The sequence below is a fragment of the Nocardia lijiangensis NBRC 108240 genome (genome assembly GCF_001613045.1).
Lineage (GTDB): Bacteria > Actinomycetota > Actinomycetes > Mycobacteriales > Mycobacteriaceae > Nocardia > Nocardia lijiangensis.
The window spans coordinates 1-41,585 of sequence record NZ_BDBP01000055.1 but is presented as its reverse complement, the minus strand read 5'-3'; the positions used below and the strand labels follow the sequence as shown (position 1 = coordinate 41,585).

Annotated in this window: 38 protein-coding genes; 21 read left to right on the top strand and 17 right to left on the bottom strand. The window is 68.8% G+C overall.

The window, feature by feature from the left end; all coding sequences use genetic code 11:
• Positions 1-334 precede the first annotated feature (334 nt).
• The 5 genes from tyrS to NL1_RS21095 form a co-directional block, all read right to left on the bottom strand.
• Entirely contained in the window at positions 335-1,624 is a 1,290-nt protein-coding gene (tyrS, locus tag NL1_RS21115; protein ID WP_067841922.1) for a tyrosine--tRNA ligase, read from the bottom strand.
• A gap of 782 nt (positions 1,625-2,406) precedes the next feature.
• Positions 2,407-2,832, bottom strand: coding sequence for a DoxX family protein (locus NL1_RS21110; protein WP_067841939.1), 426 nt, complete (start codon positions 2,830-2,832; stop codon positions 2,407-2,409).
• Positions 2,833-2,900: 68 nt separating this feature from the next.
• Complete coding sequence (locus NL1_RS21105; RefSeq protein WP_084510818.1) at positions 2,901-3,632, bottom strand: DNA-3-methyladenine glycosylase; 732 nt, start codon at positions 3,630-3,632, stop codon at positions 2,901-2,903.
• A 14-nt stretch (positions 3,633-3,646) separates the two neighbouring features.
• Positions 3,647-4,525, bottom strand: a complete 879-nt coding sequence (locus tag NL1_RS21100; RefSeq protein WP_084510817.1) for an RNA polymerase sigma-70 factor — start codon at positions 4,523-4,525, stop codon at positions 3,647-3,649.
• Between the two features lie 50 nt (positions 4,526-4,575).
• Positions 4,576-5,751 (bottom strand): NAD(P)/FAD-dependent oxidoreductase, encoded by a 1,176-nt coding sequence (locus NL1_RS21095; protein ID WP_067841920.1) that lies wholly within the window; start codon positions 5,749-5,751, stop codon positions 4,576-4,578.
• 193 nt (positions 5,752-5,944) lie between these two features.
• Here NL1_RS21095 and NL1_RS21090 point away from each other — a divergent pair, with 193 nt between their 5' ends.
• The 4 genes from NL1_RS21090 (at position 5,945) to NL1_RS21075 (ending at position 9,822) form a co-directional block, all read left to right on the top strand.
• Entirely contained in the window at positions 5,945-7,468 is a 1,524-nt protein-coding gene (locus NL1_RS21090) for a multicopper oxidase family protein (protein ID WP_067841919.1), read from the top strand.
• Positions 7,469-7,562: 94 nt separating this feature from the next.
• A complete protein-coding gene (locus NL1_RS21085) occupies positions 7,563-8,294 on the top strand; it encodes an ABC transporter ATP-binding protein (RefSeq protein ID WP_067841918.1) in 732 nt (243 codons plus the stop codon).
• Positions 8,291-9,082 carry an ABC transporter permease gene (locus NL1_RS21080; protein WP_067841916.1) on the top strand — a complete coding sequence of 264 codons (792 nt, stop codon included), beginning with the start codon at positions 8,291-8,293 and terminating at the stop codon, positions 9,080-9,082. The genes NL1_RS21085 and NL1_RS21080 overlap by 4 nt, the downstream gene beginning before the upstream one ends.
• The gene (locus NL1_RS21075) at positions 9,079-9,822 is read left to right on the top strand and encodes a TetR/AcrR family transcriptional regulator (RefSeq protein WP_084510816.1); all 744 of its coding nucleotides are present in this window, start codon (positions 9,079-9,081) and stop codon (positions 9,820-9,822) included. The genes NL1_RS21080 and NL1_RS21075 overlap by 4 nt, the downstream gene beginning before the upstream one ends.
• Before the next feature lie 27 nt (positions 9,823-9,849).
• On the opposite strand, the gene NL1_RS21070 is transcribed toward NL1_RS21075, so the two are convergent.
• From NL1_RS21070 to NL1_RS21060, 3 genes are read right to left on the bottom strand one after another with little or no spacing between them, the layout of a single operon-like run.
• Positions 9,850-10,068, bottom strand: a complete 219-nt coding sequence (locus tag NL1_RS21070) for a Trm112 family protein (RefSeq protein WP_067841914.1) — start codon at positions 10,066-10,068, stop codon at positions 9,850-9,852.
• Between the two features lie 10 nt (positions 10,069-10,078).
• Complete coding sequence (locus NL1_RS21065) at positions 10,079-10,567, bottom strand: GtrA family protein (RefSeq protein ID WP_067841911.1); 489 nt, start codon at positions 10,565-10,567, stop codon at positions 10,079-10,081.
• 22 nt (positions 10,568-10,589) lie between these two features.
• Positions 10,590-12,761: a putative glycosyltransferase family protein gene (locus NL1_RS21060; protein WP_067841934.1), complete on the bottom strand. Its 2,172-nt coding sequence runs from the start codon at positions 12,759-12,761 to the stop codon at positions 10,590-10,592.
• 269 nt (positions 12,762-13,030) lie between these two features.
• Between NL1_RS21060 and NL1_RS21055 the strand changes: the two genes are divergently transcribed.
• Positions 13,031-14,116, top strand: coding sequence for a glycosyltransferase family 2 protein (locus tag NL1_RS21055; protein WP_084510819.1), 1,086 nt, complete (start codon positions 13,031-13,033; stop codon positions 14,114-14,116).
• Positions 14,106-15,245, top strand: coding sequence for a dTDP-4-amino-4,6-dideoxygalactose transaminase (gene rffA / locus NL1_RS21050; RefSeq protein ID WP_067841909.1), 1,140 nt, complete (start codon positions 14,106-14,108; stop codon positions 15,243-15,245). Before NL1_RS21055 ends, rffA begins: the two co-directional genes overlap by 11 nt.
• A 56-nt stretch (positions 15,246-15,301) precedes the next feature.
• Here the strand turns inward: rffA and NL1_RS21045 are convergent, their stop codons facing one another.
• The 3 genes from NL1_RS21045 to NL1_RS21035 form a co-directional block, all read right to left on the bottom strand.
• Entirely contained in the window at positions 15,302-15,901 is a 600-nt protein-coding gene (locus NL1_RS21045) for a class I SAM-dependent methyltransferase (protein WP_156094972.1), read from the bottom strand.
• Between the two features lie 167 nt (positions 15,902-16,068).
• On the bottom strand, positions 16,069-19,017 hold the full coding sequence (locus NL1_RS21040) for an acyl-CoA synthetase (protein WP_067841908.1): 2,949 nt from the start codon (positions 19,015-19,017) through the stop codon (positions 16,069-16,071).
• A gap of 169 nt (positions 19,018-19,186) precedes the next feature.
• Positions 19,187-19,972: a bestrophin-like domain gene (locus tag NL1_RS21035; protein ID WP_067841906.1), complete on the bottom strand. Its 786-nt coding sequence runs from the start codon at positions 19,970-19,972 to the stop codon at positions 19,187-19,189.
• Between the two features lie 306 nt (positions 19,973-20,278).
• Here NL1_RS21035 and NL1_RS21030 point away from each other — a divergent pair, with 306 nt between their 5' ends.
• The 7 genes from NL1_RS21030 (at position 20,279) to ilvA (ending at position 27,911) form a co-directional block, all read left to right on the top strand.
• Complete coding sequence (locus tag NL1_RS21030) at positions 20,279-21,685, top strand: family 2B encapsulin nanocompartment shell protein (protein ID WP_067841905.1); 1,407 nt, start codon at positions 20,279-20,281, stop codon at positions 21,683-21,685.
• Between the two features lie 15 nt (positions 21,686-21,700).
• Positions 21,701-23,149, top strand: a complete 1,449-nt coding sequence (locus NL1_RS21025) for a family 2 encapsulin nanocompartment cargo protein terpene cyclase (RefSeq protein WP_067841903.1) — start codon at positions 21,701-21,703, stop codon at positions 23,147-23,149.
• Between the two features lie 31 nt (positions 23,150-23,180).
• Positions 23,181-24,053 carry a geranyl diphosphate 2-C-methyltransferase gene (locus NL1_RS21020; RefSeq protein ID WP_067841901.1) on the top strand — a complete coding sequence of 291 codons (873 nt, stop codon included), beginning with the start codon at positions 23,181-23,183 and terminating at the stop codon, positions 24,051-24,053.
• Positions 24,050-24,628, top strand: a complete 579-nt coding sequence (gene idi / locus NL1_RS21015; RefSeq protein WP_218024464.1) for an isopentenyl-diphosphate Delta-isomerase — start codon at positions 24,050-24,052, stop codon at positions 24,626-24,628. Before NL1_RS21020 ends, idi begins: the two co-directional genes overlap by 4 nt.
• Positions 24,629-25,019: 391 nt before the next feature.
• Entirely contained in the window at positions 25,020-25,370 is a 351-nt protein-coding gene (locus NL1_RS21010; RefSeq protein WP_067841899.1) for a hypothetical protein, read from the top strand.
• 90 nt (positions 25,371-25,460) lie between these two features.
• A complete protein-coding gene (locus NL1_RS21005; RefSeq protein ID WP_067841897.1) occupies positions 25,461-26,642 on the top strand; it encodes a serine hydrolase domain-containing protein in 1,182 nt (393 codons plus the stop codon).
• Positions 26,643-26,690: 48 nt separating this feature from the next.
• Positions 26,691-27,911, top strand: a complete 1,221-nt coding sequence (gene ilvA / locus NL1_RS21000) for a threonine ammonia-lyase (RefSeq protein ID WP_067841896.1) — start codon at positions 26,691-26,693, stop codon at positions 27,909-27,911.
• Between the two features lie 93 nt (positions 27,912-28,004).
• Here the strand turns inward: ilvA and NL1_RS20995 are convergent, their stop codons facing one another.
• Positions 28,005-28,328, bottom strand: coding sequence for a DMT family transporter (locus NL1_RS20995; RefSeq protein WP_067841894.1), 324 nt, complete (start codon positions 28,326-28,328; stop codon positions 28,005-28,007).
• 63 nt (positions 28,329-28,391) lie between these two features.
• Between NL1_RS20995 and NL1_RS20990 the strand changes: the two genes are divergently transcribed.
• Together NL1_RS20990 and NL1_RS20985 are read left to right on the top strand one after the other, a co-directional pair.
• Positions 28,392-29,063, top strand: a complete 672-nt coding sequence (locus NL1_RS20990; protein ID WP_067841892.1) for a hypothetical protein — start codon at positions 28,392-28,394, stop codon at positions 29,061-29,063.
• A gap of 246 nt (positions 29,064-29,309) precedes the next feature.
• The gene (locus NL1_RS20985) at positions 29,310-29,864 is read left to right on the top strand and encodes a Uma2 family endonuclease (protein WP_067841927.1); all 555 of its coding nucleotides are present in this window, start codon (positions 29,310-29,312) and stop codon (positions 29,862-29,864) included.
• Between the two features lie 152 nt (positions 29,865-30,016).
• Here the strand turns inward: NL1_RS20985 and NL1_RS20980 are convergent, their stop codons facing one another.
• Entirely contained in the window at positions 30,017-30,448 is a 432-nt protein-coding gene (locus tag NL1_RS20980) for a DUF4345 domain-containing protein (protein ID WP_067841890.1), read from the bottom strand.
• Positions 30,449-30,538: 90 nt separating this feature from the next.
• On the opposite strand from NL1_RS20980, the gene NL1_RS20975 reads away from it, so the two are divergent.
• On the top strand, positions 30,539-31,135 hold the full coding sequence (locus tag NL1_RS20975) for a TetR/AcrR family transcriptional regulator (protein ID WP_067841888.1): 597 nt from the start codon (positions 30,539-30,541) through the stop codon (positions 31,133-31,135).
• A 169-nt stretch (positions 31,136-31,304) separates the two neighbouring features.
• Here NL1_RS20975 and argH read toward each other — a convergent pair whose 3' ends face one another.
• Together argH and NL1_RS20965 are read right to left on the bottom strand one after the other, a co-directional pair.
• The gene (gene argH / locus NL1_RS20970; protein WP_067841886.1) at positions 31,305-32,726 is read right to left on the bottom strand and encodes an argininosuccinate lyase; all 1,422 of its coding nucleotides are present in this window, start codon (positions 32,724-32,726) and stop codon (positions 31,305-31,307) included.
• Positions 32,727-32,910: 184 nt separating this feature from the next.
• Positions 32,911-34,113 carry an argininosuccinate synthase gene (locus NL1_RS20965; protein WP_067841885.1) on the bottom strand — a complete coding sequence of 401 codons (1,203 nt, stop codon included), beginning with the start codon at positions 34,111-34,113 and terminating at the stop codon, positions 32,911-32,913.
• A gap of 290 nt (positions 34,114-34,403) precedes the next feature.
• Here NL1_RS20965 and NL1_RS37765 point away from each other — a divergent pair, with 290 nt between their 5' ends.
• Together NL1_RS37765 and NL1_RS37760 are read left to right on the top strand one after the other, a co-directional pair.
• A complete protein-coding gene (locus NL1_RS37765; RefSeq protein WP_156094971.1) occupies positions 34,404-34,559 on the top strand; it encodes a hypothetical protein in 156 nt (51 codons plus the stop codon).
• A 104-nt stretch (positions 34,560-34,663) separates the two neighbouring features.
• Complete coding sequence (locus NL1_RS37760; RefSeq protein ID WP_156094970.1) at positions 34,664-34,819, top strand: hypothetical protein; 156 nt, start codon at positions 34,664-34,666, stop codon at positions 34,817-34,819.
• On the opposite strand, the gene NL1_RS20955 is transcribed toward NL1_RS37760, so the two are convergent.
• The gene (locus tag NL1_RS20955) at positions 34,816-36,114 is read right to left on the bottom strand and encodes a cation:proton antiporter (protein WP_245673430.1); all 1,299 of its coding nucleotides are present in this window, start codon (positions 36,112-36,114) and stop codon (positions 34,816-34,818) included. The two genes, NL1_RS37760 and NL1_RS20955, sit on opposite strands and share 4 nt — an antisense overlap.
• A 211-nt stretch (positions 36,115-36,325) precedes the next feature.
• Between NL1_RS20955 and NL1_RS20950 the strand changes: the two genes are divergently transcribed.
• From NL1_RS20950 to NL1_RS20940, 3 genes are all read left to right on the top strand, one after another.
• Positions 36,326-37,303: an HAD family hydrolase gene (locus NL1_RS20950; protein ID WP_084510815.1), complete on the top strand. Its 978-nt coding sequence runs from the start codon at positions 36,326-36,328 to the stop codon at positions 37,301-37,303.
• A 125-nt stretch (positions 37,304-37,428) separates the two neighbouring features.
• A complete protein-coding gene (locus NL1_RS20945; protein ID WP_067841881.1) occupies positions 37,429-39,786 on the top strand; it encodes an arylsulfatase in 2,358 nt (785 codons plus the stop codon).
• A 13-nt stretch (positions 39,787-39,799) separates the two neighbouring features.
• Positions 39,800-41,119: a DUF2254 family protein gene (locus tag NL1_RS20940; protein ID WP_067841879.1), complete on the top strand. Its 1,320-nt coding sequence runs from the start codon at positions 39,800-39,802 to the stop codon at positions 41,117-41,119.
• Between the two features lie 142 nt (positions 41,120-41,261).
• Here NL1_RS20940 and NL1_RS38210 read toward each other — a convergent pair.
• Positions 41,262-41,585: hypothetical protein (locus NL1_RS38210; RefSeq protein ID WP_067841877.1), on the bottom strand; the 324-nt coding region annotated here is incomplete at its 5' end.

The following is a 41,585-nucleotide window of genomic DNA, read 5'->3' as shown; positions in this document are numbered from 1 at the left end:
CCGTCCGCGCCGGACTCATCCGGTGCTTCTGAGAGGCAACTTTCCCAGCCTAACCGGCCTCTCTCACAGAGTCAAGTCTGCTCGATTGTCCTGGTCCTTGCGGGCCGTCAGGCGCTCCTCGTACTACCTCGTGTCCCGGTCCTCGCCCAGCCTCTCGGCTTGGCGTCTCGGCTCCGGGTCGGTGTCCGTGTCGCTCTGACGTTGAATAAGTTACGCGGCGGGGAACGCGGCGTCAAATCCGCACTACACGGATGTAATTCCGCAGGTCAGAAGCTTGCGATCGGCTCGAAAACGGGCTTGGGCCACACGAATGTGACCCAAGACACCAAGATCATCAAGCGGTCGCGCGCCGGACTCCCGCGATATTGCGCTTGCCTCGGCGCACCACCAGCCAGCGTCCGTGCAGGTAGTCGCCCTCGTCCGGGGTCCATTCGAGGTCGGAGATCTTCTGGTTGTTGACCGATGCGCCGCCCTCGTTCACCGCGCGCCGGGCCGCGCCGCGGCTTTCGGACAGGCCGGTGGCGACCAGCAGATCGACGATCGTGTCCGGCCGGCCGGGCGCGACCTCGGCCACCGCACCGTCGACCGCGGCCTCCCGCAGCGCGGCGGCCAGCGTCGCCTCGTCCAACTCGCGCAGCTCACCGCGACCGAAGAGGGCCTGGCTCGCCAGCTGGACCGCACGGGTGTGCTCCTCGCCGTGCACCAGGGTGGTCATCTCGGCGGCCAGCCTGCGCTGGGCTTCCCGCGCGTGCGGCCGTTCCGCCGTCGCCTGTTCCAGCTCGGCCAGTTCCTCGCGGGTGAGGAAGGTGAACCAGCGCAGGTACCGGACGACATCGGCGTCGGCGGTGTTCACGAAGTACTGGTACCAGGCGTACGGGCTGGTCATCTCCGGATCGAGCCAGAGGCTGCCGCCGCCGGTGGACTTACCGAACTTCTTACCGTCGGCCGAGGTCACCAGCGGCACGGTGAGCGCGTGCACCGACTCTCCGTCGACCCGCCGGTTCAGCTCGACGCCCGCGATGATGTTGCCCCACTGGTCCGAGCCGCCGACCTGCAGCAGGCACCCGTAGTTGCGCCGCAACTGCAGGTAGTCGTTGGCCTGCAGCAGCATGTAGCTGAACTCGGTGTAGGAGATGCCCTCGCCGTCGAGGCGGCGCTTGATGGTGTCGCGGGCCAGCATGACGTTGACCGAGAAGTGCTTGCCGATATCGCGCAGGAAGTCGACGGCGGTGAGCTGTGCGGTCCAGTCCATGTTGTTGGCGATGATCGCGCCGGTGGGCGAGTCGTCCAGGTCCACGAACCGCTCCAGCTGGGACCGGATCCGCTGCGCCCACTCGGCGACCGTGTCGGTGGAGTTCATGGCGCGTTCGCCGACGTCGCGCGGGTCGCCGATCAGGCCGGTCGCGCCGCCGGCCAGGACGATGGGCCGGTGCCCGGCGCGCTGGAAACGCTTCAACGCCAGCAGGGGGACCAGATGTCCGGCGTGCAGGCTGGCCGCGGTCGGGTCGAAACCGGCGTACAGCGTCAGCGGCCCGTCGGCCAGCGCCGCACGCAGGGCGTCGAGGTCGGTGGACTGCGCGATCAGTCCGCGCCAGATCAGTTCTTCGATGATGTCGCCGCTCACGCCGTCCCATCTTTCCGCACCGCTGTCCTGCGCCGATGCGCAGGTGCCGGGGGCGATTCTCCGTGACGTGCCGCTGCCGGGCCAGGGAATTTCGCCGCGGGGGTTCCATACCGCCCGCCGGACCGGAACCGCCGCGACCTGCCCGCACAATTCCCCGTGCGCGATCCGATACCCGTGGTTCCGGCCGCCCCCGGACCACAGGTGCTCACTTCACCGCCCCACCGACGCAAGGGAGGGGTCTAGCCAGTACGCCTGCACCTCGGCGAACTCTCAGGTCAGTACATCCAGTGCCCCGTCCACAAAGGTTGGACACCCGATCCGACCGAAGATCACCGTCAATCGGCCCACCGCGATGAAGGTCACCCCTCGGTCGGTTCACCAGGCACGCAGGTCGGGTGAACGAAGGTCACGTCCAGTCGGTCTGGCGGGATGAAGGGGGCCTTCGTTCGGCCACCGCGCCGACCATTCTGGACGCGGCACTAGGTCGCGCCGAGTAGGCACGGTCCGGCGGGGTGGCCAGGCCGCCGCACGCGTGGATCTCCGGGAGCGTGCCCGCCGCGGCGCTCCGCACACGGTGGACCTGATCGGCACCGCCGCCACTCCGGCTGGGCGGCGACGAACTCGACATCTCGATCGTGGTCGGACCGCCGTCGGAGACCGGCGCGTCCCCCAGCACTCAACCGTCCGGCAAGGCCACACACGCCAGCCCGGCGACACCCCACACACGACGGCCCGGCGACCGGCAGGAAGGCCTGCCGGTCGCCGGGTGGACGTCGAATCATTCAGCGGGACAAGCGATCCCGCAGCGCGACGAGCCTGTCGCGGCGCTGCCAGGCGAGCCAAGCGAACACCGCCGCCAGCACCAGCGGGAAGACGGCGTAGGAGGGTGCGTCCAGGACGAACGCCTGGGTGGCCGCCGCGAAGACCATGGTGATCGACAATCCGGCCGCGGCCGCTCCCGCCAGCCGCCCGATCAGCAGGCCGATGCCGCCTGCCACCTCGACGAGGCCGGTGAAGTACATGAACCAGTCGCCGAAGCCGATCGCGTCGAAGATCCGCACGGCGTCGGCCTGGCCCACGAACTTCGGGATCCCCGAGGCGATGACGAAGAAGAGACCGAGCAGGATCTGCAGGGTCCACAGGAAGCGGGTGCGGATCGTGCCGGGACGGGTGGCGGTGGTCGGGGCGGGGGCGGTGATGGCGGTCATGTCCATGTCCCTTCGGTTCGGACGCGCCGGATGCGGCGGCTTCTCCCGATAGGACGGTGGGCGCGCGCCTAATTCATCGCACCGCCGCCAGTTCCCGGCCGAACCTGTCCACCCACGCCGGGGACGACCGCGGGGGCGGCGGCGAGGGGAGCGCGCGGACTGCGCCGGTACGCCGAGACCGCGGGTGAGGTCGGCAACCAGAACCGCCACGGCCGGTCGGCGGCCGTGCTGACACCGACACGCGGGCCGCTGGCGATCTGCGCGGCATCGATCGCGCCGTCCAGCTCCAGCCGGATCGTCGAGGCCGGATCGAACAGCGCCGTCCCGTAGTCGGCCAAGGTGATGTCGAGGACGGTCCCCAAGTTCCCCGGCCCGCGGCCGAGGTCGGCGTCGGAGCGCGCCGCGGGCCGCCGCGCACGCGCGACCTCCAGTCCGTCGACGACCTCGCCGGCCCGCACCAGCACCGCGCTGGCCGTGCCGTCGGGGCCGCTGGTCACGTTGATGCAGGTGTGCATGCCGTAGCTGAGATACACGTAGAGGACGCCCGCGGGACCGAACATCACTGCGTTGCGTGCGGTCCGCCCGCGCCCGGAGTGCGAGGCCGTGTCCGGCCACGGTCCCGCCGGGTCGCCGCCGTACGCCTCGACCTCGACGATCCGGACGGCCACCGGCCCCGACCGCAGCGTGGCGCCGAGCAGACGGCGGGCGGCGGCGGGCGGTTCGACCACGAGATCATCGACGGACACGGGGCCATTCTCCTCGACCGCGCCGACGACGGCTCGGCCGCCGGGGTGCGTCATCGACCGGCGTGCGATCAACCCAGCACCGACGTACCCATGGACAGTCCCGTCAACTTCTCCGGATTGACCTGGAATCGCAGGTTCTCGATGCGGCCGTCCACCAAGTCGTAGGTGAACGCCGCGACCGGGACCTCGCCGATGCGCGCGAGCGCACCGATCTCGCCGTTGATGTGGGCGAGCTCGAGCGCGATGCCCGCCGATTCGGGTTTGGCCAGCACGCCGAGGATCCAGCGCGCGACGTGATCGGGGCCGTGCAGCGGACGCCGGGCGGCGGTGACGACGCCGCCGCCGTCGGACCAGCACGTCACCTCGGGGGCGAGCAGGTCCATCAGCGCGTTCAGCTCGCCGCCCGCGCAGGCCGCCATGAACCGCTCGGTGACGTGCGCGCGTTCGGCCGTATCGGTATCGAAACGGGGGCGCCGGGACTGCACGTGGCTTCGTGCGCGGTGCGCGATCTGGCGGATCGTGGCCTCCGGCCGGTCCAGGGTGTCGGCGATCTCGGCGTGGCTGTAGCCGAACACCTCGCGCAGCAGGAACACCGCGCGCTCGACCGGGCCGAGGGTCTCCAGCACCACCAGCATCGCGGTGGAGACGGTGTCGGCCAGCTCCGCGTCCTCCGCGAAATCGGGTGTGGTGAGCAGAGGTTCGGGCAGCCAGGGCCCCACATAGGTCTCGCGGGTGGCCCTGGCCGAGGTGAGCCGGTTCAGCGACAGGTTGGTGACGGTGCGCACCAGGTACGCCTTGGGATGACGCACCTCGGACCGATCGGCTTCGTGCCATTTCAGCCACGCGTCTTGCAGGACGTCCTCCGCGTCGGTGACGGTGCCCAGCATCCGGTAGGCGGTGGCGAAGAGCAGCCGCCGGTGTTCGATGAACGGATCGGATTCCGGCATCTCAGGCATCAGTCCATGTTCCTCGGTGCGGGACCGCGTCGGCAAACCGGTCAGTCTCGTGTGCGGGTGGCGCGGCCACCCCGCGAGAACTGCACCGAAACGGTCATCTTCTTGCTGATCCGGAAGACCTTCGGGGGCGAGCTGCTGACGATCTCCTTGTAGAGCACCGCGGTGCGTCCAGTGAGGTGGAACCGCCCCGGGGTGTCGTCGGCCTTGGTGAACTGGATGACCGCGTCGCGGCGGCCGAGGCTGACCGGCTGGTGCACGTAGCCGAACCGGAACGGGCGAACCTTCTTGCCGCGCAACTCTTTCGCGATCGCGTCGGCGGTGTGCGCGGCCGTGGGCATACCGCTCTGGCAGGTGCCGTGGATCGTGCCCCATGGCTGGCGCACCGCGGCGGCGTCGCCGATGGCGCGAACGGTGGGATGCGACACCGACTTCAGGGTCCGGTCGACGACGATCAGCCCGCGCTCGTCGGTCTCGATACCGGCCCGCGCGGCCAGCGGTGCGACGCGGACGCCCGCGGTCCACAGCGTCAGATCGGCGGCAACCAATGTGCCGTCGGCCAATTCGACGGCGTCGGGCAGCACCTTGGTGACCGCATGGCCGGTGCTGCGGGTGATGCCGAGCCGGTCCAGCGCACGATGCAGGTAGGCGCGAGCCCGCTCGCCCATCATCGCGCCGGGCTCGCCGGGGCTGATGAGGGTGACGCGCACGCCGGGGTGCTGTTCGGCGATCTCGGTGGCGGCCTCGATGCCCGTGAGCCCGCCACCGCAGACGGCGACCGAACCGCTTTGCTCCGCCACCGCCGCGAGACGTCCGGCGAAGCGGTGTGCGGCGCGCGGATCGTTCAGGGTCCAGGCATGTTCGGTGACGCCGGGCACCGTGTCGGTGTCGGTCGTGCTGCCGAGGGCGTAGACGAGTTCGTCGTAGGGCAGCACGCGATCGTCGTCGACGGTGACCAGTCGCGCCTCGGGGTCCACGGAAGTGGCCCAGCCCTGGACGAATTCGACACCGGTGCCCGCGAGTATCTCCGGGATCCGGTGGTCGGCCAGCTCCTGCCCCGCGGCGATCTGGTGCATGCGCAGCCGCTCGGTGAACCGGGCGGACGGGTTGATCAGGGTGATGTGCACGGGCAGGCGGCGGGTGCGCCGCGCAAGCCGCACGGCGGCCAGCATGCCGGTGTAGCCCGCGCCGAGGATGACGATGCGGTGTTCGGTGTTCATGGCGGTTGCTCCGATCCGTTGCCGGGTAGCTGGTTGGTGACGACCATGGGACAGACGACCACCGCCGAACGTGACAGCCCGAATTGTGAGCCGCATCACACGTCATGCAAGCAGGCCGTCAGGGCGGATCCGGGGTCGAAATGGGGGACGGTCCCCGATGTGGCCGCGACCGTGTAATTCCTACTGTCGGTGCATGTCTTCGGTTTCCCGTCCGCGCCGGTGGCGGCGGCTGTTCCTCGTTCTCGCCGCGACGCTCGCGGTGTTGCTCGCCGCGGTAAGCGGTTGTGTCAGTTGGGTTTACGTGGATGCGGTGGTTTCCACTGTCGGTTCCACGGACTTTCGCAACGAGCTCGCCGTGCCGCCGCTGGCCGAGTCCCACCTCGAACCCGACGGCACGCGGTTGTTCGAGCTCGACATGCGCGCGGGCAGCAGGGAATTCCGGCCGGGACAGGTGACGGAGACCTGGGGTTTCAACGGCGACTACCTCGGGCCGACGCTGCGCGCCCGACGCGGTGAGCAGGTCCGGGTCCGTGTCCGCAACAACCTGCCCGAAGCCTCGACGGTGCACTGGCACGGCATGCATCTCCCGGCGGCCATGGACGGCGGCCCGCACCAGATGGTCGAGGCGGGCGCGACGTGGACGCCCGAGTGGACGGTGGACCAGCCGGGCGCGACGCTCTGGTACCACCCGCATCCGCACGGCGCGACCGAGGACCACGTGCGCCGCGGCCTGGCCGGGATGTTCCTGCTGGACGACGAGCTGACCGAAACCCTTGCGCTGCCACGGAATTACGGCGTCGACGACCTGCCGGTCATCGTGCAGGACGTGACCTTCCGCGGCGCCTCCCTCGACGGCACGCACGGCATGTTCCACGATGTCGGCTTCCTCGGCAAGCAGACGATGGTCAACGGCACGCTGACCCCGTATCGCGAGGTCGGCGACGAACTGATCCGGCTGCGCCTGCTCAACGCCTCGACCGCGCGCATCTACACCTTCGGTTTCGACGACGCACGCGCCTTCGCGCTCATCGGCACCGACGGCGGCCTGCTGGACCGCCCGGCCACCATGAACCAGTTGCCACTCTCGCCGGGCGAGCGCGCGGAGATCGTGGTGCGCATGCGCCCCGGCGAGCGAACCGTGTTGCGCAGCAACAAGCTCGACGCCGGTCTGGGCTTCTGGACCCAGCGCTTCAGCGGCGGCGACGACACCTTCGACGTCCTGCAACTGCGCGCGGCCGCGACTCTTCGTCCCTCCCCCAAGATGCCCGAGACGCTGGCGCCCGCGTCCACCCCGGACGGCGCGGACTCGGTGACGGAGCGGCGCTTCGAACTCGACCTGAGCGGCATCAACGGGCAGCCGATGGCGATGGACCGCATCGATTTCACCGTCACCCGCGGCACCACCGAAACCTGGATCGTGCACAACCGCGACGGCATGCCGCACAACTTCCATATTCACGACGTGCAGTTCCGTGTGCTCGCGGTCGGCGAGAGCGCGCCGCCGCCGCACCTGTCCGGGCCCAAGGACACGGTGTTCCTCGCGCCGGACGCCACGGTGCGCCTCGCGGTGCGCTTCGACGGCCCCGCCGATCCGGACACGCCGTACATGTATCACTGCCACCTGTTGTGGCACGAGGACATCGGCATGATGGGCCAGTTCGTCGTCGTGGAACCCGGTGGCACGGCGGGGCGGCCGGCGCACCGCCACGGGCATTGACACCGAGCGGCCGCCGCCTCTTGCCGCGGGCGGGCGCGCGGCGGTAAATTCATCACACAGTGAATTCAACACTCGATGAATTGAGGCCGCCGCCATGTCTCAGCCCGCGTCATCCACCGCCGTCGAGATCCGGAATCTGACCGTCCGGCGCGGCAAACGCGAAGTTCTGCACGATATTTCGCTGACCATCCCGCGCGGCTCGATCACCGGGCTGCTCGGGCCGTCCGGCTGCGGCAAGACCACCCTGATGCGCAGCATCGTGGGCACCCAGATCGTGGCGTCCGGCGAGATCACCGCGCTCGGCCTGCCCGCGGGGGCGCCCGAGCTGCGCAGGCGCATCGGTTACGTCACCCAGGCACCGAGCATCTACCCCGACATCAGCGTGCGCGACAACGTCGCCTACTACGCCGCGCTGTACGGCCGCGATCGCGACGACACCGATATCGCCATCGCCGCGGTCGGCCTGCTCGACCACGCCGATCAGCGCGGCGACGAACTCTCCGGCGGCCAGCAGACCAGGGCGTCGCTGGCATGCGCGCTGGTCGCCCAGCCGGACCTGCTCGTCCTCGACGAACCGACCGTCGGGCTCGACCCGGTGCTGCGGGTGGACCTGTGGAAGCAGTTCCACGAACTGGCCGCCAACGGAACGACGCTGCTGGTCTCCAGCCACGTCATGGACGAGGCCGAGCACTGCGACCGGCTGCTGCTCATGCGCGAAGGCGACGTGCTGGCCCAGCTCAGCCCCGACGAACTGCGCGAAGAGACCGGCGAGCAAAACCTCGAGAAGGCCTTCCTCACCCTCATCACGATGGGACGAGCGGCATGACCACCACCCTGACTCCGAGCGCACCCCGGTGGACGCTGCGCCCCTACGCCGCGACCACCACCCGCATCCTGCGCCAGCTGCGCAACGACCACCGCACCGTCGCCATGATCCTGGTCGTCCCCGCCCTGCTCATGACGTTGCTGTATTTCATCTACGCCGAAACCCCGACCGCGCCGCACCAGCCGCTGACGTTGTTCGACCGGGTCGGCATCAGCATGCTCGGCATCCTGCCGTTCATCGTGATGTTCCTGATCACCGCGATCGCCATGCAGCGCGAACGCACGTCGGGCACGCTCGAACGGCTGCTGACCACGCCGCTGTCCAAATTGGATCTGCTCGGCGGCTACGGCACAGCCTTCTCGCTGGCCGCCGCCGCGCAGGCGGTCGTCGCCTGCCTGGTGTCGTTCGGGTTGCTCGACCTCGAGGCGGCGGGCAATCCGGCCTGGGTGGTGCTGATCGCGGTCGTGGACGCCATCTGCGGCGTCGCCCTCGGCCTGCTGGCAAGCGCCTTCGCGCGCACCGAGTTCCAGGCCGTGCAGTTCATGCCGGTGGTCGTCGCGCCGCAGATCTTCCTGTGCGGCTTGCTCGTTCCGCGCGACCAGCTGCCGGACTGGCTGCAGCCGATCAGCAATGTGATGCCGTTGAGCTACGCGGTCGATGCGCTGCAACAGGTTTCGATCCATCCGGAAGCGACCGCGCAGATGTGGCGCGATGTCGCCATCGTCGCGGCCTTCGCCGTGGTGGCGCTGGCGCTCGGCGCGGCGACGCTACGGCGGCGGACCCCATGAGCCCGGACGACCGCGCGGCGTCGAAACGCACGGCGGCGGGCCGACAGGAGGCTGTGCCGCGACGGCGCCGCCGGTCCGCTGCGGTCGATGACGCCGAACGGCAAGGGCGTTCGGGACGGCGACCGGGCAAGTCCGGCGCGCGGGAGGCGATCCTGGCCGCCGCCCGCGCTCGATTCGCCGAGGCGGGTTTCGACAAGACGTCGATCCGGGCCGTGGCGGCCGACGCCTGCGTGGATCCGGCGCTGGTGCACCACTATTTCGGCACCAAGCAGCAGTTGTTCGCGGCGGTGGTCGAGTTTCCGGTGGACCCGGAGGCGACGCTGAGCATCATGGAGGCGGCGCCGCTGGACCAGCTCGGGGCGACGATCCTGGCCGCGGTGGTCGGTGTGTGGGACTCCCCCGCCGGGCCCGGCGTCGTCGCGGTGGTGCGCAGCATCCTCACCGGCGGCGAACCGGCGCTGGCCCGGACATTCGTGCTGGAAGTGGTGCTCGAGCGGGTCCGCCAGCGCATCGCGACCCCGGAGGACGACGGCCGCGCCAGGGTCGCGCTGGTCGCCTCGCAGATGATGGGCGTGCTGGTGGCACGCAAGATCATCGGCGTCGAACCGCTGGCATCGATGCCGATCCCGGAGCTCGTCGCTGCCGTTGGCCCGACCTTGCAGCGCTACCTGACCGGCGACATCGGCACGGCCGCAAGCGAATCCGCGGCGATCGCCGCAACGATGCCCACAACGCGCTGATCTGCCGCGCGTACTCCTACGGTCCGATCAGGCGGTGAATGCCGCGTGCTCGGCGTCGGTAACGTCGCGCGCCTCGTCGATCAGCAGCACGGGGATGCCGTTCTCGATCGGGTAGGCGCGGCGCAGGCGCGGGTTGTAGAGCAGCGCGGCGCCCGCGGCATCGCGGACCAGCAGCAGCGGGCCCTTGTCCTGCGGGCAGGCGAGCAGGCTGAGCAGGGTGGCGTCCAACGCGGTTTCCTCCGGCATGGTCGAAAACCTACCCGACCGCGCCGTCTGCCTCGACGGCCGGGCGACGGCGGAACGAGATGTGCCGGTGCCCGAAGAAACTCGCCACCGCGACCAGTCCCATCACGACCACCGCGGACGGCTGAGCGGGCAGATGCAGCACCGTCACGGCCAGGTAGAGCAGCGCCGTGTTCAGCGCGAGGCCACCGGAATTCACCGCGACGAAGCCTGCGAAGTCGCGTAGCACGTGGCCGCGCACCCGGAACACCACCGTGCGGTGCAGCACGAAGGCGACGGTGATCCCGAGGGCGTAGGCCAGCGGCACCGCGGCGAGCGGCGCCCACCCCGCGTCGGGCAGCACGGTCAGCCACGCCACCGTCAGCGCCATGCCGAAGACCGTGTTGAACGCGCCGATCAGGGCGAAGGCGACCTCCTGCCGCCGCACCAGGCGCAACAGCAGCCCCGACGCGGGTGGGTCGGCCACCTCGGTCGCCGTGTTCGCACGCTCTTCGGTGCTCACGCACCCACCTCGCCGCGAGCGCTCACGAGACCACGTCCGCGAGTTCCCGCTCCGGCTCGCCCGCGGGGCGTTCCTCGATGTCCGCCTCGTCGTCGCGACGCCGGGACCGCACGTACATCCACTGGAGCACCCCCAGACCGGCGAGCCCGGCCACCGTGGTCGCGATGCCGATCTTCCAGCCCGGCGGACGCCAGGTCAGCACCAGCTCGGCGTCCTTGGTGCCCGCCGGGATGTCGACGGCGACGAAGGACTTGGCGACCGTGGTGATCGGAATCTGCTGACCGTTCAGGGTGACTCGGTACCCGGGCCAGCCGAGGCGAGCGAAGACGACGCGCCCGCCCTGCTCCGAGGTCACTCGCACGCGGCTGGTGGTGTCGGTCTCCGAGATCGACGTGGCCGTCGCGTTCTTCGCGTCCGACACCCGGCCGTTCACCGTGGAGACCGGCCCGTCGACGCGCTCCAGCACCGCGATGTAGCGCTCGTGCCCCGGGTAGTCGACCCACTTCCAGCCTTCGGGCGCGGCCTGGTCGCGCGCGTCGGGGAACAGCGCGCGCTGCAACACCACGCGATCGAGCTTCATCAGGTCGACCAGCGGACGTCCCGTGCTCTGCTCCGGCGCGAACATCCTGCGGTAGGCGTCTGGGCAGACGCTGCTGTCCCAGCGCATGCACAGCAGCTCGCCGAAGTAGAAGTGGCCGGTGGGCGTGTAGCCGTTGACGTACTTCAGCTCCAGCGCCCTGGCGTAGTTGCCGAAGACCAGCGATCCGTAGGCGGCGTCGATGTCCCGGTCGGCGGGTTGCAGCAGGCCGCGCTCGCCGAGCTGAAGGGTGGTGCCGGTGAAGTCGGGGAACTTCGCCATCGCTTCCGTGCGGTCGGCGGGCAGGTTCCACGGCATCGGCGTCGGCTGCGCGGCGTTCACCTGGAAATAGGCGATCGGGAACATGGCGACGATGGTCAGCGCGCACGCAGCGGCGATACCCCGGTTGCGGGCGAGCCACACCACACCCGCGCCCAGCGCCGCGATAGCGAGCGCCGAGACCACGTGCCAGAGCGCGTGGTGCGGATCGGCGGAGAAGGACCGCACCCACAGCGCCAGGATCAGCACACCGGCCGCGATCCCGCGGTTCTTCCAATTCTGGAACGTGCCGAAGCGACCGAGCAGCACGCACACCAGCACCAGCAGGCCGATGGCCAGCATCGGCAGCACCCGCACCGGCCAGCGCAGCGGACCGATCGAGCCCGGTCCCGCGGTCCACATCAGCATGGTGATGGCGAACAGCGCGACGGCGCTGAGCTCGCGCCACGCCCCGCGCGCCCGCCGCCAGTCGATGAACGCCAGCGCCGGGATCAGGAACCACGCGATGTAGGTCAGCGGCATCGGCTGCACGTAGCCCCACCAGGAGGTGAAAGCGGGCAGCGAGCTGGGCAGGCTGGCGTTGAGCGACTCCGACCACGGCACGGTCAGGAACTGATCGTTGTTGATCTGTGCCGTGCCGCGCCAGGTCACCTTGGCCGAGAGCATGCTGGGCAGGAAGGTCAGCAGACCGGCCAGGCCCGCGCAGAGCGAAACAACCGTCAGCCGCGCGACGGGCTGCCACTTGCGTTGGTACACAAGCTCGCCGACCGCCACGGCGAGCAGCATCAGCGCGGCCTCCACGGCCGGGAAGATGTACTGGGTGGAGATCGTCAGGTACAGGAAGACGAAGACCGGGATCGGCCCGCTGTCACCACGGGTATAGCGCACCGACGAGGCCCAGGCGTGCACCAACCAGGCGGTGCCGGTGAGCGCGGTCATCCAGCTGGCCTGGTCGAAGAACAGGAAGAAGCCGGTGAGCGGGAACGCCACGCCCGCCACCGCCGACCAGGCCGGGCGTGCGCCGTAGACGAGGCAGATCCGGTAGACGCCGGTCGCGGCGATGATGGAGAAGATCAGTTTGACGACGGTCGCGTAGAGCGCCACGTTGTCCACCGAGGGCGCGATCAGATCGATCAGCAGCTGCGGCGGATTGAACAGGCCCGCATCGTCCATCGTGTTGTTGCCCGACATCCACTGCTCGGGCACCATCACCGGGAACTGGCCGTCGCGCAGCGCCCGGCCCAGCCCCACCCACAGCGCGGTGTACTGCGATTCGGTGTCGTCGGTGAAGTAGTGGCGGGCGTTGGCAAGCAGCACCGCCGCGTACCCCGCGATCACCCCGATCACGGTGATGGCGCCCCACCGGTAGACGTCCCGTCGCGTGTGCGGCCGCGAGTCGAGTACTGCACTGTCGGTCACGAGTTCCAAACCCTACAGCCCACCGCAGCGGTTGGCATCGGCCGCCGAGGTGTCGATGATGGTCTGATGAGTCAGATGAGCTGCGCCGGAAGGGCCCGTTCGCCTCGTGCTAGAGTTCACGGCGGCTCGGACTCCGCTGTCCAGCGGGCAGTACCGGCACGCACCGTCATCGAAAGTTGATCCAGCTGATGCCGATTCCCTCCGCTCGCCCGCTCCGCTCCGACGTCGTCGCGAACGGACGTCCCGGCGTCGACCGGCCGCACGGCATCTCCGTTGTGGTGCCGGTGTATCGGGGCGAGAACACCATCGGCGGGCTGGTCGCCGAGCTGCACGCGCTCACCGCGGGCTCCGAGACGCCCGGCGGCACCGCGTTCGCGGTCGAGGAGATCATTCTGGTGCACGACAACGGGCCCGATCGCTCGGATGTCGTCCTGCAGGAACTGGAAAAGACCTACCCCGAGGTGCGCACCGTCTGGCTGAGCCGCAATTTCGGCCAGGACGCCGCCACCATCGCCGGGATGTCGGCCGCGCGCGGCGACTGGATCGTCACCATGGACGAGGACGGTCAGCACGATCCCCGTTTCATCGGTGCGTTCCTCGACGCGGCGCTCACCGGCCGCGCGGACCTGGTCTACTCCAAGCCGACCAACACCCGCCCGCACGGCTTCCTGCGCAACCTCACCTCGCGCGGCGCCAAGATCGTGCTCGCCACCCTGTTCGCCTTCCCCGACTCGACCAGGTTCGAGAGCTACCGGCTGATCCGCGGCGCCATCGGCCGCCAGCTCGCCGAGGTCGCCTCCAACGGTGTGTACCTCGACGTGGCGCTCACCTGGGTGGTCGGCACGGTGGTGCAGGAGCCGGTGGTGCTGCGTGCCGAAGGCCGCGAGGAGTCCGGCTACAACTACCGCAGGCTGTTCTCGCTGTTCTGGAAGATGGTGCTGTGCAGCGGGACCCGCGGCCTGCGCCTGGTCAGCATGCTCGGTGTGACGCTGGCGCTGGCCGGCGTGGTGATGGCCGCCGTCGTCGTGTACGAAGCGCTCACCATGGACGGCTGGGCGCCGGAAGGCTGGGCCTCCACCATCGTGGTGCTGCTGCTGTGTTCCGGAGCGATCCTGTTCTCGCTCGGCCTCATCGCCGAATATCTCGGGGTCGCCCTGCACATCCTGGTGGGCAAGCCGCTGTACCTCACCGTCGACTCACCGACGCCGCGCCCCTCGGAGGCGCGGGAATTGACCACGACCTCGAGCAGGGGGACCGACCGGGTTGAGCACTGACCGCGTCATCTTCAGCCGCCCGTTCCGGGCGAGCCGGGAACTGGCCAACCTGGAGGCCGTGCTGGCCTCCGACCACAGCCACGGCGACGGGCAGTTCACCGCGTCGGCCACCGCGAAGCTGAAGGCCATCACCGGGGCGCCGCACGCGCTGCTGACCACCTCGTGCACCTCCGCGCTGGAGATGGCCGGTCTGCTGCTCGAGCTCGGCCCCGACGACGAGGTGATCGTGCCGAGCTTCGCCTTCACCTCGACGGCCACCTCGATGGCGTTGCGCGGGGCGACCTGCGTTTTCGCCGACATCGACCCGGCGACGGGCAACCTGGATCCGGAGTCGGTGGCCGCCGCGGTCACCGAGCGCACCAAGGCCGTGGTGGTCATCCACTACGGCGGCGTGGCCGCCGACATGGATCGGCTGCTCGCGCTGGCCGGCCAGCACGGTTTCGCGGTCGTAGAGGACAACGCGCACGGGCTCGGTGGCAGCTGGCGCGGGCAGCCGCTCGGCACCATCGGCACGCTGGGCACCCTCAGCTTCCACGACACCAAGAACGTGCACTGCGGTGAAGGCGGCGCGCTGCTGCTCACCGACGAGATCCTGATGGCCCGCGCGGAGATCATCCGGGAGAAGGGCACCGACCGTGCCCGCTTCCTGCGCGGCGCGGTGGACAAGTACTCCTGGCAGGACATCGGTTCCAGCTACCTGCCCAGCGAGCTGAACGCCGCGGTGCTCGACGCGCAGCTCGACGAGTTCGACACGATCCAGGCGGGCAGGCACCGGGTATGGGACGCCTACGCCGCCGGGCTGGCGGACTGGGCGGCCCGCAACGACGTGCAGCTCATGACCGTGCCCGAGGACCGTGCGCACACCGCGCACCTGTACTACCTGCGCACGCCCACCGAGCAGCGCCGCGACGACCTGATCGCCCATCTGGGCGGCCTCGGCATCTCGGCGCCGTTCCACTACGTGCCGCTGGACTCCAGCCCGGCGGGTCTGAAGCTCGGCCGCACGCCGCGACCGTGCGTGCGCAGCGCCGAGTTCTCCGGAACCGTTGTGCGCCTTCCGCTCTGGCCGGGCCTGCGCGACGAGCAAGTCGCCAGGGTCGTCGAGGCGGTCACTGCCTTCACCGTCTGACCCGTTGCGGCGAGGTCTGCCGGACGTCGCTCGCGGTCACCGCCGGTAGCGGACGCTCAGGCGGATAGGACGTACAGTTTCTCGCGGCCGCCTGCGATCAGCGATCGCTGCGCGATGCGCGGCTCGTAGCGGCCGAAGAATTCGTCGAGGGTGGCCTCGGTGAAGCGATGCGCCTGGCGACCGTCGCCCGCGTTGGTGAAGCGCCGGCCGACGGTGGCCAGAACCCGGTTGCGGCTGGTCGCGAGGTTGCGGACGGGTTCGGCGACGATGACCGCCTTGCGCGCCGCCGCGAGCATCCGGTCGAGCACCGGATCGGGCTCGGGCAGGAAGTGGTAGAGGCTGGCCTGCATGATCACGTAGTCCGCCTCCGGCAGCGCCGTGCCGGAGCGCATGTTCCAGACCAGTCCGCGGCCGCCCGCACGCGAGACGCCAGCGACGAATTTCTCGTTCAAGTCCAGCCCGGTGTAGGCGACCGACTTGGCGCGCAGGTAGCGGGTGTAGAGCGTCGCGGGACCGCAGCACACGTCGACCACCTCGGCGCCGTCGGGCACCAGCCCGGCGATCGCACGGTACCTGGCCGCGTAGTGGCGGCCGTACAGCCCGCGCATCAGCAGCTCGTACACGGTGCGATTGCGATAGATGAGGCTCTGACTCACCAAATACCCCTGAACGGTTGTCGGACGTGCCGCGGGCGGACCCCGCACAAACTATGCCAGCCGACGCTCGTGCGCGAATTGTCCGGGTACGCGAGCCTGGGCCAATCCGACGGATCTACAACACGTTCCGGCCGCACCGGCGAACGACGGTGCGGCCGGCCTTCGGCTCAGTCGCCGAGCAGGTCGCGGGCCTCGGCCTCGGTGAGCACCTCGTAGTTCTCGGTCTCCCGGTGGTACCACCAGGTGAGCGGCCCCGCCTCCGGCCGCCCGGCCGCCTGCACCGCGCGGGTGGACGGGCGGTAGCTGGCACTGCGCGGGATCTCGTCGACCACGTACACCAGATCCGGTCGCTGATCGGGATCGAGGGCGCGCACCGCCTCGGTGACGTCCTTGGGCTCCAGGTGGAAGCCTGTGCGCACCGACACCGCCGCCACCGCCAGGCAGTGATCGCCGACCGGCAGGCCGTAGGCCACCTCCATGTCGACGGCGGTGATGTCGTTGAGCATGTCTACGATCGGCTGACCGAATACCGGGCCGCGCGCGGTGTGGATCACCGTGTCCTTGCGGTCCACCAGCCAGTAGTCGCCGTCGCTGTCGCGGCGGAACAGATTCTCGGTCGGCATCCACGAGTCCCCTGCGGTGAACACGCCGCGCAGGCCGCCCGCTGAGATGTCGACGCCCTCCGTGGCCCTGCCGATCAGCAGTCCGACCTCGTTGTCCGCGCAGCGGCGGGCGAACCCGGATTCGTCGACCAGGATGCGGCTCGCGATCGGGTCGTAGGCCACCAGTTCGACCTTGGCGGTGCCGGGCACCGGGCGGCCCTTGCAGCCCGCCTTCGCTCCGGTCACGTTGGCCAGCACCACGTCGCCCTCGATGGAGGCGTAGAACTCCAGCACTCGCGCAGGCTCGAACTGCTCGTGGGTGCGCCGCCACAGTCCGGCGGGCATGCCGGAGCCGATGAACAGCCGGATCGGATGCCGGTGCCCGGCCGGGAACACCCCGGCGTCGAGGATGTCGCGCAGCATCGTCCAGGTGTAGGTCACCACCGTGACGCCGTAGCGGTGCACCTCCTCGGCGAACTGGGCCGGGTCCATCGACCTGGCCAGCGCGATGCGGCTGCCGCCCGCGATGGCGCCGCCGAGGCTGACCAGCAGTCCCGACGAATGGTGCAGCGGCGCAAGGCAGTACACCGTGTCCTTGCGGTCCAGATCGGCGGTGGTCGCGGTGCCGAACGCCGAAAGCGCCCAGCGGTGGTTGGTGATGAACTTGGTCTCCAGCCGATCGCCGGTGCCGGTGACCAGCACGAAGGCGAGTTCCCGCGCCAGGCCCGGGTCCGGGCGGTACCAGGACGGCACCTGCACCTGGGTGGGATCGATCTGCTCGAGGTCGATCACGTTGTCGCTCACCGGGATGTCCAGTCCGCGGGCGTCGCCGCCGCCGAGCACCAGCACCCGGGCGCCGGTCGCCGCCGCAATGCGGAGGTTGTCCGGATCCGTGATGACCGTCTCGGCGCCGGTGAGCTCCATGGCTCTGCCCAGCTCGCTGCCCGGCGCGAGCAGCACTGCCACCGCGCCGAGACGCGACAGCGCCGCCACCGTCACCAGGGCGCTCGGACGGGTCTCCATCACCACGCCGACCCGGGTCGCGGGCCGGATGCCGACCGAGATGAGGCCGCGCACCACGTTGTCGATGCGGACGTGCACCGCGGCGTTGGTGTGCACGCGATCTTCGAAGAGGAAGCATTCGCGCAGCGGCGCCCGCTTGGCCTGCTCGGCGAGCAGCTTGCCGAGCGAGATGCGGGTGTTGGGCTGGATCAGGCCCAGCCGGGTCAGCCTCGGTACCGCTCGCGCCGCCTCGCCCGCCAGCTCGATCGAACCGCGCACGGTGTTGTTGGCGATGCCTTCCAGCGCCTTGCCCATCCCGGCGCCCGCCTCGGCCAGCGTCCCCGCGGTGTGCACCACCCGGGTGGCCGCCGAGCGCGGCCGGTTGGCAGGAACGTGCTCGGACATCCGGAAGATCTCCGCGGGCAGCGACTCGTTGCCGGTCATCCACTCCACCCACCGCCGCACCAGCGGCCAGGTGTGGTTGGTGGCCATGCTGCCCGCCACCAAGCCGAAGTGGCCCGCGACCAGGCTGGCTTCGAACACTTCCGCGTTCGGCGCCGCGCGCACGATGCCGCGCACCGCGGCGGGCTGGCCGATGTCGTCCACCTCGCCGACGAAGGCGAGAATCGGGCACTTCAGCTCCGCCAGCGAGATCGGCTGATCGCGAATCACGAAGCCGCCGAGCATCAACCGATTGTGCGCGACGAACTGCTTGAGCAGGTCGGCGACCGCGGGCCCGGCGTAGCCGACCCAGCCGTCGCTGTTCAGGAAGCGGCGCTGACGCTCCTTGGGCAGCAACGCCTCGCGATCGTGCAGCTGGCGCACGAAATCGATCCTGGCCTTCGCGGTCTTCACCGGATCGAGCATCTGGAAGCCGAGCCGCACCATCGAGTCGGTGATGGGCAGCCGGGTGACCACGTGGTCGGCCAGGAAGTCCGCCACGTCCGAGACCAGTCCGTACGGCAGGCCGAACGGCAGGCCCGCGACGATGTCGACCGGGCTGCCGAAGGTCACGATGCTCTCCACGCCCTTGCCGTAGCGGTAGGCGGTGGTCTGGTAGGCGAACATGCCGCCCTGGGAGTAGCCCATCAGGTGCACGTTGCTGCCGGTCGCCTCGCACACCGTGTCGATGGCGCTGCTCACCGCGAGGACATGGTCGGCGAGGTCGCGCTCCCAGCCGCCCTCCTCGCTGGCCGGAGAACCGAAATCGACCACCCAGCAATCGATTCCGCCGCGATGCAGGATGCCGACGGCGCCGTCCTCGGCGTTCACGTCCCAGATGTCGGCGTTGACCATGAGCGGCGGCACCAGCACCGCGACGGGACGGCCCGGCGTCGGGTCGTCGGGGAAGTAATGCCGCAGGCGGTACATCCTGCGGCGCTCGACGACCTCGAAGGGCGACGACTCGACATCATGGGTGAGACCGCCGAAGCGGATCACCTCCAGGCCGTTCTGCGCGGTCGCCATCAACCGCTGCACCGAACCCACCAATTCCTTACCGAAGTTCACCATCGCTCCTGGCCCTACCCTGCAATGCGCCCACACGGCCTCCGCGCACTCGGCGCGAAGAGACACCTTCCGGCCCCCGAGAAGCGTGCCCGTCTATGCGTATAGACGAGCTTCCCACATCGGGTGTCCCCCATGTGTCGGCTGTGACAGGTTCCATGTGAGGTCGGCGCTGTCACCGCCCCATGACGTTGATGTACATGCTCTCGAATGGATCGGGGCTGATGCTGAGATCACCGCGGAACGGATAGTCCATGGCGGCGATCAGGAAGATCATCGCGCCGAGGAAGAAGGCGAACAGGCCGCCGAGTAGCAGGTGCGCGCCGCGGTTGAGGCTGAACAGGCACATCAGCACCACGTTGACCGCGCCGCCGACCAGGATGACCCACCACAGCACGTCGGGCAGTCCACCCGCGGTGGCGTTGATCCGGTGCCTGCGGTCGGAGTCGAAGCGCGCGAACTGTTCGATGGTGGCGGCGTGCACGATCTCCTGGGAGATGGTCTTCGGTTCGAAAGCAAGCAGGTTCATCTGGAACCGGGTCACCAGCGCCGTGCCGCCCATGGGCTCGCGCCCCTCGCGCAGCGCGGGCCACGCCTCGGTGAGCACGTTGTCGGCGTAGTCGATCAAATCCCGCTGGAGCTGGCTGCGCTGCGGTTCGGGGTAGGCGCTCACCTCGCGGTAGAGCGTGCCGAGCGCCGCGGCTTCGTCGGCGACCAGGCTTTGCGCGGTGTCGTAGGTCTCGTAGGTCGCGGCCGCGATCAGGCCCAGTAGCAGACCGTAGAAGACGCCGCCGACGGTTAGCACCATCGTGACGGTGTCGTTCTTGCCGGGCTCGGGCCCGAAGATGCGGAGCACATAGCGACGCGAGACGAGGATGCCGATGGCGGTCAACAGCACAGCGGTGCCGGTGATGATGAGGAAGTCCAGCCAGATAGGCAACCCGTGGATCCAGGTGAACATGGCACACCAAGATAGCCAGCGACCGGCGAAAGTTCGGCGAATCCGTGATTCATCCCAGGACGTTACCTGCCGTTATCTGGATCGAACTCATGTCGTGACCATCCGAATCGGATCGTGATCATTCTGCGAATTCCGCTGCGCCGCAACGCTTCCGCGACCTAGCATCAATGCCGTCTGGAACGCATTGTCGCGTAACTCTTTCCACCCGATCGACTCGTTTTTCGCAGGCCTGTCCGGTCTGCCGATCTGTCGTGCCCAAGAACACCATCGACCTGTCCCGGTGACCCCTCGAGGTGAGGACCACGCATGACCATCGAACTGCCAGTCCACACGGAAACCAACGGCCGCAAGAGTCTGAGCACGGGCGCCGCACACCAATTGGCGCACACCACCAAATCCGAACCGCAGATGCAGGGCATCAGCTCGCGCTGGCTTACACGCACGCTGCCCTGGGTGCAGGTCAACGGCGGTATCTACCGGGTGAACCGGCGCCTGACCCACACCGTCGGAAACGGCGAGGTCGAATTCGTCGTCGACGGCGGCAGTGCTCGGGTGATACCCCTGGAGCTCCAAGAACTTCCGCAATTGCGCGGATTCGATGACGAGGAAACGCTGGCCGCGCTCGCGCAGCGCTTCGAACAGCGCGACCTCGAACCAGGTACTGTCGTCGCGGAATTCGGTAATCCGATGAATCAGGTCATTCTGATCGTGCACGGCAAGCTGGCGAAGATCGGCGCCGGTGAATTCGGCGAGCAGACCAAGGTCGGCATGCTCGGCTCCGGCGATTACTTCGGCGCCGAAACATTGACGGATTCCTCTGCCATATGGCCCGTGACCGTCAAAACCGTCACCAAGACAACGATGCTCGTACTCCCCCGGCAAACCCTCGACGAAATGGTCGATATCGCACCGGCATTGCGCGAGCAACTCGAACGCGCCGCCGCCGCGCCCGCCCATCGGCAGAATTCCAAGGGCGAGGCCGATATCGAGATCTCCTCCGGCCATTCCGGCGAGCCGCTGCTGGAAGGCACCTTCGTCGACTACGACGCCTCCCCGCGCGAATACGAGCTCAGCCTGGCGCAGAGCGTGCTGCAGGTGCACTCCCGCGTCGCCGATCTGTTCAACGACCCGATGAATCAGGTCGAACAGCAGCTGCGCCTGACCGTCGAGGCGCTCTACGAACGCCGCGAATACGATCTGGTGAACAATCCCGATTTCGGTCTGCTGCACAACTGCGACCTCAAGCAGCGCATCTACACCGAATCCGGCCCGCCGACCCCGGACGACATGGACGAGCTGCTGAGCATGCGGCGCAGCACGAAGATGTTTCTGGCGCATCCGAAAGCGATCGCCGCGTTCGGCCGCGAATGCACCAAGCGCGGGATATACCCCGACCCGGTGGAGATCGACGGACACCGGGTGCTCGCGTGGCGCGGCGTGCCGATCTTCCCGTGCGGCAAGATCCCGGTCAGCGACACCCAGACCACCTCGATCCTCGCCATGCGTCTCGGCGAGAAGGAGCAGGGCGTGATCGGGCTGCACCAGACCGGGATTCCGGACGAGTTCGAGCCCAGTCTCAACGTGCGCTTCAAGGGCATCGACGACCAGTCGATCATCTCCTATCTGGTCAGCTGCTACTACTCGGCCGCCGTGCTGGTCCCGGACGCCCTCGGGGTGCTCGACAATGTCCTGGTCGCCCGGCAGGCTGACTAGCCGGGGTGATGACCGATGTCGGTGCTCTCCCGCGCCGCCGCGCCCGCCGCCACGCACGATCTGGCGGCCGATATCGCGACGCTGCTCACCAACCCAGACAGCGCGGCGCCGGCCGAGCTGTTCACCGAAGCGGCAACGGAACCTCCTGCGCCGCCCGATGATTCGAGCCCGCCCTCGCGAGCGGCCGGCCCGACACCGGTCCGGCTGCTCGGCCCGCGGGGGCTGGGTGCGGCCGCGCTGCGGCTGCCCGTGCCGGGCGATCGCACCACCGGACCCACCACGCCGTATCTCGGGCCGGACAGTGTGCCGATCGGACCGTCCGAATCCGACGCCGGCGTCGACGAGCCCCCGGCCGGTCCTCCGGACGGGAACGTCGCGACCTCCGTCGGCCCGGCGCAGGGGGCCGGTCCGGCGGAGGCGCGGCGGCCATCGATTCCGTCCGGTCCCGCCGTGCCGGTGGCCGGGCGGGTCAACGGCGCACGCATACCGCCGCTGTACTGTCCGCCGCCGCTGCGCGACGATCCCGCGCTGGCGACGGCGGTGAACGAGGGCCTGCTGGCCTGGGCCGAGGACATCGGGCTCTACGAAGGCAGGCTCGACGAGCTGCGCAAGGCCGACTTCGGACGGCTCATCATGCTCGCCCACCCCGACTGCGCCAACGCCGACCAGCTGCTGGCCGCGGCCAAATGCGCGGTCTCGGAATGGTCCGTGGACGACTATTACTGCGAGGAGGACGCCGACGACCGCGCGCCGGACGGCACCCCGTCCAGTCCGGAAGCCGAATTGGGCCCGCGGCTCGAACTCTGCATGGCCGTCATGGATCCCGCCCATCTGCCCGCGCGCTACGCCCCGCAGCTGGAGCGGGCGCTGCAGGCCGATCCGATCCTGCGGGCCTTCCGCACCTCGTTCGAGCACCTGGCCCGGTATGCCACCCCGGCGCAACTGGCCAGGCTGCGCACCGAAATCGGCGGCTGGTTCATCGCACTCGGCGCCGAGGCAGGCTGGCGGGGCGCGGGCCGGATGCCACCGGTCTGGGAGTACCTGGCCAACCGCCAGCCACACAGCTTCCTGCCGTGCATGGCGCCCATCGACACGCTCGGCGGCTACGAGGTCCCCGCGGCGGAGTACACCCACCCCGCCGTGCGGCGCGTCACGACCACCGCCGCGCTCGCCGCCCAGATGGTCAACGACCTGTATTCGATGGCACGCGAGGACCTTTCCAACGGAAGGGAATTCAACCTCCCCACGGTGCTCGCCGCCGAAGAACAGTGTTCCCGCAGGGAGGCGGTGCTGCACACCGCGGCGGTGCACGACGAACTCGTGCACCGGTTCGAACGCGAGGCAGCGCCGCTGGCCGCAAGCGGATCGCCGGAACTGCGGCGCTTCCTCCTCGGCCTGTGGGCATGGATGGGCGGCAACCGCGCCTGGCACGCCGACAGCCGTCGTTACAAAGATGCCGAATAGTCAGTACCGCAACGAGAGAGGATGATCACGCATGACCATGCTCAACCCCAAGACCGAGGCCGTGCTGCACACCAGCTATCAGAAATCCGTTGCGGCGTACTGGAACAACAATCCCAACGACGACCGGGTCAACACCGTGCTCGGCGAGGTCGACGGGCTCTACCACCACCACTACGGCATCGGCGACCCCGACCTCTCGGTGCTGGAGGGTCCCGAAAGCACCCGGCAGGAACGGATCGTCGAGGAACTGCACCGGCTGGAGACCGCACAGGCCAGCCTGTTGCTCGATCATCTCGGCGATGTCCGTCCCGGCGACCGGCTGATGGACGGCGGGTCCGGCCGCGGCGGCACCAGTTTCATGGCCAACCAGCGCTTCGGCTGCCAGGTGGACGGGGTCACCATCTCCGAGTACCAGGTCGGCTTCGCCAACGAACAGGCGAAGCACCGCGGCGTCGCGGACAAGGTGCAGTTCTACTTCCGCAACATGCTGGACACCGGCTTCGACAGCGGCGCGATGCGCGGCATCTGGACCAACGAGACCACCATGTACGTCGACCTGTTCGACCTGTTCCGCGAGTTCTCCCGGCTGCTGGAGCCCGGCGGGCGCTACGTCTGCATCACCGGCTGCTCCAACGACGTCGCCGGAGGGCGCTCGGCCTCGGTCAGCTGGATCGACGCGCACTACGGCTGCATGATCCATCCGCGCAGCGAGTACTTCCGCGCCATGGCCGAGAACAACCTGGTGCCCATCGACGTGGTCGACCTCACGGCGGCCACCATTCCGTACTGGGATCTGCGCACGAAGTCCGAGCTCGCGACGGGCGTGGAGAAGCCGTTCCTCACCGCCTACCGGGAGGGCAGCTTCCAGTACCTGCTGATCGCCGCCGATAAGGTGGGGAGGTGACCGAGACCCTCGCCCAGCCGCTGACCGACCGCGAGGCACTGCCCGTCGAGCTCGTCGACGAGGCGGGCCGCGCGGTCGGCGCGTGCCCGGTCTCGGAGGCGCATCAGGCGCCGGGGCGACTGCATCGCGCGTTCTCCGTGCTGCTCTTCGACTCGGCGGGGCGGGTGCTGCTCCAGCAGCGTGCGGCGGTGAAGACCCGCTTTCCACTGCTGTGGGCCAACACCTGCTGCGGGCATCCCGCGCCGGCGGAACCGGTGAAGGCCGCCGCGGCGGTCCGGCTCGCCGAGGAGCTGGGACTGGCCACCGAGCTCACCGAGGTCGGCGTCTTCCGGTACCACGCGCAGGACAACGTCACCGGCCGCGTCGAGCACGAGTGGGATCACGTGATCGTCGGCCTGCTCGACGCGGGCATGCCGCGGCCCGACCCCGCCGAGGTGGCGGCGTACGCGTGGATCGAACCGGAGAAACTGCGGGTGGCGCTGGCGGACGATCCCGCGAGCTACACGCCGTGGTTGGCGGATGTGCTCGAGATCGCCGATGCGGCGTATCACGCGGGGCGTGCCTCCGTGCGCTGATCCGGGGCGGTGCAGTTCCCCGGTTCGCGTGTGCGAGCCTTGGCCCAGCCCACGAATCTCGCGGGCTGGGCCTTCTCCCTTTCCGAAGGGCTTCGGCAGGGCGTTCCGAAGGCCTCGGCAGGGCGCGTACTGCTGGCTCAGGGTGAGCCCGTCTGGCCGCCCGCGACTTGGATCCGGCCCCTCCTCTCCTTGCTGTTCTCGAAGTGCTGGGCACGCTCGTGTTGGCCCGCTGTCCTGCGTATACATGTTTTAATGCGCATATCTACGTATCGAGATCTGCCTACGCCGTCCGGAAGCTTGGGGAAATCACAGGATCGGCACAGCCTCAGTCCAGGGGCGGACTCCATGCTGGGGACGTACGAGAATCCGGGGGCGATTGCGAGGTACCGGCATGGTGGAGATCGAGGTCACGGGAACGACGGTGACGGTCCGGGTGCTCGGCGGACATCGACTGCTGGCGCTGCGCGATCAGGTCACCTTCGACCTGCGCGATGTCATCGAAGTGGTCCCAGCGGAGGTCGATCTGCGGCCGCCGTGGGTCCGGGCACCGGGTACCTTCTTCCCCGGCGTGATCGCCGCGGGCACCTTCCGCGGCAAGGGCCGCAAGGAATTCTGGGACACCCGCTTCGACGGCAGCGGCGTGCGCGTCGAGCTCAGGGGCTCGGAGTTCACCCGGCTCGTCATCGATGTCGCGGAACCCGCCGACGCCCTCCGCGCGCTGCACACCGCCGTCGCGGCCTGACGTTCCCCTCCCCCGCGGTTCCCGAGCCAGGGAACCGCGGGGTCGAGTCTGTCCGGCTCTAGTCTGAACAGGACAGAAAAGGAACCCTCGATGCCGACATCTCCTCCGACAACGCAGTTCGTGGACCGTCGCTTCGTCGGCCTGGTCGCCGAATTCGACCGGCTCTTCCAACGTCCGAGCGACGGCGGCGGCGCGCTGACGGTCTACCTGCACGGCGAGCCCGTTGTCGACGCCTGGGCCGGATTCGCGCGACCGGGTCAGCCGTGGCAGCACGACACCGTGGCCGTGGCGTACTCCACCGGCAAGGGCGTCGCGGCCACGCTGCTGCACCGTCTGGCCGAACGCGGACTGCTCGACTACGACCATCCCGTCGCCGAGTACTGGCCCGAGTTCGCCGCGGCGGGCAAGGAAGACATCACCGTGCGCGCGCTGCTCAGTCACCGCGCCGGACTGCACCGGCTGCGCCATCTGCTGCCCGGCCCGCCGGAGCGATTCTTCGACGACGCCGCGGTCACCGCGGCGCTCGCCGCCGCCGCGCCCGATCCGCGGCATCGCACGACCAGCGGCTATCACGGCATCAGCTTCGGGCACCTGGTCGCGGAGCTGGTGCGGCGGGTCGCGGGCGCGGACTTCACCGAGGTGCTGCGCACCGAGATCGCCGAACCGCTCGGCGCCGAGGAACTCTGGTTCCGGGTGCCCGAATCCGAGCGGACGCGCATCGCGGTCAACTTCCCGAAACTGACGGTCGCCGGCATGAGTTGGGAGCGGGGCGCGCGGATCATGGGTCGCAGCCGCCGCCTCGCCGCCGCCGCGGACACCACGCCCAGCGGTTTCGCCGAACTGATGTCGGATCCCCGCCTGCATGATTCGGTCATGCCGGGCGTGAACGGCGTCTTCTCCGCACGGGCGCTGGCGAGGCTGTATGGCGCACTGGCGATCGGCGGCAGCCTCGACGGCTACCGGGTACTCGGCGCGGAGACCATCGACCACCTGCGGGAGCGCCAGGTATTCACACCCGATTACGTGCTCGCCTTCCGCATCCCGTGGGGGCTCGGCTTCCACGGCGTGCCGATGATGCCCTCCAAGGCCGCGCCGATCTCGGCGTTCGGGCACTTCGGGCTCGGCGGTTCGGGCGCCTTCGCGGATCCGGCCACCGGAATGTCGCTCGGGTTCGTCACCAACCGGCTCGGCGGCAAGCTCACCCCGCTCGGTGACGCACGCTTGGCCCGGCTCGGCGCGCTGGCCCACAATCTCGCCAAAAAGGCGAGCTGATCCCGCAAAGTCGTGGGATGTATCTGCCTCTGATGGCAGCATGAGCCCATGGATCTGATCGGGCTGGAGCGGATCGAGTCGGCCGCGGCACTACTGGCGCCGGTGATACGGCGCACGCCGGTGGTGGCCTCGCGGGTGCTGTCCGAGCGTTCCGGGACGGAAATCTGGCTGAAATGCGAAAACCTGCAGCGGACAGGCTCGTTCAAGCCGCGCGGCGCCTACCACCGGATCGCGAACCTGCCGTCCGAGGATCGGGTCCGCGGGGTGGTCGCGGCCAGCGCGGGCAATCACGCGCAGGGCGTGGCCTGGGCGGCGACGACGCTGGGCATCGAGGCCACGGTGTTCATGCCGGTCGGCGCCTCGCTACCGAAACTGGCCGCCACCAAGGCCTATGGCGCGCGGGTGCGGCAGGTCGGCGACAGCATCGACGAGGCGATCGACGCGGCACTGGATTTCGCCGCGCGAACCGGGGCGACGCTGATCCATCCGTTCGACCACCCCGACATCGTGGCCGGGCAGGCGACGGTGGGTCTGGAGATTCTGGAGCAACTGCCGGAGGTGGGCACGGTGCTCGTCCCGACCGGCGGCGGCGGATTGCTCGCGGGCATCGCGATCGCGCTGCACCACCTGGCGCCGCAGGTGCGGGTGATCGGGGTGCAGGCGGCCGGGGCCGCGGCGTGGCCGGAATCGCTGGCGGCGGGCAAACCGGTACGGGCGGAACGGATGTCGACGATGGCCGACGGCATCGCGGTGGGCCTACCTGGCGAGGTGCCGTTCGCGCACGTCGCCGCGCACGCGCCGCGCATCGTGACCGTCGACGAGGAGGCGCTGTCCACGGCACTGCTGCTCTGTCTAGAGCGCGCGAAGCTGATCGTGGAACCGGCAGGCGCGGCGGCCGTCGCCGCGCTGATGAGTTGCGCCCCAACAGAACTCGACCTACGCGGGCCGGTCTGCGCGGTACTCTCCGGCGGCAACATCGATCCCCTGCTGCTGACCCGGATCGTCAACCACGGCCTCAGCGCCGCTGGCCGCTATCTCGCACTGCGCGTGACGATCTCGGATCGCCCCGGCGGACTTTCCCAGCTGCTCACCGTGGTCGGCGCGACAGGTGCGAGCGTGGTCGACATCGTCCACTCACGCACCGGAACTTGGCTCGCCGTAGACGAAGTCGAAGTCGCGCTCACCCTCGAAACCCGCGGCCCCGACCACCGCAACGCCGTCCTCGACGCACTCACCGCCGCGAGCTACACCGTCCGCGTCCAAGACTGACGCCCCACCGGGTTGCCTTCGCAGAGCTTTCGCACGCCTCGCAGAGGTCGTAGCGTCTGCGAAGCGTGAACAAGCTCTGCGAGGTCGTCGTCATCAGTGGGCGCCACCGAGTTCGAGGGCCAGGACGCCGAGGATGACGAGGGCGATGCCGCCGATCTGGACGAGGGTGAGGCGTTCGTTCAGGAAGAGGACGCCGATGACGGCGATGGCGGCGACGCCGACCGCGGACCAGATCCCGTACGCGACGCCGATGGACATGCCGCGCTTCAACGCCTGGGAGAGGAAGAAGAACGCCGCGCCGTAACCGATGACGACCACGAGGGAGGGGACGAGCTTGGTGAATCCCTCGGAGAGCTTCAGTGAAACGGTCGCGGTCACCTCGGAGGCGATCGCCAGGGCGAGCAACAGCAAGGTCATGGCGGCAGCCTAGTGATTCGGCGGACAATGGGGGGATCCGTCGTTCGAGGGATGTGATGACCTGTGGTGGATGCGTTCCGGATCGGTCTCATCGTGTTCGTCGCCGTGGTGCTGACGGCGGGTTTCGGCGTGCTGCTTCCAATGCGCGCGCGTACCAGACGGGCTACTGGTCAGACGTTCAACCTATGGGCCGCACGGCATGGCTGGCGGTTCGCGCTCTCACCGCACGAGTCGTGGACGGCGCGGCTGCCCGGCCACGATCCCGAGGGGCTCGGCGTGACACTCACCGGTGAGCTCGGCGGGCGCCAGGTCACGGTCGCTGACTACTGCTTCACGACCAACGCCTGGACCGGCGAGATCGTCTCCAGCACCACCCACCGGTACGTGGTGGTAGCGGTGCTGCTGGAGCGCCCGTATCCGCCGGTCGCCGTCGTCGACGTCGCGGCGCTCTCGCAGCCGGGCAGCGCCCTGTTCAGCGATTCGCCCATCACCACCGGCCACCGCGAATTCGACTACCGCTTCCGGCTCACCGCCGTCGACGCGAACTATGCCCGCCTGCTCGTCGGCCCCCAGGTGATCGACCTCCACCTCGCGGGCGTCATCCCCCGCTGGAGCCTCGCGGGACACGAACTGCTCACCTACCAAACCGGTCGGCTCGACGACCCCGACACTATCCCGGACCTGGCCGCTCCCCTGCTGCACCTCGCCACGCTGATCGAACGCCGCGCGCACTGAGCCTGTCGCCGGTCGGCTCGATACCGCAGGCATCGGGCAGCAACGGTAGACGCCGTTCGCGAGGATGACGCGAGATCGCGTCGCGGAGGACACGCCGCGTGTCGTGCATGTGACGGGAACCGGCCGACGGCGTGCCCCGTCCAACTCCGAGACAGAACAATTCCCATCGAGAGGAGTGTCCCCGTGGCGATCATCGCCGGGCACGAGTCGCGCGCCGACCGCCCACCACGCCGTTACCCTGGGCTCATGGGTATCCAGGACGCCGACGTGAGCCTCGCGGAGTTCGAAGTACTGGAGCGTGCCTCGTCGGAGGAGGTCTCGGTCGAACTGATCAACGGAAGGATCTACGTGGTACCCGTTCCCGACGGCGAGCACGACGAGTTCGCCGCGACGATTCGCAACCAGATCGTGGGTTCGACCGGACTCGAATTCTTTCACGAGCGCGGCCTGCGCATCCCCGCGTACCGCGAGGGCCGCGCCCGAGTCGGCGGAGCGGTTGCGCCACGCGGCTATTTCCGTGCCGAGCCGCCCTGGGCGGATCCGTCCGGTGTCGTGCTGATCCTCGAGATCACATCCGGCCGCGACCGAGATGCCGAGGTCGACCGTGTCGAGAAGCGCGACGCCTACGCACAGGCGGCGATTCCGGTGTACCTCTTGGTCGACCGCCATCAGGGCGAGGTGACAGCCTTCTGGGCGCCCGGCCAGGGCCAGTACACCCAACAGACCACCGCCAAATTCGGTGCGCCGCTGCATCTTCCGGCACCGTTCGATTTCGAGCTCGATACAACCGATTTCCTCTGACCAGCGATGGCGGCGGGCCGCCGAGTACGCCCGCCGCCATCACCGCAATCGGCCGATCTCGGGTGGTCGAACATCCGGTCTTACGAACGCGAGATTTCGACTGCGACTAGTTCTCGGCAGCGACACCGCCGATCCCGTTGCGACGCAAGACCTCAGGCTGGCAGACGCCGTGCTGTCAACGGGGTTTCCCGAGCGTCGTCACCGGACGCGGCCTTTTCGTCGGCATCGGCCAGCCAGAAGAACAGCAACGGCAGCAGCAGTTCGATGACGGCCTCGGCGATCTGCATCCAGTGTGGCCAGCCCGCGACCGGCAAGGACAGCACGCGGCCGATCCCGCCCAGCAGGAAGATTCCGGCGAGAGCTCGTATCGCGAGCGCCGGGATCGGTGACTGCCGGGCTGCCCAGATCCAGGCCAGGCCGTAGCCGAGGAAGATCGCCGAATAGAACCGCTCCCGGGAATCGATGGTCGCCGTCGTCGGGCCTGCGCCCGGGACAGACCATTGGCCGAGCGTGAGGTGGTAGATCCCGATGAGCACGATGCTGACGCCCATCAGATAGCTGAGGAACTTGAGGGCTTTGACCATTCCCAACCCCTGTTCAGAATTGTATAGATCGTTCCATACAGGGATCACGGTACGATAAGGTCCTGGTCGGCACAACATGCGGAGGAAAACTTGGTAGTCGACACTCGGGACCGCATCCTGGCCGCGGCCGCCGATCTGTTCAAACGCCAAGGGCTGCCCGGCACCGGATTGAAGCAGATCGCGGCAACCGCGGGCGCGCCGATGAGTTCGATCTATCACTTCTTCCCCGGCGGGAAGACCGAACTGGCCGAGGAGGTCATCAGGACCTCCGGCGCCGCGTACGGAGCACACGTCATAGCGATCTTCGACGCCTGCCCCGACCTCTTGACCGCTATCCGAACGGCCTTCGATGCCGCAGCACACGTGATGGTGGAGTCGGATTTCGTCGAAACCTGCCCCATCGCAACCATCGCCCTGGAAGTCGCCGCGACCGACGAAACCCTGCGCATCGCCACCGCGGACGTGTTCACCGACTGGATCCAGGCCGGAGCGGAAAGCATCGAGAACTCGGGGCTACCGCTGGACGTCCGTCGCCGTCTGTTCGTCGGATTCGTCAACAGCCTGGAAGGCGCGTTCATTCTGAGCCGGTCGATGCGCAGCACCGAACCACTCCGGTCGGCCTGCCACATGATGTTGCTGGCAGCGCAAGCCGAACTCGCCGACCATCACGCACCGCGATCGCAGTAGACCGGGTCATCGATCGATCGCCGGTCCCGGACTACACCGATCTCGAAACTCGGCGAGGGCAGGGAACCCGACGATCGGGTCGCACACGGGGACAACGGATATGAAGCGCCTCGATGCGCTCGACATGGCCGCGGCCGGTCGGATGGCAGCCGACCGGCCCGCCGGGCGCTCAGTGCAACCAGGTCCTGGAGGCAGCGGCCGCCGCGCGGACCTCGTCGATCTGCACGGCGACCTGGGTGCCCGCCGTGCCGCCGCGGGCGTTGCGGGAGGCGATGGAACCTTGGACCGTGAGGACCTCGCGGACCTGCGGGGTGAGGGCCGGGTCGATGGCGGCGAATTCCTCGTCGGTGAGTTCGTCGAGGCCGACGCCGCGGCTTTCCGCCGCGCGGACGCAGGCGCCCGCGGCCTCGTGCGCGACGCGGAACGGAACACCTTGGCGCACCAGCCATTCGGCGATGTCGGTGGCGAGGGTGAAACCGGCGGGGGCGAGTTCGGCCATCCGGTCGGTGTGGAAGGTGAGGGTGGAGACCAGGCCTGCGATGGCGGGCAGCAGCAGCTCGAGCTGGGCGACCGAGTCGAACAGCGGTTCCTTGTCCTCTTGCAGGTCGCGGTTGTAGGCCAGCGGCTGGGCCTTGAGCGTGGCGAGCAGGCCGGTGAGGTTACCGATCAGGCGCCCCGCCTTACCGCGGGTGAGCTCGGAGACGTCCGGGTTCTTCTTCTGCGGCATGATCGACGAACCGGTGGACCAGGCGTCGGCGAGGGTGATGTAGCCGAATTCCGGTGTGCTCCAGATGATCACCTCTTCGGCCATCCGGCTCAGGTCGACGCCGATCATGGCGAGCACGAAGGCCGCCTCCGCGGCGAAATCGCGCGCGGAGGTGGCGTCGATCGAATTGGCCGCGGCCGCATCGAAATCCAGGTCGGCGGCGATCGCCTCGGGATCCAGGCCGAGCGAGGAACCGGCCAGCGCGCCGGACCCGTACGGCGAGACGGCGGCCCTGCGATCGAAATCGCGGAGGCGATCGAGGTCGCGCAGCAGCGGGTGCGCGTGCGCGAGCAGGTGGTGCGCGAGCAGCACGGGCTGCGCGGCCTGCAGGTGGGTCTTGCCCGGCATCACCGCGTCCGGATGCGCGGCAGCCTGCGCGACCAGGGCGTCGACCACGTCCAGCACGCCCGCCGCGATCCGGCGCACGCCGTCGCGCAGCCACATACGGAACAGCGTCGCCACCTGGTCGTTGCGCGAGCGCCCCGCGCGCAGCCGTCCGCCGAGTTCGGCGCCGACGCGCTCGATCAGTCCACGCTCGAGCGCGCCGTGCACGTCCTCGTCGGATTCGGCGGGACCGAAGGCGCCGGACGCGACGTCGGCGGCCAGCTGGTCGAGCCCGGTCAGCATCCCGGCGAGATCGGTGTCCGACAGCAGTCCCGCCTTGTGCAGCACCCGGGCGTGCGCCTTGGAGGCGCGGATGTCGTAGGGAGCCAGCGCCCAGTCGAAGTGGGTCGACTTGCTCAGCGCCGCCATCGCCTCCGCCGGTCCGGACGCGAAACGCCCGCCCCAGAGGGCACCGGTGTTGGTGCTGCCGCCTTGTGTCATCGCGTGCTGTCTCCTCGGTCGAAAGTGCGTGGGTGTGCTCGAGCCGCGCAAGCCAGGGGAACGCGCGCGGTCGATTCCGGTTCGCCGATGACTACCGTAACCAGGGCCGTCGACGCGATCGGTACAGGCACGCGCCGAATCCCGGGTCGGTGCCTGGCACCGCCCCGGGATCGGGGTCGGGTTCCTACTTCTGGTTCAGGTCGCGCCGCGCGGCGACCTTCGAGGACAGGCCGTGGATCTGCACGAAGCCCTTGGCCAGCGACTGGTCGAAGGTGTCGCCTTCGTCGTAGGTGGCCAGGTTGAAGTCGTAGAGCGACTGCTCGGAGCGGCGGCCGTTGACCACCGCGGAACCGCCGTGCAGGACCATCCGGATCTCGCCGGAAACGTGCTGCTGGGTGTCCTGGACGAAGGCGTCCAGCGCGCGCTTGAGCGGGGAGAACCACAGGCCGTCGTAGGCCAGCTCGCCCCAGCGCTGCTCGACCTGACGCTTGTAGCGGCCCAGCTCGCGCTCGATGGTGACGTGCTCCAGCGCCTGGTGCGCGGTGATCAGCGCGATGGCGCCGGGCGCCTCGTAGATCTCGCGGCTCTTGATGCCGACGAGACGGTCCTCGACCATGTCCAGGCGGCCGATGCCCTGGCGGCCCGCGCGGTGGTTCAGCTCGACGATCGCCTCGAGCACGCTGACCGGGCGGCCGTCGATCGCGACCGGAACACCCTTGTCGAAGGTGACGATCAGTTCGTCCGGCGCCTCGAAGTTGACCGTCGGGTCGGCGGTGTAGTCGTAGACGTCCTTGGTCGGCGCGTTCCACAGGTCCTCGAGGAAGCCGGTCTCGACGGCGCGGCCCCACACGTTCTGGTCGATGGAGAACGGCGACTTCTTGGTGACGTTGATCGGGAGGCTGTTCTCCTCGGCGAAGGCGATGGCCTTCTCGCGGGTCCACGCGTAGTCGCGGACCGGGGCGATCACGTTCAGGTCGGGGGCGAGCGCGCCGATGCCGACCTCGAAACGCACCTGGTCGTTGCCCTTGCCGGTGCAGCCGTGCGCGACGGTGGTGGCGCCGTGGAACTTGGCCGCCTCCACCAGGTGCTTGACGATCAGCGGGCGGCTGATGGCGGAGACGAGCGGGTACTGGCCCATGTAGAGGGCGTTGGCCTGGATGGTGGGCAGGCAGTACTCGTCGGCGAACTCGTCGCGAGCGTCGACCACGATCGCCTCGACGGCACCGCAGTCCAGCGCGCGCTGGCGCACCACGTTCATGTCCTCGCCGCCCTGGCCAAGGTCGATGGCGACGGCCACGACCTCGGCGCCGGTCTCCTTGCCGATCCAGCTGATCGCGACGGAGGTGTCAAGCCCACCGGAGTAGGCGAGTACGACGCGCTCGGACATGTCTGTGTGCTCCTCGGTTTCGTGCGGGTATGTCTCGGGGTGCCGCGTTCGGCGGCCCCGGCCGGTCGCGCCGGCGCGCAGGTCAGGCGGCCCGCGCCCGTCTGCAAATGATTATGCACGATGATGCAATCCCATTCAGAACCGGGGTCCCCTCGTCGGACCACGGACCCCGCAGCCGGGCGTGGCGGGCGCGCAGACGGCCGGGTCACCGCCCGAATCCGCCGACCACCTCGGCATGCGTGTGCCACGCTGGGAACGGTACTCAGCCGACCGGGCCGAAGGGCGAAGACATGCTTCAGCTGATCGCGCAGGAATTCTCCACCCTCGGCAACGATGTGCTCGACATCGGGCGCGCCGTCGTCGACCTCGTCCAGGACATCATCGATATCGCCACACCGGACCACGGTCCCGGCGGAGGGCGCGGCGGGCAGTATCCCTTCGGCTGACCTGTGCCGACCGGGTGGTCGTCGGCGAAATCCGACGACACGAGCGGCCCGCCTGTGCGACCGTGGACGGGACACCCTCGGGGACGGCGAAGGGGGCGCCCGACATGATTCGGACCCTGACCCAGGATTTCGGCATCATCGGCCGCGACATCCTCGCCTTCGGCCACGCCGTGCTCGATCTCCTCGCCGATCTGCTGTCCGTCGCCGACCCGGGACAGGGCGGCCGCGGGGGCGGCGGCGGTCAATACCCCTTCGGCTAGTTCGGTCGGCTGGGGTGTGCCGATCGTCCGGCTCGGTGGGGTGTTCGCCAGCGGTGGTGCGCGGCAGGCACGCTTTCCATGGGTGGTTGCCGCTCCTCGGGATGGGACCGGTACCACCGGATGTAGCGGTCGGTCAGCGGGGTGGCTGTCAGACCGTGGGCGTAGATGGACATGCCGATGGTGGCGGTGGCGGCGAGCAGCAGCGTCTGCTCGTTCGGCAGGTCCGCTTCTTGGATCAGCAGCACGCCGAACACGATGGTGGCCAGGCCGCGCGGGCCGAACCACCCGACGAATACCGTCGTCTGCCGACGCGCTCCGGTCCTGAGCAGGGACAACGCCACCGGCACCATACGGACGACGGTCAGGCTCAGCACCGCGTACACCGCGAGCTGCCAGGTCATCTCGTCCAGTGCCGGGCCCAGGATCGCGGCGCCGAAGACGAGGAAGGTGACGGCGTCGAAAACTTCGCCGCTCTGGTCGACGAGATCGGTGACCGGCCCGCCGACATCGCCGCGGAGCGTGCCGAAGAGCAGGCCGCCGACGAATGCGGCGATGAACATGCTGCCGTGCAGTGTGACGGCGATTCCGGCGCTCAGCAGCGCGGTGGCAACGGTGAGGATCTGCCGCCAGTACGGCTCGATCCAGTCGCGTTTCGCGCCGATCCGCAGTGCGCACGCGCCGAGCGATCCCGCGACGACGCCGCCGACGATCCCGTAGCCGATCTCCTCGAGGATCATCTGGACCGCGGCATGCTCGGTGAGCGCGCCCTCGTCGGCCTGGGCCAATCCGAGGGCGATGAAGAACAGGGGGACGCACAACCCGTCGTTGAGCCCACTTTCGACATTGAGCCCCTGCCGGATTCGGGACGGTATCCGTTCGTCGGTCACCACGGCCTGGCCCAGTGCCGCGTCGGTGCACGCAACCATCACCGCGAGCACGAGCGCTTCGACAGCGCTGACTCCCGGCAGCACCACGAACCCGGTGAGCGTGCCCGCCGCGATGGTCAGCGGCAGGCCGATCGCCAGCAATCGCAGCGGCACGGTGTGCTCGCCACGCAGCCGGGGCAGCGAGATCCGGGACGCGTCGGAGAACAGCACCAGCGTCAAGGTGACCTCGACGAGCAGCTTCAGCGCCGACGAGCCGAGGGCGAGTTCGACGAGTCCGAGGACGGGTCCGGCGATCAGTCCGGCCGTGGTGAAGAAGATGGCGGGCGTGATGGTGACGGAGAGTCTGCGGGAGACCGTCGCGAAGGCGAGCAGCAGGACCGCAATGGTCGAGAGGTCCACGGAATCCACGCGACCTCCTTCGTGTGTGCAGCGGTCGGGCTCGACGACGGGCTCCGGTCTCTGCTCGGAGTCTGGCCTCCACAGCGGCGGAATTCCTCATCCGGCACGGGTGAGAGCGCGGGTGATCATTCGCGCCTCGCCCGCTGCGGGTGATGTGCCCGCCTCACGACGGAGGGAGGGTCGCAGGCAGAGCAGTCGGACGGAGGGAAGGAGCCGGTTCATGGTGGCAGCGCACCGGAGAGATGTCGCGCACGCCTCGGTCCGCCGAGAGACCACGGTCTCGGCCGCCGACCCGCTGCCGAGCTGGCGTGACGGTGAGGTCAAACAAGCCATCCTGGATTTCGTCGGCCGGGTGACCGCGGACGGCGGACCCGACGCGGTACCGCCCGAGGACCGGATCGCGGTCTTCGACAACGACGGCACGCTGTGGTGCGAGAAACCGATGCCCATCCAGCTCGACTTCATCCTGCGCCGCTTGTTCGCCATGACCGAAGAGGACCCGGCGTTGCGCACGCGTCAGCCGTGGCAGGCGGCCTGGACAAAGAACTACGACTGGCTGGAGAGCGTGATCACCGAGCACTACCACGGTGATGACAGCGAGCTGGGCGTGCTCGCTTCCGGTGTGCTCGCCGCGTTTGCCGGTGTGCCAGTGGAGGAGTTCGAATCCCTGGCCGATCGATTCCTGCGCACGGCCCGGCATCCCACCCTCGGCCGCGGCTACCTGGCGTGCGGCTACGCACCGATGATCGAGTTGCTCGGCTTCTTGGAAGCCAACGGGTTCGCCAACTACATCGCCTCGGGCGGGGGCCGCGACTTCATGCGGCCGATCAGCCGGGAGATCTACGGCATTCCCCGCGAGCGTGTCATCGGCAGCAGCGTGTCGTTGGTGTGGGAGGCAGGCACGATCGTCCGCAAACCCGAACTGGATGTCCTGGACGACGGCCCGCAGAAGCCGGTGCGGATCTGGAGCCGGATCGGCCGGCGCCCTCTGCTGGCGGCGGGGAACACCAACGGGGACATCCCGATGCTGCAATTCACCGGGCAGCCGGACCGGCCGTCGCTGCGGATGCTGGTGCGCCACGACGACCCCGACCGCGAGTTCGACTATGTGGCGGGAGCCGAACAGGCACTCGAGCTGGCCGATGTGAACGGCTGGCAGGTGGTCGGTATCAAGGACGACTGGGTGACCGTGTTCTGAAGCGTCGCACCGGGTCCGGGATGCGTCGTCTCGGTGACCCCTGCGCCTCTCACCCGTCGCGGGTGAGGCGATGGCCTTCGCGGCTACCTAGGTTGGGGCGGGGGCCTATTCGTGAGGAGAACACCATGGCAATTCCATTCCGCGGTGTGGTCAACCTCGACATCCGCGACTCGATCCCGGACTGGGGCCCGTACGAGCAGCCGAAGGCCCCGCCCGGTGCACCGAATGTGCTGTACATCGTGCTCGACGACGTGGGTTTCGGCGCCATGGGCTGTTACGGCGGACCGATCGAGACGCCGAACATCGACCGGATCGCCGCGAACGGGCTGCGCTACAGCCAGTGGCACACCACCGCCCTGTGCTCACCGACCCGCTCCTGCCTGCTCACCGGCCGCAACCACACCACCAACGGCATGGCGTGCATCAGCGAGTGCGCGGTCGGCTTCCCCGGCGCCAACGGCCACATCCCGCCCGAGTGCGCCACCCTCGCCGAGATCCTGGTCGAGCGGGGCTACAGCACCGCCATGGTCGGCAAGTGGCATCTGTGCGCCGAGGACGAGATGAACCTGGCGTCCACCAAACGAAACTGGCCGATCGGCCGCGGTTTCGAGCGCTTCTACGGCTTCCTCGGCGCGGAGACCAACCAGTGGTATCCGGACTTGGTGCACGACAATCATCCCGTCGAGCAACCTGCCACGCCCGAGCAGGGCTACCACTTCAGCGTCGACATCACCGACCGGGCCATCCAGTACATCGATGACGTCAAGGCGATCGCGCCCGAACGTCCGGTCTTCCTCTACTACGCGCCGGGCTGCGCGCACGCTCCGCACCACGTGCCGCCCGAATGGATCGAGCGCTACCGCGGCCGGTTCGACGCGGGCTACGAGGTGATGCGTGAGCAGACCCTGGCCAAGCAAAAGGAGATGGGGCTGGTCCCGCAGAACACCGAGCTGCCGCCGCTCAACCCGATCGGCACCCCCGAGACCCGCAGCGGTCCCGACGGTCAGCCGTTCCCGCCGCTGGACTACACCCGCCCCTGGGACAGCCTCTCCGACGACCAGAAGCGCCTGTACACCCGCATGGCCGAGGTGTACGCGGGCTTCCTCTCCCACTGCGATGACCAGATCGGCCGCCTGCTCGCCTATCTGGAGAAGATCGAGCAGTTGGACAACACCATCATCGTCGTGGTCTCCGACAACGGAGCCAGCGGCGAGGGCGGCCCGGACGGTTCGGTCAACGAGAACAAGATCGCCAACAGCGTCCCGGACGACCTGGCCGAGAACCTGACCAAGCTGGACGAGCTGGGCAGCACCAAGACCTACAACCACTACCCGAACGGGTGGGCGATGGCCTTCAACACCCCGTTCAAGATGTGGAAGCGGTACTCGTTCAACGGCGGCACCTGCGACCCGTGCCTCATCTCCTGGCCCGCCGGGATCGAGGCGCACGGCGAGACCCGCGACCAGTATCACCATGCGGTCGATCTGGTGCCCACCCTGCTGGACTGCCTCGGCATGGAGCTCCCGGACACGGTGAAGGGCCACGCCCAGACGCCGATTCAGGGGGTGAGCATGCGCTACAGCTTCGACGCGGCCACCATCCCGACCGCCAAACACACCCAGTTCTATTCGATGCTCGGCGGCCGCGGCATCTGGCACGACGGCTGGAAAGCGGTCACCACCCACCCGACCCTCAGCGGGTGGAGCCACTTCCCCGATGACACCTGGGAGCTGTACCACACCGACCAGGACCGGGCCGAGCTGCACGACCTCGCCGCCGAGGAACCCGGCAAGCTCGCCGAACTCATCGGCCTGTGGTTCTACGAGGCGGGCGCCAATCAGGCGTTCCCGCTCGACGACCGTTCCGGCGTCGAGATTCTCACCACCCAACGCCCCCAGCTCGCGCCGCCGCGCAACCGCTACGTGTACCGCCCCGGCGGCGCCGAGGTGCCCGAGGCGGTCGCGGTCAACATCCGCAATCGCTCCTACTCGATCGGCGCGCTCGTCGACCTGCCCGGCCCGGGTGCGGCCGGGGTGCTGTTCTCCCACGGTGGCCGGTTCGGCGGACATGCCTTGTACATCAAGGACAACCGGCTGCATTACGTCTACAACTTCCTCGGCAGCGAAGAGCAGCGGATCAGCGCCAGCGAGGACCTGCCGACCGGTGAGAACCTCATCCTCGCCGCCTCCTTCGACAAGGAGAGCGAGGATCCGCCCGGCACCGCGCGGGGCACCCTGAGCCTCTACTACGGCGAGCGCAAGGTCGGCACGGGCCGGATCAGGACCCAGCCCGGCAAGTTCAGCATCGCCGGGGAAGGCCTCCATGCGGGTCGTGACAACGCGGAGGCCGTCACCGACGATTACCCCGGAAGCTTCCCCTGGGCGTTCACCGGCGGCACTCTGCACCGGGTGGCCGTCGATGTCAGCGGCGAACCGTACGTCGACCTCGAACGCGAAGCCGTCGCCATGCTGTCCCGCGAGTAACAGCGGGAGACCGGTGCCCGTCCAGGTCGTCCCGACCCGCCGCCGCCTGCGCACCGGGCTCGCCCAGCTGGCGTTCGTCGCCGCCGGGGTGGGCCTGGGCCTGGCGGTGCCGGGCATCGACCGCGGACCACAGGTCCCGGCTCGTCCCGTGATCAACATGCTGTTCTCGGTCGGCCTGAGTGTCATCGGCGCTGTCGCGGTGCTCTTTTCGCTGCTGTTTCTGGTGGTGCAATGGGTGGCAACGACTTTCACGCCGCGGCTGACACTGTTCCGTGACGCGCCGATCGTCTGGCGGACATTCGGCTACGCCATCGCCATCGTCGCGTTCTGTGTCACGGCGGCGCTGGCGATCGGCAACGACACCGAGGTGTCGGTGGCCGCGCCGATCGTCGCGGTCGTCCTGCTCCTCGGGCTGCTCGCCATGCTGCGAACTTTGCAGTTGAGGGCCTTCTCCGCCATCCAGCTGGCCCCCGCGCTCAGCTCCATCGCCTCCCGCGGGCGTGCGATATTGACGGGCCTCTACCCTCAGGACACCGGTCCGGCCGCAGCGCCCGACCCCGCGGCGCTGCGCGCGACGGTGACTTGGCCGCATCCGCCCGCGGCGCTGCAACGGATCGAGGTCGAGCGGCTGGTCGAGACCGCCAGGTCCGCGAACGCCGTCGTCGTCCTAACGTCCATACCCGGCGCCACCTTGCATTACGGCAGTCGCGTCGCCGAGGTGTACGGAGCCGACCTCGCGTCCACCGCCGTCCTGGACGCGCTGGTCGTCGGCAACGAGCGGACCTTCGAGCAAGACCCGCTGCTGGCGTTCCGGCTGCTCGCCGACATAGCGCTGCGCGCACTCTCCCCCGCGGTGCACGACCCGGCGACAGCGGTGCAGGCGATGGACGAGCTGGGTGATCTGCTCGGGTGGGTGGCCGCGGCCAGGCTCGAGCCGCTGCGAGTGACCGACCGAGACGGCGCCGAACGCCTCATCGTCCAGCTGCCGCAATGGGAGGACTTCGTCCGCACCGGCCTCGACGACATCGCCGCGGCCGCGGTCGGCTCACCGATGGCCCTGACTCACCTGCGGGAGACGCTCGAGCGAGTCCGCAACCTCGCCCGTCCCGGCCGCGCCGCACCACTCACGCTGCGATTGGCCTGGGTGACCGAGGAAATGGCCGATCGCTTTCCCTACCTGCAGCTGTCAGATCGATCGCGTCGACCTTTGTGCGCAGTACGGCGACATCATCTTTCTCGAACTCGTCCTGTTTCAGCACTTCCTGCGGATGGAACGCACCCACGAAACCGGCGTCATCGGCTTTGCCCCGGACATCGTCACGCTGCCGGTTGAATTGTCCCTGAATATCTCCCGGCCTGATGCCCGGCTCACGCTCTTCCCCGGCGATCCAATCGGTCAGGCTTTCCAGCATGGCCGAGCCCATATCCCCGGCGCTCCAACTGAACATGCCGCCGCCGTACATGCCCGTCACGATTTACTCCCCCACGGAATCGATGATCGCGGTGATCGCCGCTGAATTCGTGTAGTCCTGGTTGGTGAGGCGCGCGATGGAGATTGCCATGATGTCGCGCATGTCCTTCACTACTTCAACGTCTTTCGCGATGATTGAATCGATCGAATTGTCAGTTCCCGACGCCTGCTTGCGGAACTTCCCGGCCAGCACGTCCGCCATGTCGAAATTACCGAAACCAGAGACGTTCTCACACCGCCTGGCAAGCTTACGCAGCTCATTGAGGTCGTCGAGACGCTGTGTGCAGGCAGCTATCACATTACGTGCGGCCGCCTCGTCATCGAGGTA

Bases quoted from the DNA above. Each gene is read 5' to 3' on its own strand.
- NL1_RS21110 (WP_067841939.1), bottom strand. From the start codon at position 2,832: ATGACCGCCATCACCGCCCCCGCCCCGACCACCGCCACCCGTCCCGGC.
- NL1_RS21105 (WP_084510818.1), bottom strand. From the start codon at position 3,632: ATGACGCACCCCGGCGGCCGAGCCGTCGTCGGCGCGGTCGAGGAGAAT.
- NL1_RS21100 (WP_084510817.1), bottom strand. From the start codon at position 4,525: ATGCCGGAATCCGATCCGTTCATCGAACACCGGCGGCTGCTCTTCGCC.
- NL1_RS21095 (WP_067841920.1), bottom strand. From the start codon at position 5,751: ATGAACACCGAACACCGCATCGTCATCCTCGGCGCGGGCTACACCGGC.
- NL1_RS21090 (WP_067841919.1), top strand. From the start codon at position 5,945: ATGTCTTCGGTTTCCCGTCCGCGCCGGTGGCGGCGGCTGTTCCTCGTT.
- NL1_RS21085 (WP_067841918.1), top strand. From the start codon at position 7,563: ATGTCTCAGCCCGCGTCATCCACCGCCGTCGAGATCCGGAATCTGACC.
- NL1_RS21080 (WP_067841916.1), top strand. From the start codon at position 8,291: ATGACCACCACCCTGACTCCGAGCGCACCCCGGTGGACGCTGCGCCCC.
- NL1_RS21075 (WP_084510816.1), top strand. From the start codon at position 9,079: ATGAGCCCGGACGACCGCGCGGCGTCGAAACGCACGGCGGCGGGCCGA.
- NL1_RS21070 (WP_067841914.1), bottom strand. From the start codon at position 10,068: ATGCCGGAGGAAACCGCGTTGGACGCCACCCTGCTCAGCCTGCTCGCC.
- NL1_RS21055 (WP_084510819.1), top strand. From the start codon at position 13,031: ATGCCGATTCCCTCCGCTCGCCCGCTCCGCTCCGACGTCGTCGCGAAC.
- NL1_RS21040 (WP_067841908.1), bottom strand. From the start codon at position 19,017: ATGGTGAACTTCGGTAAGGAATTGGTGGGTTCGGTGCAGCGGTTGATG.
- NL1_RS21035 (WP_067841906.1), bottom strand. From the start codon at position 19,972: ATGTTCACCTGGATCCACGGGTTGCCTATCTGGCTGGACTTCCTCATC.
- NL1_RS21030 (WP_067841905.1), top strand. From the start codon at position 20,279: ATGACCATCGAACTGCCAGTCCACACGGAAACCAACGGCCGCAAGAGT.
- NL1_RS21025 (WP_067841903.1), top strand. From the start codon at position 21,701: ATGTCGGTGCTCTCCCGCGCCGCCGCGCCCGCCGCCACGCACGATCTG.
- NL1_RS21020 (WP_067841901.1), top strand. From the start codon at position 23,181: ATGACCATGCTCAACCCCAAGACCGAGGCCGTGCTGCACACCAGCTAT.
- NL1_RS21010 (WP_067841899.1), top strand. From the start codon at position 25,020: ATGGTGGAGATCGAGGTCACGGGAACGACGGTGACGGTCCGGGTGCTC.
- NL1_RS21005 (WP_067841897.1), top strand. From the start codon at position 25,461: ATGCCGACATCTCCTCCGACAACGCAGTTCGTGGACCGTCGCTTCGTC.
- ilvA (WP_067841896.1), top strand. From the start codon at position 26,691: ATGGATCTGATCGGGCTGGAGCGGATCGAGTCGGCCGCGGCACTACTG.
- NL1_RS20995 (WP_067841894.1), bottom strand. From the start codon at position 28,328: ATGACCTTGCTGTTGCTCGCCCTGGCGATCGCCTCCGAGGTGACCGCG.
- NL1_RS20985 (WP_067841927.1), top strand. From the start codon at position 29,310: ATGGGTATCCAGGACGCCGACGTGAGCCTCGCGGAGTTCGAAGTACTG.
- NL1_RS20980 (WP_067841890.1), bottom strand. From the start codon at position 30,448: ATGGTCAAAGCCCTCAAGTTCCTCAGCTATCTGATGGGCGTCAGCATC.
- argH (WP_067841886.1), bottom strand. From the start codon at position 32,726: ATGACACAAGGCGGCAGCACCAACACCGGTGCCCTCTGGGGCGGGCGT.
- NL1_RS20965 (WP_067841885.1), bottom strand. From the start codon at position 34,113: ATGTCCGAGCGCGTCGTACTCGCCTACTCCGGTGGGCTTGACACCTCC.
- NL1_RS37765 (WP_156094971.1), top strand. From the start codon at position 34,404: ATGCTTCAGCTGATCGCGCAGGAATTCTCCACCCTCGGCAACGATGTG.
- NL1_RS37760 (WP_156094970.1), top strand. From the start codon at position 34,664: ATGATTCGGACCCTGACCCAGGATTTCGGCATCATCGGCCGCGACATC.
- NL1_RS20950 (WP_084510815.1), top strand. From the start codon at position 36,326: ATGGTGGCAGCGCACCGGAGAGATGTCGCGCACGCCTCGGTCCGCCGA.
- NL1_RS20945 (WP_067841881.1), top strand. From the start codon at position 37,429: ATGGCAATTCCATTCCGCGGTGTGGTCAACCTCGACATCCGCGACTCG.